Genomic DNA, 56314 nt, shown 5'->3' with positions numbered 1-56314 from the left:
ACGCCCTTGCGCCAGAAGGGTGAAGCGCCGATCTGCTTCAGGAAGAAATTGATCGACACGGGGAAGGTGCCGACGGTCCCCTCGCCGAGCCGGTCGTCGGTGAGATAGCGCAGGCCCTTCTCCCGCCGCGCGCCGACGCCGAGCCCGTCGAGGCTTTCGCCTGCGAGCCGCACCGAGCCGCCGCTGGTCGCCAGCTGTCCGGCCAGCGCCTCGGCAAGCTGCTTCTGGCCGTTGCCGTCGATGCCGGCAATGCCGAGCAATTCACCGGGGCGGATGTCGAACGCTATGGATGCGAGAGCCGGGGCGGTCGCCGTCGCCGGCACGGCCAGGTCGCGCACCTGCAGGAGCGGCGCGGTTCCGGCGGGGAAGGCGTGCACTGTCCGCGCCTGCTCCTCCGGATCGCTCTCCTTCTTGCCGAACATCAGTTCCACGATTTCGGCGATAATCTCGTCCTCGCCCAGGGCGCGAAGGCGCTCAGGCGAAATTTCGCCCACCTTGCGCCCGAGCTTCAGGACCGAGATGCGGTCGCCGAAAGCAGCGGCTTCCTTGAGCTTGTGGGTGATGAAGACGATCGCCAGCCCCTGCTCGACCAGGCGGCGCATCAGCGCGCCAAGGTCGTCGATGCCCTTCGGCGTCAGCATGGAGGTGGATTCGTCGAGGATCAAAAGCCGGCTGTTGCGCAGCAGCGCGCGCAGGATCTCCACCTGCTGCTGCTCGCCAAGCGACAGCTCCGAGACCTTGGCATGGAGATTGACGGCTATGCCGAGCGTGCGGCTGATTTCGGCAACGCGCGCCTCAAGTTCCTCGGCCTTGGGCCGCTGCCACCACGAGCCGCCGAGCAGCAGGTTTTCTGCCACCGTCAGCGTCGGCACCAGCATCATGTGCTGGAACACCGTGCCGATGCCCAAAGCAAGCGCGTGGCGTGGCGAGGTGATGGGGGTCGGCGCGCCGTCCACGAGGATGCGTCCCTCGCTCGGCTGCTGCAGACCCGAAAGCATGCCGATGAGCGTGGATTTGCCGGCGCCGTTTTCGCCCAGCAACACATGCACCTCGCCTGCCCTGATCGACAGGTCGACGCTGTTGTTGGCAACGATACCCGGAAAGCGCTTGGTCACGCGTTCAAGCGTGACGATGTCCGGCTTTCCGTCCGCCGAAGATGAAGAAACACTGGTCATGAACTGCCCGCCGACCGCAATGATTGATCGGAGGGGCGGAGTGTCCGCCCCTCCACGAATCCGACCGTCTATTCGGTCACATTCGTCATCAGCTGGCGTACGGCGGTCGCCTCGAAGATCGGCTCCACCTTGATCTTGCCGGAGATGATGTCTTCGCGGATGGCCTGCACCTCGGACCAGACATTGTCCGGGATCGCCGGGGTCTTCAGCAGCTTGACGGAGTCGTCCTTGACGCCGATGGAGTAGCCCTTGGTGCCGTAGGTGTCGGTCTTCAGGTCATTGATCATAGCGGTGTAGACCGGCGTGATGTCCCAGACCACCGAGGAGAGCAGGAAGCCCTTGTCGATGGGCGACTTGTCGCCGATCACGTCGATGAAATAGACCTTGCCGCCGTCGGCCGCCTTGGTCGTCTCGACCGCCTGCAGCATGCCGAAGCTGGAGCCGTTGCCCTGGCCGAAGATGATGTCGGCGCCCGAGGCGATGACGCTTTCGGTCACGCGCTTGCCGCCGGCCGCATCGCTGTAGGCGGCGGGTCCGATCACGGCATAGGTCACCTTCACATCCGGGTTCTCGGCCTTTACGCCTTGGGCGAACGCGGCAGACTGCGAGTTCCAGGACGGCGGCTCGCCCGAGACTACGATGCCGACGGCCTTGCTGCGGGTCATCTTGGCGGCAAGGCGGCCGGCCAGATAGGCGCCCTCATGGCCGCTCAGCGTGTAGTCGGCAATCAGGCCCTTTTGGAGCGCGTCGGGCGTGTCGACGATCGCGACCGGCACGTTGAGTTCCTTAGCGATTTCAGGCGCCGAGGTGTTGTAGCCGCTGGCGTGGGCGATGAGTAGGCTTGCGCCCTCCTCCGCCAGTTCGCGCAGGGTCGGGCGGACGTCGCCATAGCCGAGACCCTGCGCCAAAATCACTTCCACGCCGGTCGCCTCGGCCGCGGCCTTGGCCGCTTCCACGCCCTGCTGGTTCCAGCCATAGTCTGTGCCTTCTTCCGGCGTGAGGATGGCGATGGACTTGACATCGGCAGCATGGGCGCCGCTGAGCATGAACCCGCTCAGCAGTAACGCGCTCACGCTGTATTTCAGTTTATTCAACATGTTACCCTCCGTTTCTAACGTTAACTTCTAAGTTATTATTGTTCTTAATTGAAAGTCTTGATAATATATCTCTAGACTTTCAACTAGGGATTACTCGCTTGTTCACACGAGTTGTTTTCGCCGCCCTCCTGGGCTTCACGGCAAGCGCGGAAGCGGTCGAGCTGCACCACATCACCGTTCGAAAAGGCACCGACGGCCTTTCACCGTTGACCCTGACTGTGACCAACGCCGGCGCCAACGCCATCGCCTGCCATGCCGACATCGCCCACTGGTATTCGCTGGAACTGGCCAAGGCCGCCCCTGGCGCTGCGCTCGACATCGAACTCTGGTTCGATCCGAAGACCGGCACATATGCTGCCCTCAACGACAAGCGCGAGAACCTGCCCGTCGAGCGCCTGTGGTGCGGTGTCGACGGGCGCGCATATGAGACACGTGCGCTGGTTTCGCTCGACCGGCATGCCGAAGCGCAGCCCGCCGCCAAGCGCATGCTAAGCTGCGCGGAGAGCGGGAAACGCCTGGCCTGCCGGTGAGCGACGGCGGCGCTCATCACGGCGCCGCCTTTGATGCCACGAGCGCCTTCAGCCTTTCGTACTCGGCTTTCACCGCCGGGTCAGAGGCGACAAGCGTGTCGGCGAGCTGGTGGAACTCATCCTCCATCTCCGCCTGCTCCTGCGGCGACAGCTTGTTGACCACGCCGCCATTGTCGGCCCAGACCTGATAGGTCTTCTGGACGTTGTCGACACCCCACTGGAACACCGAGGTCTCGGCCGCGCGGCCCGCCTCGATGATCGCCTTGCGCACATCCTCGCTCTGCGACTGGAACCAGTCCTCGTTGACCACGGTCACTGAAACGATCTCGGCAAAGCGCAGGTCGGTGATGTTCTTGCCGATATCGAAATATTTGAACGCGGTCAGGATCGGCATGCCGACCAGCATGCCATCCAGGCCGCCGGATTCGAGCTGCGGGATCACTTCGGTCAGCGCCAGCGGCAGCGGCGTGGCCCCTACCAGCTCCATCGGCTTGATCTGCATCGGCGAGGCGAAGGTGCGGATCTTCAGGCCCTTGAGCCCGTCGAGGGTCGTCACCGGCTTCATCGTAAACACGACAGTCGGGCTGTTGTAGATCGCGCCGATCACGCGCAGGCCCTTGTCGAGGAACATTTCTTCCAGATGCGCGCGGTATTCCGGATCATGAATGGCGTTCTCGACGTCCTGCGGCGTCTTGAACAGGCCGGGCGCATCGAACGCCTGGAAGCGCGGATCGACATTGGTCATGAAGGAGGTCGGCGTTGTGAACGCCTCGATGGTGCCAAGCAGCACGCCCTCGGCCATGCGCGGGATCGCGCCGAGCTGGCTTGCCGGATAGATCTCGGTCTTGACCGCATCGCCTACCCGCTTGTTGAGCTCTTCGGCAAACACCTTCTGCCATTCGTGCTGGACGTCGTTGATGGTCGCGGACGCAAGTTTCATGGTCGTTTGCGCCGCTGCCGGCCTGGCCGCCATGGCCAGCGGCAGCAGGGCAAGTGCGGTGCCGAAAGCGGCGGCTTTGAAGATTGAAGACAGCATCACGTTCCCCCGTTTTTTCTCTAAAGCGATTGACCGAGCGCCAGGGACAGCGCCGGCACATAGGTGATGATGAGAAGTGCGGTGACCTGCACACCCACGTAAGGCAGCACGCCACGATAGAGCGAATGCGCCGGCAGCCCCGTGACGGACTGGGCAACGAAGATGTTCAGGCCGAAGGGCGGCGTGAACATGCCGATCGCCAGATTGACCGTCATTACGATGCCGAAATGGACCGGATCGATGCCGAGCGAAATCGCGATCGGCACGAGCAGCGGCGCAAACACCAGGATCGCCGAGGTGGGATCGAGGAAGCAGCCGATGACCAGCAGCACGACGTTGACCGCGAGCAGGAACGTAACCGCATTCATGTTCAGCGACTGGATCCAGGCGACGATCGCCTGCGGCACGCCCTGCGTGGTCAGCACCCAGGTGACAACGCCGGCGGTGGCCACGATAACGAGTATCTGCGCCGACAGCATCGCCGAACTGCCGGCCGCCCGCACGATGTCGCGCCAGCTCATGGTGCGGTAGACGAAGCGGGCGACGACGATCGCATAGAGACAGGCAAAGCCTCCAGCCTCGGTCGGCGAGAACAGACCATTGTAGATGCCGCCCAGCACGAACACCGGCATCAGCAGCGCGGCGATGGCGTTCTTGGTGGCGGCCCAGGCGAGCGCCGGATCGAAGCGGCCGACAACCGGTATCTTCAGTACCATGGCCATGACGATCACGAAGGCGCACATCATCAGCGCCATCAGCAGGCCCGGCAGGATGCCTGCCATGAACAGCCGCGGGATGGATTGCTCCGCCGCCAATCCGTAAAGGATCATGGCAATGCTGGGCGGGATGACGATGTCGATCGCGCCGCTGGAAGCCAGCAGGCCGGCCGAGCGCTCCTTGCCGTAGCCCGCGCTCTCGAGCTTCGGATAAAGCGTCTTGCCGAGCGCGGCGACCGCCGCCACGCTGGAGCCGGAAATGGCGCCGAGCACGGTGGAGGCGCCGACCGTCGAAACGGCCAGGCTGCCGGGCAGCCTGCCCACCAGCGCCAGAACCCATGCGATCAACCGCGAGGCGATGCCGCTGGTGCCCATCAGCTCGCCGGCAAAGACGAAGAACGGGATCGCCAGCAGCGCATAATTGTCCATGCCGCCAAACAGCACCTGATGCAGCGCAACCGGGGGCGTGGGCAGGACGAAGAAGAAAGTGACTGCAACAGCCGCCAGGAAGACGAGAAAGACCGGCGTGCCGAGTGCCAGGAGCACGATGGGAAGGACAGCGAGCGAAGCGGTCATGCGGACGGCTCCTCATGTGGGTCATTGCGCAACAGCGCACCGAAGTCGCGAACGAGCATGATCAGGCCAACCAGCGTCAGGCCGGCAAAGCCGGCGAGAAGCGCCGCATGCGGCAGCGACATGGGAACGCCAAGGCCCATGCTTTTGGTGGCTAACCGGCTGATCTTGCCGACGAAGAGGTGTGAGGCATAGGTGGCATAGCCGCAGGCAAGCACCGCCGCTGCGTCATGCACGACATGCAGCAAATGCTTGAAACGCCCCTTCGCATAGGAAGGCACCAGGTTGACGCCGATATGGTCTCGCTCGGCGAGCGACAGGATCGCCCCGGCCATTACCACCCAGATCAGGGTGTAGACCATCAGCTCGTCCGTGCCTGTCATCGAGAAGCCGAACAGGTAACGGCCCGACGCATTGACGACGTTGACGCCCACCACGAACAGCAGCGCGATCCCTAGCACGGTGTGCAGCAGCTTGCCGCTCGAGCGCGCCAACTGCAAAACCTCCCATCTGTTTGTCATACGGCCCTGTTTCTCCCCCACAGCCGACTGCATCGCCTACTCCCGGTTTTCCAGGATCCGGCGAATGGCCACCAGTTTCCTGGCCCTTTCGCCTTGCAATGCCGCTATTTGTTCAGGCGTGTAGGCGAACATGCCCTCGCCGGATTTCATGCCGAGTTTGCCTTCCTGCGCCTTGCTCAGCACGATCTGAGCGATGTCCTTGCGGTCGGCCAGGTCGGCATTCAGGAAGGAGGAAACGGACTTGTAAATGTCCAGGCCCGCCATATCGAGCAGCGCCATCGGGCCGACCACGGCGATCTTGTAGCCGATGCCCCACGAGACGCAGGTGTCGAGATCCTCGGGCTCGATCACGCCGCGTTCGACCAGATCGATCGCCTCGCGTAGCAGCGCATAGAGGACGCGGTTTTCGACGAAACCGGGGACGTCCTTCTTTACGACCACCGGCAGCAAACCGAGCGAGCGGATGAACTCGCGGATCGTAGCCACGGTTTCCGGCGCGGTGTTTTCGCCGCCGATCACCTCGATCATCGGAATGATGTGCGGCGGGTTCGACCAGTGCATGCCGACGAAGCGTTCGGGATGCGAGATATGCGCCTGCAGCTTGGTAATCGGTATGCCCGACGTGTCGGACGCCACGATCACCGACGGCCCGATCAGCGAATCTATGGCGCGATAGGTTTCGGCCTTGACGTCGATGTTTTCAGGCACGTTCTCGATCACCAGGTCGGCGCCCTCGACGGCCTCGGCGATGGTGTCGACGAAGCGGACCGTGCCGGCACCGGTGACCGGCGCGTCGATGCCCAACCGGTCGAGAGCGCCGTCAGCCGTCTCGAGCATGCCGCGCGCACGCTCGATGGCCGCCTGCGATACGTCATAGGCGGCGACATCCAGCCCGCCACGCGACAACCGCGCGGCGATGCCGGGTCCCATCGTACCGAGACCGATCAGGGCGACTCGCCGGATCATCAGGCTGCCCTGGTCGACTGTGCCACGCCTGTGGCCACCTTGAAGGCCGGCCGCTCGGCCATTGCCGCCACCCAGCGCTCCAGGTTCGGCAGTGCGGGGCGCTCGATCTTGAAGTCGATGCAGCGCTTGAGGATCGGCGCGCAGGCGATGTCGGCGATCGTCAGCTTGCCAAGCGCCAGGAAGTCCCTGCCCTCGAGATGGCTGTCGATGATCTTGAGCTGGGCGACCAGATCGCGGACCTGATCCTTGTATTCGGCCGTCTGCTCCTCCGGAGACAGCTTCGCGCCCTTGAAGGCGGCGAGATAGCCGGGGTTGACCGCGGCCAGCAGGAAATCCATCCAGCGTTCGACTTCGGTCTTCTCGGCCGGCGTCGCACCGGTCAGGTGTTCGCCGCCGAAGGCCGCGAGATAGCGCAGGATCGTGTTGGATTCCCACACCACCGTCTCCCCGTCGACCAGGGTCGGCACCTTGGAGGTTGGGTTCAGCGACTTGTATTCGGCAGTCTGGGTGTTCTCGAACTGGCGGCCGTAGTCCTCGCGCTTGTAGCGCGCGCCGAGCTCTTCAAGCATGAAGAGCACTTTCTGGACGTTGCCGGAAGTCTGGCGGCCTAGCAGCTGGTACATGTATGGGTCTCCTCGATATTTCTTCCGCTCAGGCCTTGGAGGCGAGCGGCTTGTAGATGATGGCGTCCATCTCGATCTTGGTGTTGATGACGGCGCGCGCCTCGACCGTGGTGCGCGCAAGCACGGCATCGCCAATGCCTTCCAGGAACGCCTTGTTGTAGCGGCCGAAGTCGCGCACATCCTCGAGATAGGTGGTGATGCGCACCACGTCGGACAGCGTGGCGCCTTCATGGGCGATTACGCGCTCGATGGTCTTCAGCGTCGCCAGCGTCTCTTCCTCGATGGTGCCGCTGATCATGTTGTTGTTCTCGTCCTTCGGCACCTGGCCGGAGACGAAGATGTAGTCGCCGGCACGAACCGCCGGGTGGAACGGCAGGTTCGGGTTCTTCTTGCCGATCGCGTAGTGAGTGTCGGATTTCCTCGTGCTGTCGTTCACGCTCGAACTCCTAGAAGACGCTGGTTTCGATGATGTCGACGCCACGAATGCGGTCGATCAGATAGAGGATGCCGCGATCGTCGATGGTGACATCGTTGGACGAAGCGCGGTCGGCGCCGGCAGGCGCATCTGGCATGAAATGCCCGACTTCCTTCGGTGCAAACGGGTCGGCGAAATCGACCAAGCGCAGGCCCTGCGCGAACCAGGCGAACGGGACGATGCTGCCCTTGAAGCGCTCGGACGGCTGGTGGCAGCCCGTCATCGGCGGCTGCGGTGCCCCGTCGAGATCGATGCCTGGAACCTGGAAGGTCGAGATCGGCAGCGGGTTGGTCTCGTCGGTGATGTCATAGACCCAGGCAAAGGCCGGCGCGTGCGGCCGCAGCTTGGCCACGTCCTCGTCCGCCACGATCATGACGTTGCGGCCCTTCAGCGGCTGCGGGATCGGCAGGCAGGTATGCGTCGGATGCGGAAACGCCGGGCTGGAGTTCATGTGGCTGATCAGCTTCGGCTTGCTCATGTCCGAAATGTCCAGAATGAACAGGCCATGGTGCCAGTAGCTCACATAGAGCCGGTCGCCCATGCGCAACGGATGGTGGCAGCGCGGCGTGACATAGTCGTGCCACGGATATTCCTCGCCGCCGGCGGTCCACTGCCCCGGAATCCACCAGCGCCCGACCTCTACCGGGTTCACCGGATCGATCAGGTCGAGGATCATGACAATGTTGCCGACATAGCCATCGGCGGTCGGCGAGATATAGGCGTAGCGACCATCATAGTCGTAGCGATGCACGCCTTTGCCGCCGGTGAGCCATTTGGAGATGAGCTTGGGCTGTTCCGGCTTGCTGGTGTCGTAGATCGCCAGGCCACCGCCGAAATCCGCCGGGCCCTCGTTGCCGAAGCGCTCGTGGTTGATGATCATCAACCCGTCCTTCGCGCGCACCTTGTGCGAATGCCAGCCCACCGGCACGTCGATCGTGGTGATCTTTCTCGGGTTCCGCGGGTCGGAGATATCGACAAGCGTAGTGCCGCTCGGCGGGCGCATGTGGCCGATGTAAAGAATGTTGCCGTCGACCCAGACCTGGCCGCCGCCCGGGCAGTCGATATGGCCGATATGCTTGGTATTGAACGCGGAAGCCAAATGCGTACGCCTTCTTCTGGTGCAATGCTTGGATGCCGACGCGCCGCGGGCGCGGCGCGTCACGATGACAGTGTGAATTAGGCGAAGCGCAGCAGATCGCCTGCCTGGTTCCGGCCCCAGCGCTTGTAAAGAAGCAGCGCCTTCTGCGTGGGCGCGTCGGTGGCGCCAAAGAAGATGACCGGCTCGGTCGACGAGCCGTTCACATGCTCGACCCAGCAGCCGCCTGGCACGGCCAACGTGTCGAACTGGTTCCAGTCGTAACGCTTGCCGTCGATGATCGAGTAGCCGGAGCCGCGGAAAGGTGCCAGCAGCAGGCTGGCCGTCTCGCGCTGCGGCAGCGTCTTTTCGCCCGGGCGCAGCATCTGGACATAGAAATTGATGGTCTTGAACACCGGGCCGCCCGTGGTCGGATCGACATAGTCGACCACGATGCCCTCATGCGGGTCGCCGTCCCAATCCTTGTGGCGCTCGAGCACCTCTTCCATCTTCTCCCAGCGATAGACATACATGGGCGAGGAGAGACCGCCGCCGCGCTTGTGGTCGACGAAACGCGGCATCAACCCGCCCTCGCCGTAGATGCGCTGCGAGTAATCGCTCGGGAAGCGTGCCGTCTGCACCTTCTTCTCGACTTCCTTGCCGTTCTCCATCTCGGTGTATTTGTGGTCGAAATGAACGGCGTGGAGCGTCTCGACGAGCGGCAGGTCGAGCACCGAGAGGTTGACCGCCTGCTCGCCGCCAACGGTGCCGTGGTTGTGCCAGGCGTCGTTCGGCGTCAGCACCATATCGCCGGGGCCGAACACCACGTCCTCCCCCTCGACGCCGGTAAAATTGCCCTTCCCGGTCAGCCCGAAGCGGATGGCACTCGGCGAGTGCTTGTGCGGCGGCATGATTTCGTCGGGATCGTTGAGCCGATAGGCCGTGTACATCGTGCTGACCGAAGCGCGCTTGGGCGCAAGACCCGGATTGACCAGGATCAGCGAGCGACGCTCACTGTCGTCCATCGTGACCAGTTCGGCGGCGCGCTGCAGCAGCGGTTCGATATCCTTGTAGGACCAGACGAACGGAATGGCCTTCGACGTGGCCATCAGCTGCTTGATTTCGTCGTGCTCGACGCCCTCGCTTGTCGCCCAGAACGGAAACATGTTCTTGGCGTAGAGTTCGTCATAGAGACCCTTTAGGGCCTCCTGCTTGTTGGTTCCTATGCCGCTGTTGGCAGAACTGGTCATGTCGGGCATCCTCCTTCGGTAGTCGCTGCGCCTAACCATTCCAACCACAACGGAAATGGTTTAGCACATTGACTCTTATTATCTAAACCTGACAGTTTTTGGTTGACGCTGTCAAGCCCCTCTTTGAAGCAAGGGGCGAAGGAAACAATCAATCTGTAAATCTGGCGTAAAGATCTGATTACATTGTATTTTTTTAGACATAAGCGTTCCGCTTACGGCAGAACACTCCACCAAATTCTTTTCAACCACGCAAGCTTCATAGCTCAACCAACACGGGACTTGGTTGAGCTGACACTGCTCTAAGCCGCCAATTCCCCAACCGAACGCTGCCGGATCAGGTCCGATGCCTTCTCGGCGATCATGATCACCGCAGCATTGATGTTGCCGCACACGAGATCCGGCATCACGGAGGCGTCGACCACGCGCAGTCCCTGCACCCCCCGCACCTTCAGCTCCTGATCCACGACCGAATCACTGTCGGCCCCCATGCGGCATGTTCCGGCTGGGTGGTGAACAGTGATCGAGGTGTTGCGGATATGCTGGTCGATCTCGTCGTCGCTCTGGCACGACGGACCCGGGAAGAATTCGGCTGCGATGAAGGGCTGCATCGACGGCTGGGCGGCAAGCTCGCGCGCCACGCGGAAGCCCGCGCGCAGCGATTCCCAGTCCCGCGGCGAGGACAGGAAGTTCTGATGAATCAGCGGCGCGGCCGCAGGGTCGGTTGAAGCAAGCTTCACGCTGCCCCGGCTTTCGGGCTGCACGGCCACGATGCGCGTGGCAAAGCCATCCGGGAAAGGCGCCTTGAATGGCGGCATATATGGCCAGGCGGCCAGGGGCGCGGCCGTGAACAGCAGTTGCACGTCGGGCAGCGGGCGCGAATCGTCGCTCTTCAGGAAAGCGACGACGCCGCCCGGCACATCGGCGGAGAAGCCGCTGCCGGTCAGATAGGTCTTGAGGAAATCGAGACCGATCCTGTCCGCACGCATCATGCGGTGGAACGGCCCGGGCTGCCGCCGCCGGTACATCACTATGACCGAGACGTGGTCCTGCAGGTTCTTGCCGACCTGTGGCCTGTCGACCTTCGCCTCGAGACCGAAGCCAGCGAGCTCGTCACGTCCTCCGATGCCCGAAAGCATCAGCAATTGCGGGCTGTTGATGACCCCGCCCGCCAACAGCACCTCGCGCTTCGCCAGTGCTGTTCGCGCCTGTCCGTCGCGCGCATAGTGGATGCCGGTCGCGCGGCCGTTATCGAGCAGAACCTTGGTAGCCAGGGCCCGCGTCAGCACGGTGAGGTTGCGCCGGCCCATGGCCGGACGCAGATAGGCCGATGCCGTGGAGCAGCGGCGGCCGTTGCGAATCGTCATCTGCAGCCGGCTGAAACCTTCCTGCTCGGCGCCATTGTAATCGTCGGTCTGCGGATACCCCGCGGTCTGGCTGGCCTCGGCGAAGGCCTCGATCAGGTCATCCTTGTAGCGGCAGCGCTGCGTGTTGACGGGACCTCCTGCGCCGCGATGCGTGCTTGCGCCGCCCTCCCAGTTTTCCTGCCTCCGGAAATAGGGCAGCACCTTTTCATAGGACCAGTCGGTCAGCCCGTTTGCGGCCCAGCGGTCATAATCGCCCCTGTTTCCGCGCACATAGGCCATGGCGTTGGTGGAAGACGACCCGCCGATAACCTTGCCGCGCGCGCATTCGACCTTGCGGCCGCCTACATTTTCCTCCGGCTCACAGAAATACATCCAGTCGTGCCGCCGCTCGGTCAGGATCTTGCCCCAGCCGAGGGGGACATGGATCATGGGATCGCGATCCCAGTCGCCGGCCTCCAGCAGCAGAACGGAAACCGAGGGATCCTCCGTCAGCCGGTTGGCAAGCACGCAGCCAGCCGATCCCGCGCCCACAACGACATAGTCATAGGTTTCCCCCACTTGCATTCTCAATTCCCCGGATAGAACTTCTCTCGCCGCACTTTGCGGCGCACTTCTCTCAACCGACACTCAACCATTGTCGAGTTGTTGTTGTCAACCAATGTCGAAATGGTTAGATTGGTCGACGCTCGACCATGGGGTAGCGCACTGAGCGCGTTGACCATGAGCTGAGACCATCGCCGGCTCCCGGCGCGCAGTAGTTTGAGGAGACTGGATAGTGACGGAATTTGAGCCTGAGGTCGCACCGTCCGAGTTGGACGAGATTGTCGCGGCAGTTCGTCGGATACAGCACGAAGAAGGCAAGCTCCCCTCGGAGCGGGACCTCGCCGACCAGTTGAACGTAAAGCGTCACCAACTGCGCAAGGCGCTCGAAATGCTGCGACGCACCGGCGATCTGGAACCGGCACGCCCGAAGCGCGCTTCTGCCGCGCTGCCGCGCTACGGCGAGGAACTGATCCGGCTGACCAATCCCCTGGAAGTGATCGAGCTGCGCCTGATCCTGGAGCCGAGCCTGGCGCGGCTGGCCTCGCTGCGTGCCTCGCCCTTCGAGATCGCACGCATCGCCGATGCTGCAAGCACGCAGGACCACACCCGCTCGGGTGAAGTGGATCTTGCCTTTCACATGGCGATCGCCAGCGCCGCTCGAAACCACCTGGCCGGCGAATTCTACAAGATGCTGCGCCAGGTCGGCGTCGACGCCCGCGTACAGGTCGCGCATACCGAGCCGGCCACCTGCCCCAAGCGCATCGGCCAGCGCGACAGCGAGCACCGGCAAATCGCAGACGCCATTTCCAGGCGTGATCCCGACGCGGCCGAGGCGGCCATGCGCAGCCACCTGCTGGCCGTGCAGAAGCGTATCATGGAGCGCGCCAACATGGGCATTGCTGCCGCCTGAAGCTGGCCTCATCAAACATCGCTCATCGTTCTACTGGGAGGGGAACATGACCCAGCACTTCGACGTGCTGGTCGTCGGCGCCGGTTCGGCCGGCTCGGTGATCGCAAGCAGACTGAGCGAGGACGCGACCTGTCGGGTCGGCTTGATCGAGGCGGGGCATATGCCCGCCGACCCCGACATTGCCGATCCGCTGAAGTGGACGCAAATCCAGGGACGCGCCTACGACTGGGCTTACAAGACGATCCCGCAGCCCTTCACCGCTAACCGTGTCCACGAATGGCCGCGCGGGAAAGTGGTGGGCGGTTCCAGCTGCCTGCACGCCATGGCCTATTTGCGCGGCCATCCGGACGATTTTGTCCCTTGGGAAAAAGCAGGCGGCGCGCGCTGGTCCTATGAAGGGCTCCTCCCGCATTTCAAGCGCAGCGAGGCTTTTTCTGCCTTCGCCGCACCCTCACGCGGTGATGCCGGCCCGCTTGATGTCATGCTACCTGGCGATGCGGTCAGCCCGATTGCGCGCGCTTACATGGCCGCCGGCAACGCGCTTGGCGCGCCAAAAATCAGCGACCATAATACCGGTCTGCTTGCTGGCACCACGCCCAATTCGCTCAACATCCGCAACGGCCGCCGCCTGAGCGTCGCCGACGCCTATCTCACTCCGGAGGTGCTGGCGCGCCCCAACCTGACCCTGCTCACAGGCTACGAGATCGAGCACATCACGCTCGACGGCAGCCGGGCCACCTCTGTTATCGCGGTGCACGATGGCGTCGCGCACAGCATCTCGGCCGACCGCGTGGTTCTCTGCGCCGGTGCCGTCTCCTCGCCGCTCATTCTGATGCGCTCAGGGATAGGCGATCCGCAAACGCTGCGCGCGGCAGGTATCCGCCCCAGGATCGAGCGTCACGAAATCGGGGCCAACCTTCAGGATCATCTCCTCGCGCTCGGCAATGTCTATCGTTCCAGGAAGCCGGTGCCGCCTTCCCGGCTACAGCATTCGGAATCGCTGATGTACCTGCATAGTGGGGACATAAGCCGTACCGTTGGCAGCCCGGATATCGTGCTGGGTTGCGTCATCGCCCCTTCCGTCGCCGAGGGGCTCGAAGCCCCTGCCTATGGCGCGGCCTACACCATACTCTGCGGCGTCACGCACCCGACCAGCCGCGGGCGCATCCTGCCCGGCGGGCCCGGTCGTAACGACACGCCGATCATCGATCCCCGTTATCTCGAGACCGAACATGACCGGATTACCTTCCGCAGGGCGCTGAAGATCGCGCGCGAAGTCGGCCATCATCCCGCACTGGTGGAGTGGCGCGATGTGGAAATCCAGCCGGGACCGGCCGCGCGCACCGACGCGGAGCTGGACGATTTTATTGCTCGCGCTGCCTCCACGCACCACCATCCTTGCGGCACTTGCCGGATGGGAATCGACGACGACGCTGTCGTCAATGCGGAGCTGGCCGTGAATGGGCTGGACAACGTGTTCGTGGTCGATGCCTCCATCATTCCGGAAATTCCGAGCGGCCCGATCAATGCCGCCGTTGTCGCTATCGCGGAAAGTTGGGCAGCCAGAGCTTCATCCTGATTGAATAGATGATGCTGCGAGTGCCCTTTGGGCGACCTCGTTGGCATTTCTGCATGCAACGCGGTGAGTGGGACTGACGAGGATGCTAGGCGGCTCCCCGTTTCCGCACTCTTCTGTCGCCAGCGGGCAGCGGGTCCTGAAGAAGCATCCCGACGGCGGGTTCGTTGGGCTCGGTATCTCGCCCTTGATGAGAGGCACCTTGCGCTGGCGCTCGACGAAGGGGTCCGCTTCCGGCACCGAGGCAAGGAGCAGTCGCGTGTAGGGATGGCTCGGCTGGCTGTAGACCTCTTCGGACCCGCCGCCTTCGACGATCTTGCCGAGATACATCACATACACGCGCGTCGCCGCCTGCCGAACCAGAGCTAGGTCGTGCGCGATGAACAAGCATGCGACACCGAGTTGCTCCCGCAGTTCCAGGAACAGGTTCATCACCTGGGCACGGATCGAGAGATCCAGCGCGCTGACCGGTTCGTCGCAGATCAGCACGCGCGGCTCGACGGCCAGCGATCGAGCGATGGCGATGCGCTGGCGCTGTCCGCCTGATAGCTCACGCGTGAAGCGGTCGCGAACGGCCGAGGCAAGACCGACTTGATCGAGAAGCTGCCCGATCCTCGCAGTTCGGTCCGCCTTCGACGCAACACCGGCAATGATGAGAGCCTCATCGATCGCTTCGCCGACGGTCTGTCGATCGTTGAGCGATGCGTAAGGGTCCTGGAACACATATTGGATCGCCCGCCGTGCAGTGCGCAGACGATTTCCGCCCAATGTACCGAGATCGGCGCCGTCGAAGATCACCCGCCCGGACACCGGCTTTTCCAGACCGACGATCGATCGGCCAAGCGTCGATTTTCCACAACCGGATTCGCCCACGAGGCCGACGATCTCGCCGGCATGAAGAACGATGGAGACATCGTTGACGGCCCTGACCGTCTTGCCGCGTGAAACGCCGGGGAAGCTGGTCACCAGATGCTCGACTTCGAGAACTGCTTTCATTTCGCTCTCCTTCGATTCAGGCGTTCAACACAGGGCAGGCGGCCAGAACGGCCGGGTCTGCGGTTGCCCTCAGCGGAGGGCGATGGATGCCGCAGGTTTCGACGGAATGCCCGCAGCGCGGGGTGAAAGCGCATCCCTTGATCGGAGCGCCGAGGATCGGCGGCAGGCCGGGCAGGCCGCGGAAGCGCGAACCGATGGCGTCGTCGCGCCGTGGAATGGCGTCGATGAGGCCCATCGTATAGGGATGCCGTGGCGCGACGAGCACCTTTTCCGTCGGCCCCACCTCGGCCTGCCGCCCTGCATACATGACCAGCACGCGGTCCGCGGCTCCGGCGACGACGCCCATGTCGTGCGTGATCAGCACCATGGCCATGTCCATCCGGGCCTGGATTTCCTTGAGCAGCCGCAGGATCTGCGCCTGCACCGTCACGTCGAGGGCGGTGGTCGGCTCATCCGCCACCAGGAGCTTCGGCTCGGCGGCGATCGAGATCGCGATCATCACGCGCTGCCGCAGGCCGCCCGAGAGCTCGTGCGGATATTGCTTCAGCCGCGAGTCCGGGTCGGACATGCCGACCATCTTGATCAGGTCGAGTGCGCGCGCCTCCGCTGCGCGGGCTGTGATGCCGAGATGGAGCTCCGCCACCTCCGCGATCTGGTGCCCGATCCGGCGGGCGGGGTTGAGCGCGCTCATCGGGTCCTGGAAGATGAAGCCGATGGACTTTCCACGCAGGCCGCGCAAGGTCTCCTCGCTTGCGCCCACCAGTTCGGTGCCTTCGAACAGCACCGAGCCGGAGACGTCCGCCTTGACGCCGACCGGCATGAGGCCGAGCGGCGCGAAACAGGTAACGGTCTTGCCGCTGCCGCTTTCCCCGACGATCGCCAGCGTCTCGCCGCGCCGCAGCTGATAGCTGATGCCATCGACGGGCCTGACAGCCGTGTGGGCGGTCAATAGATTGATCGTCAGATCCTTGACGGTCAGGATCGGTTCGGCAGTCATGAGCGCGTCTCCGTTGCCCAGCTTGCGGTGATCCGGCGCCGCGCGGCGAGAATGCGCGCGCCCAGAGGTTTCGGTACACGGTTCAGGGCGACAGCCTCGCCGAGGATGTTGAAGCCGATGACGGCGAGCGTGAGCGTCAGTCCCGGGAGGATCACCTGCCGGGGATCGGCTTCGAGGTAGGGAAGAGCATCGACGAGCATTTGACCCCACTCCGGCGTCGGCGGCTGGATGCCCAGCCCGAGAAAGCTCAGCGTCGCGATGGCCAGCGCCACAGCCCCGGCATCCGCCGTCGCATAGACCAGCACGGCACCCAGCGTGGCTGGGAACAGATGCACGAAGTAGATGCGCAGAGGGCTGGCGCCGAGCACCCTGAGGGCTTCCATGTGCGGCTTGTTCATGACGTTGACCGCAACCGCGCGGCTGATTCTGGCGCTGCTGGGCCACCATGCGAGCGCCAGCGCGAGAATCATGTTCCAATAGCTGACGCCGAAGATGCCGATGACGGCGAGCGAGACGATGAGGCTGGGGATCGCCTGGCCGACGTCCACGACGCGCATCAGCACCTCGTCTGTCCAGCCGCGCCGGTAGCCGGCTATCGTTCCGATCACGATGCCGATGGAATGCGCGCACAGAAGGACCAGACAGACGCCGACCAGCGAAGTGCGTGCGGCGGCTACCAGTCGGCTGAACGTGTCGCGTCCCAGATGGTCCACGCCCAGCCAGTGGGCCAGACTCGGCCCTTCTCCGGCAATCAAGAGGTTTTGGGCATTGGGATCGTAGGGCGTGATGTAGGGTGCGAAGAGCCCCAGGAGGACGAATGCACCGATCGTGAACACCGCGGCTCTGGGCAATGCTGCGACGGCTTTCGCAAATGCCTTGATGGACTGCATGTTCAGCTCCTTTGGCGCCGCAGGCGCGGATCGGTCAGCGTGATGCCGATATCGACGACGACATTCAGGATGATGAAGAACGTGATGAAGACCAGCAGGCATGCCTGCACGACCATGAAATCGCGGAACCGGACCCCGGCGAGAAACAGGTCGCCCAGGCCCTGCCAGGCAAAGAGCGGCTCCACGACCACGGCGCCCACGACCATCGTGCCGATCTGCGTTCCGAGCGCGTTGAGATAGGTCGGCGAGATGTTCGGCAATGCATCGCGAAACAGAATGCGCGTCGGCGAGAAGCCCTTGCTGCGGGCGGTCAGCACATAGGGCTTGGCCATCGCGTCCTCGAAGCCGACCCTGACGACGCGACTGAGCACGGCCGCCGGCAGGAAGCCGAGCGTCAGCCAGGGCAGTACCCAGCTCACCGGCCCCGTAAAGCCGAAGGTGGGGAAGAGGTGCCAGCTCACCGAAAAGGCATAGACCAGCAGGGCGCCGACGAAAAAGGATGGCGTCGAGGCACCGAGAAGTGCAATACCGCGCGTGATGAAGTCCGGGATCCGATGGGCCCAAAGCGCGCCGATGAAACCGACCAGCAGGCTCAGCACGAAGGCGACCACCGCACCGCCCGCCACCAGCGTGGCGGTAACCGAAAGCCTGCTCCGAAGGGCGGTGCCGACGTCTTCCCCCGTCTTGTAGGAGATGCCCAGATTGCCGTTCAGGGCCCCCTGCAGCCAGAAGCCATAGCGTTCGAGCAGGGGCTTGTTCAGCCCCAGCTCTTCTTCCACCTTGGCGATGTCTTCCTTGGTGGCGGTCGGCGTTCGAAGTTCGGCGATCAGGATTGCCACATTGCCCGGGGCGGAAACCACAAGCGTGAAGCAGAGGACGGACGCCAGGAACAAGAGCAGCACTGCATTGCGCGCCCTTTTTGCAATGAAGACGAGCACGCTGCTATCCTATTCCGACAGGGTGATGTTCTCGTAGGGCATGTCGTATTCCGTCGCCGGGCCGTGGAAGCCCTTCACGCGGCTCGAATGCGCCCAGATGCCCGGAACATACAACAGAGGCGCGATCGCGTCGTTGTCGTGCAGCCAGTCATAGACCTTCTGGAGAGCAGCCTCCATCTCGCTCTCGGGTGCCGACATGGCCGCCGTGACGAGCGGATCGAGATTTTCCGGATCGATGAACAGCTTGCCGTCCACGCCATTGTCGTAGGTGGACAGGAACAGGCCGACCACCGTGCCGAAGGGCTCGTAGGGTGCGCCGAAGGTCTGGAAGAATGCCAAGTCGAACTTGCGCTCCGGGATGTCGCTGTGGCGCGAGGCATGGTCGACGGAGCGGATGGTGAGGGCGATGCCGAGTTCCTGCAACTCCGATTGCACCACTTCGGCAACCGACCGTGAGCCGGGAATCTGCTCCTCGCTGACCACGATTTCGATCGCAAGTTCCTTGCCGTCCTTCTGGCGGATAGGGCTTCCCACCCAGCCCGCCTTCTCCAGCAGCGACTTTGCTGCCTCGACGTCATGCATGGGAACGTCGAAGCGCTTGCCCGAGAGCGGTACGGCTTCGGAGAACAGATTGCCGGTCGACTGTGCCAGTCCGCGATAAAGCACCTTCGAGATGGCATCCCGGTCGATGCCGAGATTGATTGCCTTGCGGACGAGCGGGTCCTTGAGGGCGGCCACTCGGTCTGGATTGAAGGCCATCACCATGGTCGTGGTGCCGGGCTCGACCACCACATCCACGCCCGCAGCCATCAGGCTCTGGGCTTCAGTCGCCGTAAGCGGCGACACGAATGCACCGCCGATCAGATCGACGTCGCCAGCACGCAGCGCCGCCATTCTGCCGCGGGAGTCCGGGAGGACTTTTACTTCGAGATTCTTGTAGGCAGGCTTGTCGCCCCAGTAGCCGTCATAGCGTTCGAAGGCGCTGCCCTCGTTGCCAGCGCTCAACTGCCGCCACGGACCGGTGCCGATCGGCTCCTTGTAGGTGCCATCGGCCCCCACCGACTTGGGGCTCAGGAAGCGAACGGGCCGCACGTATGCAAGCTCCTGCAGCAGGCCGAGAACAGGTTCCTTGAAACGGATATTGATGTGATGGTCGTCGGCGATTTCCGTGCCGTCGAACAGCCGGGACGAATTCATCCAGTTGTTCGCATCGAGACCGATCCAGCGCTTGAGATTCCAGTCGGCGGCCTCGGCATCGAAGGGCGCGCCATCGTGGAACGTGACACCCGCGCGCAAGGTAAGTTTGAGAAGCTTTCCACCGTCTTCGACGGCCCACTCGGTGGCAAGGCCCGGTTCGATCTGGCCGTCATGCCCGTATTTGACCAGTGGTTCGAACAGCAGGTCCTGAACGCCCCACAGGCCGGTGTACTTGTGCGGGTTCAGGTCGCCCGCCGGCTTGGCGACGGCGATCCTCAATGTGTCCCTCAGTTCCGACGCCGAGACGATCGACGGGATGATCGACGATGCCGCCGAAACGGCCAGCAGCCTTGACGCGCCCGAAAGAAACGAGCGCCGGTTGATGGGCATGAAATCCCTGATGTTGGTCATTCTCTCTCCCCCAGTTACTTGTGGTTTGAATTGTCGATCACGCCTCGGCGCCCAGCCGTTCCGGATCGATCCGCGCCTCGATTGCAGCCATCATGCGCCGAAGGTCGGCCATGAGCTCTTCCTCCGCCTCCAGCCCTATGCTCAGGCGCAGGATCAGGTCATCGCCCTCCCAGGTGGTCGCGGAACGGTTCGCCTTCACCGGCATCGGGGCCACCAGGCTTCGCGTCCCTCCCCAGGATGCTCCGATGGCAAAGGTCTTCAGCGCGTCGAGGGCTGCCGGAACGTGCTCGACAGCCTCAGGCACGAGGACGACACTGAAGACGCCGCTTGCCCCCGCGAAGTCGCGCTTCCAGATGTCGTGGCCGACCGAGGTCGGAAGAGCCGGATAGAGCACGCGCTGGACGAGCGGATGCTGCTCAAGCCAGGCGATCGCGATCATAGCACCTTGATGCGCATGCTTCATCCTCACACCCAGCGTCTCCATGCCGCGCAAGACCAGCGACGCGTCGTCGGGCGAGACGCCGATGCCCAGGCGCCCCATCGTGGAGCGGATGGCCTGGAAATGTGTCTCGGCGGCAACCGTGATGGACCCCATGAGGACATCCGAATGGCCGGAAATGTACTTCGTCAGCGCCTCGGTGACGATATCGGCACCGTGAAGCAGAGGCTTGAAGTTCAGCGGCGTCGCCCAGGTGTTGTCACATCCGACAAGCGCGCCGTGCCGGTGCGCGATCTCGGCGATCCGGGGCAGGTCCTGCACCTCCATGGTCGTAGAGCCCGGCGATTCGCACCAGACGATCTTTGTTCTCTCGTCGATTAGGCGTTCGACCTCCTCGGGCGAGGTCGGGTCGTAGTAGGCCGCGGTGATGCCGAACCTCGCAAGATCGTTGCTGGCAAAGTCGCGCACTGGCGGATAGGCCGTGTCGGCGATCAGGATACTGTCGCCCTCCTTCATGCGGGACAGCATCGCGATGGCATTCGCCGCCTGTCCCGACGAAACCAGAAGCGTGCGATAGCCCTGCTCGAGTTCGGTGATCTTGCGCTCCAGCGTCCGCGTCGTCGGCGTGCCGTAGAGGCCATAGGAATATCCGTCGGGGCCCCGCTGGCCCCTGTTCGCATAGGCCGCGGCATCCGGGAACACGATCGTCGAGCCGCGGTAGACGGCAGTACCCAGGGCATCGAAACCGTCTATCTTCAGCTTAGGCGTGATCACGCACCGGGTCTGGTCATCCATCGTTCAAAAAATCCCCTCGACTGCGAAGCGAAGAGACCACGTTGAAAGCTATTCTGTCCAATATTAAGATCGAGCCCCGTTATTCCCTGAGGTTATAATATGTCGATGAACCTGCGGCAGATCGAGGTGTTTCACGCCGTCATGAAGACGGGCACGGCGTCGCGCGCGGCCGAGATACTGCGGATATCGCAGCCCGCCGTTAGCAAGGCGATTCAGGAGTTGGAGCGGGTCATCGGCTTCCCGCTTTTTCATCGAATCAAGGGCCGGATGTCGCCTACTGCGGAAGGCAATCTCTTCTTCCGCGAGGTAGAGGCATCGTTTTCGGGCCTGGTGCACCTCAGAGGCACGGCCGCGCGGATCAGGGATTTCGGCTCCGGGGAAATCCGGGTCGCCAGCCTGTCGGCGCTCAGCACGAATGTCATGCCCAAGGCGCTGAAGAGCTTTCAAACGCGGCATCCCAACGTGGCCATCACTTTCCAGGCGCGCCTTTCATCGGAGGTGAAGGAACTTGTCGCCTCAGGCCAGTTCGATGTCGGGCTCGCGGCCGACGAGATCGACCTTGCCGGCGTGGAAGCCCGCACCTTCCAGAACTACAGGGTCGAAATCGCGATGCCCAAAGGGCACGCGCTGGCCGCCAAGGGAGTTATCCGGCCGGAAGACCTTGACGGCCAGCCGTTCATCGCACTGGCGCCGGAAGACACGACCCGACGCCAGGCCGAAGCGATCTTCTCCGACCGTGGCGTCCAGCCCAAAATCGTGCTGGAGACGCCCTATTCCACCACGATCTGTGCCATGGTGGATGCCGGATTGGGGTGCGGAATGGTCAACCCGCTGACCGCGTCGCCCTATCTGAACGGGAACGTGGTGCTTCGGCCGTTCGAACCGGAAATCTATTTCCGGACCCTGCTACTGTTGCCGCCGAACCGGCATCCGCCAAAAATCGTCAACGAGTTCGTTGAGCAACTTTTGATGGCTCGTTAGCCCAGCGACCCAACTCCTGGCCATTCTGTGCTCGAGGCTCTCATCCGACACTCCCAGGGTCAGCGTTTCGCCGCCTCAAAACCCAAGTGTGCTCACGTGGACCCCGTTCGGAACGGTTTCCTGACCGATTTGAGCCCGATGTTCGAGGCGCGCCGGCGCTAAACCGCCGCTGCCGCCCGCTCGAGCTTGTCCAGAACGAGGTCGAGCTCGGCATCGGTGATCGTCAGCGGTAGCGAAAGGCCGATGCTTACGGGCCCTTTGGAGGTGGTGGATAGGCCCTCGGCCATGCAGGCGCTGACGAGGCGAGAGGTGAACTCCGGCCCGGCAACCATACCACACGCGGCCGGATCGAACTCGACCGCAAGCAGCAGGCCACGCCCCCGCACGCCGATTATCGACGGCCTTCGCCGGGAGATCTCGGCAATGCGCTCAATGATCCGCGCCTCGAGTTCGGCGGCGCGCTCCACAAGCCCGTCGCGCTCGATGATTTCGATGGTGGTCAGGGCCGCCAGCGTGGTGAGCGGGTTCTTCTCGTGGGTGTAGTGGCCGAGATCGAGTTCCGGCGCCACATTGAGGCGCGCGTCCGCGACCACGGCCGCAATCGGCAAGATGCCGCCTCCCAGGCCCTTGCCCATGACCACGGCGTCGGGCACCGCGCCGACATGCTCGAAGGCGAAGAAGCGGCCGGTCTTGCCGAGGCCGGACGGAATCTCGTCGAAGATCAGCAGCGCGCCGTGCTGGTCGCACAGGCGGCGCACTTCCTGCCATAGCCCCGGCGGCGGCACATGGCAGTTCGAGCGGATCGGCTCGGCGATGACCGCGGCGATGCCTCCATCCGACTGCGCGAATGCACGGCACATGTCCTCAAGCATGCGCTCGGGCCCGTTGTCCGGCGCCCAGTATGGCGTCGCGTGCCAGCGCCCAGGCAGGAGCGGCCCGAGGCGGGCGTCGGGCCGGGCCTGCGTAAGGCCGAACGCGCCGAAGCCGTGGCCGTGATAGCAGCCTTCAAGCGAGATCGTTTCATGGCGGCCGGTGGCCACGCGCGCGAGCTTCAGCGCAATCTCGATCGCGTCGGATCCGCCGGTCGCGAAGAGCACCCTGGCCGGCGCCCCGGGCCAGCGCGCGAGCAGCTTTTCGGCAAGCGCGACGGCGGGCTCGTTGGTGAAGCGGCGGGGCGAGAAGGGCAGCGTCTCCAACTGCCGCTTCAGGGCCGCCACCACCTCGGGATGCCGGTGGCCTATGTGGTGGACGGTGTTGCCGTGCAGGTCGATGAAGCGCCGCCCATCAACATCCTCGAGCCAGATGCCTTCCGCCGCACGCAGCGCGGAGATGCATGGGCTCGACCCTTCCTGGTGGAAGAAGGCCGCGGCGTCGCGATCGACGAGGTTGTTTGGCATTGTCTTGCTCAGCGATTGTTCGTGGAGAAGCGAAGAAGCGGCGACCAGCGCCGCAGGGAGAGGCGACGGCTGACGAGGCTCTTGCGCTTCTCGATCAGCCAGGCGAGGCCCATGGCCGCGACCGCGAAAACCAGCAGCACCAGGCTCTTGGCGGCGGCGTAGCCATATTCGCCCGAATTGGCATGGTTGAAGATCGCGACCGATGCCAGCTTGTGATTGCCCGAGACCAGGAAGATCACCGAGGACAAGGTGGTCAGCGAGTCGATGAAGACATAGAGCATGCCGAGCAGGAGAGCCGGAAGCAGCATCGGCAGCGTTACGCGCACGAAGCGCGACACCAGGCCGGCGCCCAGGCTTTCCGCCGCTTCGTCGACGGACCGGTCCATGCGCTGCAGAGCCGCCCGTGCCGCGAGCACGCCGACGAACACATTCGCGAACAGGATGTTGAGCACGAGAATGGCCGACGTGCCGGTGAGCGACAGGCTATCGATGCCGAATGGAAGATTGAAGGCGACGATGTAGCCGATGCCGAAGATGATGCCGGGCAGGATCGCGGGCACCAGCGCCAGAAAGACGATGAGATTGGCGCCGGGCGGCCGCAGGCGCTCCACGACATAGGCGATCACGATGGCGAACAGCCCGCCGAGCGGCCCGGCGATTGCTGCGAGGCGAAGGCTGTCCCAGACATTGTCCAGCCCACGATCCGAACTTCCATAGCCGGTGCCGGCAAGCCCGACATCCACGCCGCTTTCGGAGAAGTAGCCGAGCGTCAGGCTCCAGTCGACGCCCCACACGCGGGTTACCGCGCCGAGCGCCATGGTGCCGTAGATCGCGAATATCAGGGCAACCACCGTACCGGCGATCGACGTCAGCGCGATGCGCCAGGACCGCGGCATGGACAGTTCCGAGCGACTGCTGGCGCTGGTGCTGGAATAGCCCTTGCGGCGGCCAAACATCTCGAGCCCGAGATAGAGCAGCAGGGAGGGAATGATGAGCCAGACGCACAGGGCGGCCGCGAGCGGCGTGTTCCGGTACGCGGTAATCTCGTCATAGACGACGCCGGCAAGCACCGGCGTGTCGCGGCCGAGGATCATCGGGTTGCCGAAATCCGTCAGGCTCATGATGAAGACGAGCACGACGGCGCGCTTGAAAGCCGGAAGGGCCATCGGCAGCGTGACGTGGCGAAAGGTGGTGAAATGGTTGGCGCCGAGGCCGGCGGCGGCTTCGTCGATACGGCCGTCCTGCCTGCGCATGACGTTGTCGAAAATGATCAGCGTGGCGGGAACGAAGGACAGCACCTGCGCCAGAACGACGCCGAAGAAGCCGTAGAGATTGGTCTCGTCGGCGTTGATGAGCCCGAGGCCCTGGTCGAGAAAGGTGTGCGTCACCAGCCCGCGGCGGCCAAACAGCATGACGGTGGCCGTGGCAATCAGCACCGGCGGTGCGACCAGCGGCATCAGGAAGGCCACGCGCATTGCGGATGGCCACGGCACGCCGCCGCAATTGATGCCGTAGGCGAGCGCGAAGGCCAGCGACACCGTGAAAACGACTGAAAAGCCGGCCAGCGTAAGGCTGTTGATGGCTGCGTTCCACAGATACGAATCCTGGAACGGCTTGAGGTAGTGGTCGAGGCCCCAACGGTCGTCAGTTCCGTTGCGCAATGTGTCGAATGCCTGCTGGCCAAGCTGATCCTTGACCTTGAACGCCAGCGCGGTGCGCTTGTGAAGCATCACATGGGCGATCGCGTAGTTGTCCTCGATGGTTGCCCGCAGGTCGGCCGGAAGGGCGGCCATGGCAGCCTCCATCGCCTTGGCCTGCTCTGAATAGGCGGCGCTGCGGTCCCATTCGATCGGGACCTCAGCGAGATTGAATGCAGCCGCCGTCGCCTCGACGCGCTCGGCCTCGGTCGCAGAATCGACCCATCGCTGAACCGTGCTGTCCCTCTCGGCCGGCGGCAACTCGGCGATTGCCTCCATCGTCACCGCCTTCAGGCGAGCCGGCGGCATCGTCCCGGAGATGACGAAGCTTTCCACGAGGACCATGCCGATCGGAACGGCGATGAAGACCGCCAGGAGAAACGCCACGACGCCGGTAACGACCGCGCGCGGCAACTGGCGCATGAAGCGCATCATGACCGGTTCTCGCCAGGGATGATCATCGCGCGCTGCGCGTCGGGCTTGAGCGAAACCATCATGCCGCGTGACCAGAGATGGGCGGCCTCATGCGAGGGCCGGTCCACGATAACGATGCGCCCGGACGCAAGCCTCACGCTGAGGCGAACGACAGGACCGAGGAAGGTGGTTGTCTCGATTTGGCCGGCAACGCCGCCGCCACCCTGCACGACCCCAATGTGCTCGGGCCGGTAGAGCACGGTGATGGTTTCACCGGGCGCCAGGTGAGGTCCCAGGACCAGCGGCCAGAAATCGCCCGACGAATCCAGCCCGCCTGCAACCACGCGCCCTTCGACGAGATTGGAGCTCCCGATGAACTGGGCCACGAACCGGGACTGCGGGCAGTGGTAGATCTCCGCCGGGGTTCCGATCTGTTCGATGCGCCCATTGCGCATCACGGCCACACGGTCCGACATCGCCAGGGCTTCTTCCTGGTCGTGCGTCACGTAGAGCGTGGTGATGCCGAGCCTGTCGACGATCGCGCGCAGCTCGTTGCGAAGCTTTACGCGGATGCGCGCATCCAGTGCCGACATCGGCTCGTCGAGCAGGAGCACTTCCGGGTCGCAAGCCAATGCGCGCGCCAGCGCCACGCGCTGTTGCTGGCCGCCCGACAGTTCATGCGGATATCGGTCGAGCAACCCGTCGATTTCGGCGAGTTGCGCGAGCTCGGCCACGCGCCGCTCGCGTTCCTTCCGGTCCCGAGAGCCTATCGTGAGCGCGAAGCCAATGTTGTCGGCGACCGTCTTCGTCGGGAACAATGCATAGGACTGGAAAACGAAGCCCATGCGGCGGCGAGCAGGCGGCATGTCGGTGACATCCTGCTCCGCCCTCGTTACGCGCCCGCCGTCCGGCTGGGCGAAGCCGGCGATGATCCTGAGCAGCGTAGTCTTGCCGCAACCGGAATCGCCGAGCAGGGTCACGAACTCGCCCTTGGCGAGTTCAAGTGTCACGTCGTCAACCGCACGGCCCTTGCCATAGGCCTTGACGACGTTGCGAACCGCCAGATGCGGCCGGCCCTCTGTGAGGGCCGGCTGCGACGGTGCAAAGCGAAGGGCCGCGTCCGCCATTACTGCTTCAGGATGCGGGTGGCGAAATCGCGCTTGAAGGCCGACATGTCGACCGGGCGGCGCATTTCCCACAGGGTGATGTCCTTGAGGTCGACGAGGCCGTAGCCGGGGGCGGCGGTAGCGCCAACGACCTTGCCCAGGACCTCGGCCGCGTCATTGCTGGCCATGAAGTCGAGGAAAATCTTGGCCTCGGTCGGGTTGGGGCCGCCCGCAACCAGGCCGCCCCCTTCCGTCACGTTGGGCGTGATGCGGCCGTAGACGATTTCCACGGGCTTGCCGGAGGACTTGGTCTGGAAGCAGGTGGTGTCGAATGTCAACCCGATCGAGACTTCGCCAGCGCCCGCCATGGCCGCACCGCCCGAGCCGCCATCCGAATACTGATAGACGTTCTCGTTGAGGTTCTCGACGAACGGCCAGCCGAACGCGTCGACGAAGGTCGACAGGATTGCGCCACCGGTTCCCGACTTGAGCGGCGACGGCAGGGCAATTTCCTTGCTGTACACCGGCTTGATCAGGTCTTCCCACGTCGTGGGCATGGGCAGGCCCTTCTGCTCCAGCCGCTCCTTGTTGACGACCATGCACATCGTGGTGGCGAAATACTTGTTGTAGAAGCCATCGGGATCGCGGAACTCGGGAGCGATCTTGGAGTCCTTCGGCTCATAGGGCTCGAACACACCGGCCTGCTTGAGCTGTTCGAGCGCGAAGTTGTTGACGAGATAGATCACGTCCGCCTGCGGCTTGGCCTTCTCGGCAATGGCGCGCTCGGCGATCGGGCCGGTGGAACCCGACACGAATTTCACTTCGATGTCCGGGTGCTTCTCGTTGAAAGCGCTGACCAGCGCGCTGTTGACGCTGTCGGAGGCGTTGTAGATGACGACCTCCGCGGCAAGGGACGTGCCGCTTGCCAATGTGACTGCGGTGGCAGCCAGAACGGCAATCCGCGCGATGTTGGAAATTGAACGGGTAGACATGAAAAACTCCGAGGCTGCGAGAACTTCTATGCTATAAGTTTCGCTAAATCGTGTGACACCCGTATGAACGTGAACTTATGCAGCCGCAGAAAATCGTCATGAACCTCGCCCAGCTCCGCGCCTTCCATGCCGTCGCCAGTCATCGCACCTTTTCTGCCGCCGCCCAGGCGTTGGGAGTGAGCCAGCCGGCCATCACCCAGCATGTGAAATCGCTGGAGGACGCGGTCGGAACCAGGCTCTTCATTCGCATGGCCGGAGGGGTGGAACTGACACCCGATGCCCTGGACCTGCTGCCAAGGGTCAGGCAGGTGATTCTCATGCTCGACGACATCGGGGCACGGGTGGATGGCGGGCGCAGCCTGGCCGTCGGGCACCTGGCAATCGGCCTGTGCGCGCCGTATGTGGCGATGCCCATCCTGGAGCGGTTTACCGCCGCACATCCGGGCGTGCGGCTCGACGTGCGGCTGGAAAACTCCAGCAGCCTGCTGGACCTGGTCGCGCAGAATCGAGTCGACGTCGCCATCGTGACGATGCCGACGCCGCACCCGGATTTCGCCTGCGACCTACTGGTCTGCCAGCAGGTGCAAATCCTTGTGCACGAGGGGCACCCCTGGTGGGACCGCAGTCACATCAACGCTCACGAGCTTCTCCGCCAGCGCCTTGTGACACGCGAGGCCGGCTCGATGACGCGTCAACTGTTCGAGGCGGCCCTGGCGAGCCAATCCATCGACATCCCACCGCATCTGGTTCTCGGCAGCCGGGAAGCCGTGAAGGAGGCCGTCGCAGCAGGAATCGGCATCGGTATCGTGCTCGATCAGGAACTGGGACGCGATCCGCGGCTGCGTGCCATTCCCATTTCCGATGTACGGATCACAGCAGGGGAATATCTGGTCGCACGGCAGGAAACCCGCTGCCTGGGTGCCGTTGCAGCCTTTGCCGCGGTTGCGCACGAGGTGTTCAAGGGGACAGACCCAGTGCTGGACTGACGTGCAGGGGACAGCCGCGTCCTCAAGCACTAAATGCCCGGGGGGTTACCCGCGGGGCCGGAAGGACCCGCGAATACCAAATGAGCTGGCGCGCCAAAGGAGCGCCAGCTCTTGCTCATCGCCGGATATCACCAAAATCGGGAGATACTCTCGATTGTTGGGCCGATACCAGGAGGGCTTCCTACCGCGGCTTGCGCAGCATCAGTCCTTGCAGTTCTGGTCGGCCTGAGCGGCTGCTGTCTTGCCGTGTTTCTGTTGCGACTCGACATCCTGCTGGGACGTGGCGAGGTCCTTGTTGCCTCCGCCCTGTTTGGAAGCCAGTGGCATCGTGTCGCCGGTCTTCTGCGCAGGTTTGCCCGCATCGCGCTGCGGGGTTTCTAGCGGAGCATGCGTACCGTCCTTGGAAATGCCGGCCTGGCGATCGGGGCAAGCTGCAAATGTCGGTCCGCTGGTAAGCGCCATGAGGCAGCATGCCGCTACAGTTGCAATCAGCGCTTTCATGTCATGATCCCTTTGCTGGTTGGGACAGGAGCAGCACAACCGATGGCGACGGCCGTTGTTCCAAATTAATTTGCCAGGCCAACGGAGCGGTCGCAGAGCAAACCGCACGTCCTGAAAGCCAGCTGCCCCGCTGCTTTGCACCTGAATATAGCCGCAGATTCGCGCCGGCCGGGTTCCATGATAGTCCTTCCCGCCAAGGCTGGTTCCTCTGTTGGGGTAAGCTGCGCTGCGTCAGGCTCATCTTTCGCTTGTCAGCATTTTTCCCGACTTGCTCAGTCCGTCGCCGGTCTGAGACGCTCATGGCGCCGCGGGATCAACCGCGGCTCTGGAGGGTAATCACGATGGCTGGGAAGCTGGACGTGGTAGAGGAGCTGCTTGTGCTGGCAAGAGACCCGGAACCGTTCACCCGGGACGATCTGGCGGAGATTGCCCTGGTCGCCGCAACCGAGATCATAAAGCTCCGGCGCTACGACGCCTGGCTTGAACGACCCCAAAGCAAGCGCCCTCGCCAGCGCAGGCAGGTGTCGCCGCAACCGTCCTCCTGAGCCTCGAAGTTCCGGCCCTGGCGCGACGAACGGGAGGAAGAAATGAAGGCGTCGTCGACAAGCTTTCGCACAGCGGTGCTGCTGGCTCTGGTCGGCATGGTGTGGGGTATCGTCATGGCGATCTCGCAGGATCACTCCACCATGCCGGCGCATGCTCACCTGAACCTGCTTGGCTGGGTATCGCTTTTCCTTTTCGGAATATTCTATCGGCTCAACCCGGGCATCGACCGAAGCCGCAGCGCGCGGATCCAAGTGGGTGTCTGGATAGTGGCCACGGTGGTACTCACGACAGGCGTGGCGCTCGAACATTCAGGAAATCCCGCTGGCGACCCCATCGCGGCCATCGGCTCCCTTGCCGTGCTCGCCGACATGGTGCTCTTCGGCTGGCTTGTGCTGCGGCATGAGCGAAATGCCGATGTGGTCGGTTCCAAACCGATGCCGGCGGAATAGCCAACGCAAGAGAACTCATTGCGGCCGCTGTGTCCGCGTGCGGTAAAAGCAAAGAGCCTGCCGAGTGGAACTCAGACAGGCTCTTTATGTATAGCCACCTACCCCTAGTTGGCTCTGCCTTAATAACGGCATTCTCACAAAATGGTTCCGGCCAAGGTGAAAAAATGCGGCAGGCCAGAGGCGCCCTTTCGAAGATTGTTACCGCTGACCTCCTCAGGCGCTTTTGGGTCTCTTCTGAGAGCGGGCGGCACGCGCTGCAGCCTTGGCTGATGTGTTCAGCGACACGGCGGCGCGAATGAGCGCCTTCAGCGCCTCCTCATCGAGGCTGTCGGCCTCGTGGAAATCGATGGCTCGCCGGGTGTTGCCCTCCAGGCTGGAGTTGAAGAGGCCTGAGGGGTCCTCCAGCGAAGCACCCTTGGCGAAAGTCATCTTCACGACCTTCTTGTAGGTCTCGCCGGTGCAGATGATGCCATCGTGCGACCACACCGGAACCCCTCGCCACTTCCACTCCTCGACCGCTTCGGGGTCGGCCTGCCTGATGAGATTTCGGATGCGGGCAAGCATTTCGCCGCGCCAATCACCGAGCTCCTTGATTCTCGCATCGATCAGCTGCGAGGGAGACGCTCCCCCTTCAATCGAACCGCTCGCCATCATGCTTGCTTCGCCTTCTCCATCGTGGTTGTCACTCTAGCCTCCGCGCATGGGTCGCTCACATCCGTTCGCCAGGCAGTTGGCTGGCCTGCTTGACCCAGGCGGCGAGTTGAGCTTCGTCGACCCGGTCGTCCTCATGGATATGGAGGTAGCGCGTCTCCTTGCTCCTGGATTCGCCGGGAGGAACAGGATGCAGCGACGTGCCGCGGAAGAAGGCCACTTTCACATATCTGGTGAAGCAGTGAATGCCGAGGAACCAGCCCTGGCCTTCCACTCCATACAAGGGCGAGTTCCATTTGACGGCCTTGCGCACCCCCGGAACGGTACGCACGATCAGCTCGTCGAGGCGGCGTCCCACTTCGCTCTTCCAGCCGGGCATGGCGGCGATATAGGCCTGGACGGGAGCGTCGCCCTCGCCTTTCGCGATTTGAGGGTTGCCGCCCGAGAGCAGGGCCGGCTTTGCAGCGGCCTGGCCGGCGGCCTTGGGCGAGTCGGCGGGCGTCTTTCTAGCCATTGCGTGCTTCCCCAGAGAGACGCAGAGGATACTTCGATTCTTGGCGATGTCGACCCGGCCGCCGAGCGGGATCGCTACTCGGTCGGTGTCAGGGATTCCAGAAACGCGATCAGGTTGGCCTGCTCCTCGGCCGTCAGGTCGAGCTGGCGCAACTCGCTGTGCCCGGCCGGAGCGGCCGGCGCGGCATTGTAGTGCGCTACCGCCTCGGCCAGGCTGGCGATCTGGCCTGCATGCATGTACGGCGCCCGCCCGGCGACATCGCGCAGCGACGGCGTCTTGAACGCGCGCACAAGCTCCTCTCCTTCCGTTTTCATGAACGCGAGCTCCGGGCACTCGGCAGGTGCCGCATCGCTGAACTCACCGAGACAGTTGAAGGGGTTCTGGCGGACCTTGGAAGCACCGTCCATTCGGCCGACATCCTCCGGCAGCCCCGGTACGGAAGCCACGCCCGTGTTGTGGAAGTCGTTGTCGGTAAACAGCGGACCGTTGTGGCAATTGATGCAGCTGGCCTTGCCGATGAACAGCCGCAAGCCTTCGATTTGCGCGGGCGACAGTGCCTTGGAGGGCTTGCCCGCCGCCAGGGCATCGGCATACCGGTCGAATCTGGACGCGGCAGGCATGATGGTGCGCTCGAACGCGGCGATCGCCTTGCCCACATTGCTGAAGGCGCGGTCGACCGAGGTGTCGCCGGGGGCCACGCCGAATACGTCGGCATAGGCTTCGGCATAGTGCTTGGCCACGGTCGCCACGATGTCGGCGCGATTGCTTCCATGTTCGACAGGGCTCTCCAGCGGCCCCAGCGCCTGGGCCCACTGGCTGTCGGTGCGCCCGTCCCAGAACAGCCAGGGGCTGTAGGCCGTGCCGGCGATGGGCATGGCGCGGCGCGTGGTCGTGCCAATGCCCTGAGCGAGCGGCTTGCTGTCCTGAAACTGCTTGTCCGGAAGGTGGCAGGTCGCGCACGCGACCTGGCCATTGGCGCTGAGGCGGGTGTCGAAGAACAGCGCTTTTCCCAAGGCCGCGGCAGCGGGCATGTCCGCAACGGCGTTGGACGGGTCGGGCGGCAGCGGCGGCAGGGCGCCGAGCGAGAGCGACGCTATGCGCTGGCGCTCTTCCGCCGACCACGGGCTGCCTTGGCCAAGATAAAAAAAGGCCGTGGCAGCCAGCGCGACCAGGGCAATCAGAGCCACGGCCCGGATGGGAAATAAGGTGCCGCGCATGGTCAGAGCGCCAGGTTGAAGACGGCGGTGTCAGCGCCCGCCGCGCCATTGATCTTCACTTCGATGCGCCACCAGCCCGGCATGTTGAATCTGACGCCGCTGACGACCTTGCGCCCGGAAGTATCCTGGCCAGTCACGCGAGGCACGGAAGGCAGCCCGTGTCCGTGCTGTGGCATGCCGCCGTCAAACTCGATCTCGGCCTTTGCCGGGCGGCCGTTGGGACCTGTGACGGCGACGGTCCATTCATGCATTTTGCCTACCGGGATCGGGTCGATGCCGGGGGCTACGGTGACGAGGTAATGACCGGCATTCGAGGCGTGCGAACGGCTGTAATCCAGTCCTGCCGGCGGCTTGCCGGCCATGGCCAGTGAGATGCCGCCTGCAACCAGAACCGCGGCGGCAGGGATGAACCAGAACGTCTTGCGAAACATGTGCCTTGTCCTTTCGAGCATTGGGTGGCGCTCGAATAGAGAAGACAGCGGGGAAACACTTGAACGAAGGGGCTGGATCTACGCGATTTGTTGCTGCAGCTGCGCGGTCGTGTCGATCCGAATGGATGTAGGGGTCAGGCCGTACATCCGCCGGCAGGTGCGCGTCAGGTGTGCGGAATCCGCGAAATTTGCCGCATGGGCCGCTTCCGTCCACGAGTAGCCGCCGAACCCCATTTCGAGCGCGCGGTTCAGGCGCGCCCACAGCACAAATGGGCGGAAACCAATGCCGGTCTGTTCGACGAAGAGATGGCGCAGTCGCCCCTCGCTCAAATTCGCAACCGCGGCGACGTCGGCAAGGGACATAGGCTGGTCGAGGTGGCGTCCGATCCAGTCCATGGCCTGGAGGATGCGCGGATCGGCGGGGTGGCGAGGCGGCGCCGACCCCGCAAGGCCGGAGATGAATGCCAGCGCCTTCTGCGCCAACACCTCGTCGTCGACGCCCTGGTCATAGGCGCCGGCCAAATCGTCGACGTTCGCGTCGAGGGCCATGATCGGCCCGCCGTCGAAGCGTTCCAAAAGCGCTCGACCCAGCTGGCTTTCCGGTTCCAGCAGGATGTTGGCGATACGCCGGCCGGGTGCGCGGAACTCATGCGGTGCCCCCGGGCGCACGAGCGCTCCGTGCTCGTATTTGGACCAAGGCACACCGGCATCGAGCCGGAATTCCACCGGGCCGTCAAACCCCACCGCAAGCTGAATGGCGTGATGCGCATGCAGATCGACCGGAGCCACGGCGATCCCGATCCACAGGTTGCCGCCTCCCCAAAAGATGACACGCCCGATCCCGCTGACTTTCATGAGCGGACTGTAACCTTGGCGCGGCTCAAGTACAGCCCCGATGCAGGATTATCTGCGCTGATGTGCGCTGTGGGTTGCGAGATGACTGCGGAGCTAGAAGTTGGTTCGAGCGCGAAGCCAGCGTAGCCGCATCAGCCGGCAAAAATCGCCCACGGATCGCCGCACCTTCGACCACAATTCCGGCAGAGGCATCCCGACCGCTCCCCTGCGGTTCTTCAAGGGGCGGGCAATCGGCTTTTCGATCATCTCGTAGGCGGCCACGCCCACTCCGACGCCGGCGGCAACCGCAAGCGGCAGGGCCACGAGAACCGGAAGCGACAGCATCGCGGCAAGCTTGGCCACGACCGAAATCGCAAGACTGTGCCAGAGATAGATCGAGTACGAGGCATCGCCCAGATAGGCTGCAGGCCGAAATCCCTCGATGAGACCGCCGCGCTCGAGCGCCAGCGTGCCGATCACCAATGCCGCAGCCGCCGGGCCGAAAACCCAGGGCGTGAAGCCGGCGCCTGTCGCGCCGACGAAGGCAAAGCAAAGGAACGCCACCAGAACCAGCCCTAGCCCGGTGGTCGGCGCGGCGATCTTTTCATCAGTCCATGCCTTGCCGATCAATGCCCCGAGCAGGAATTCGAGAATGATCGGATCGGTGTAGGTGGCAAGCAGCGGGTTGCCGCTCTCGAGCAGCAAGCCAAGGGCCACGAGCCCGACCAGAACCGACGCCAGCGCGGCGAGCCGATGCCGTGAAGGCAGAAGCAGCGTTGCGGCAAACACGGCGTAGAAGAACATTTCGTAGTTCAGCGTCCAGCCCTGGACCAGCACCGGCCAGATCTCGCCGGTGCTGGGCGAGCGGTGCGGGATGAAGAACAGCGAGCCAAGGACATGGCCGAGCGTGAGCTTCAGATTGGGAAACAGGCCAAACAGCGCTCCGCCGACCATAACGACGGTGGCGATCCAGTAGACCGGCGCGATCCGCTCCAGGCGCTCGCGCAGGAAGCGTGTCGGCGCCACCGGCCGTGCCTGCGCGATCGTCCACATGATGAAGCCGCTGACCACGAAGAAGACGTCGACGCCCGCCGCGCCGATGGCGAAATGCGCGCCGCTGCGCTCGGCCGCGTGGAAGATCACCACCGCAAGCGCCGCCAGCGCGCGCAGGTATTGAATGCCGTAGAGCCTGTTCATCGGGCGTGCCGCAGACCGAGCGGTGCAGGGGTCGGCGAGGTCGCAACGAGGCGCCGCGTCGCCCGGGAGGTCGCAAGCAGGCCGGCGGTATAATAGAGCATGAAGGAGCCCACGGCGTAGGGATGGATGATGTCGACCTCGAAAAAGGAACGCACGAGGAGCATGGCGACCAGCCCGAAGGCGACATGGGAAGCAGCGTTGTCGCGGTCGTCCAGCAGCCGCAGCAGGTGCCCCGCCGGCACGCACAACACGATCACCGCCAGCAGCAGCAGGCCGACCGCGCCGAGTTCGACCAGTACCTCGATATAGGTGTTGTGGAAATGGAAGCCGCTGCGCGAACCGATGTAGAACTCCTGCCACAGCCGCTCGGCCTCGGAAAAACCCTGCACCCAATAGGCCTGGTAGCCTACGCCGAAGACGGGAGACTCGGCCCAGGCGGCGAGCCCCTCGCCCCAGAGATAGGTGCGGCCGGTGAGCGTCGAATCCTTGCCAAAGGCACCCAGCAGCAGGTCGATGCCGCCGACATTCAGGCCGACGAAGACGACGCACAGCGCAGCAACAAGGCCGGCCAGGAAGAACATTTTCCGCGTGCGCGGGGCAAACAGAAGCAGCGGGCGCAATGCAACCAGCATTCCGAGCGTGGCAGCCGTGGCGATGATGGAGGTGGCCGACTGCGAGGCCAGCAGCGCATAGCCGGCAAGCGCAAAGGTCGCGAGCGCCAGCAGGCCCCACACGCCACGCTCGCGCAGGATGAAAAGCGCGGCGAAGGCGAAATAGACGCCGAGCGAAGAAAAGAAGCCGAGCAGGTTCTTGGAGGAGAATGCGCCGACGAAGCTGTAGTCGCCGTCGAGCGGATCATAATGATAGCCACCGAAGGCCAGGGAATAGAGCACCACGAGGCACACGCCGGCGAGCGCGCCAAGCGTAAGCGTACGCACGCTGACGGTGCGCGCGGCAATCAGGGCGCAGACTATGTGCGACAGATATTGCACCCCTGCCCGCGCTGCCACGTTTGGCGCGGCCGACCAGAACAGCGACAGGCTGGCAAGCAGGCCGAAGGCGACGATCCAGTGGAACCTGGCGTAGTTGCCCAGCGAATGGCGATAGTCCACCGCGACCAGCGGCAGCCACAGCGCATAATAGAGCAGGATCGAAGCCTGCCCGAAACGCGTAGAATAGGCGAAGACGAAGATAGACAGCGCGATCGCGACGAAGCCGTACGCGAAATTGTGGTCCGGGCTGACGAAGCGAGCCTTGGCGATCTTCATGCGGCTGCGCTCAGCGCTCGGCCGGCATGGCGACGCCGACCTTGATGACATCGCCGGGCAGAACGGGCGTGTTCTCGTCTGCCGGGACCTCGCTTGCCTTGCCGTCCCTTTCGCGCACGATGACATAGGCGATAGTCGGCGCGTGCTGGCCCTTGGCACCCGCGGCTGCCTGCGGACCATGCGACAAGGCCTCGCCCATAAGATCCTTGTACATGGCTATCTTCAGGTTCAGCGCCTCGATGTCTGCCTCCGCCTGCTGGCGCGCCTGGGCGATCTCGGCGTCGCGATCGCTTTGCAAGTTTGAGGCATCCTGGGTGGCCTTGCTGATGTCCTGCCTGGCGCGCAGGATCGAGGTTTCCATGTCGAGCACCTTGCTCTCCAGGTCGGCAACCGAGCGCTCCAGCGACAGCACTCGGGAGTTCACCACCAGCCCGCGCTCGGCAAGATTGCCGATGCCGTCGAGTTCCTTGCGCGACAATTCCATCTGCCGGCTCTGGCTGGCGATCTTCTTCTCCAGCGAGGCCACCTCGTTCTGCAGCAGCGTCTTGAGATCGTTCAGCGCCGCCAGTTGCACCTGCAGCCGCTTTTCGCGCGCAGCTCTGAAGGCGGTCTCGTCGGCGATCAGCTTCTTGCCCGCCTCGGTCTGCTTCAGTTCCTCGGGGAAGTCGATTTCGGCCTGACCGGCCGCCTCGGCGATCAACCTTGCTCGGCGCGCCAGAAGCCCATCGCGCTGCGAGACAAAGACATCGTAGTTGCCGCGCGCGCTGATGAAATCTCTCTCGACGCGAATGCCGGCTTCGGCGCCACGCCGCAGCCCGCCGGCAAGGCTCACCGCCTTCAGAACGGTCAGGTCGGGCACATAGGCGTAGCGCCCCGGCGACTGCACATCGCCCGAGAGGAAGACGGGACGGTATTCGGCTATTTCGACCGAGGCTTCGGGCCTGTCGACGAGGCCCAGTCTCTGCTGGAGTTCCGCCCCCACGGCCGCGGCAATCTCTGCCGTGGTCTTGCCGGTGGTGGGCATTTCGCCGATGAAGGGCAGTGAGATAGAGCCCGATTGACCGATCGTGTATTCTCCGCTCAGCGACGACCAATCGCGCACGGCGCCTTCGGCGGTGCGCCATTCGACGACGCGGATGCGCAGCCTGTCCATCGCGCCGAGCCTGTAGTCCTCGGCCTGCGCGAGCGTCGGCGCCAGCCACGCGAGGAGCGAAATTGCGAGAATTGCGCGGGCGGAGCGGACGGCCGCGTGCCTTTCGAGACGTGTCTTTCTGATCTGTCCGGTCAAAACGTGCCTTTCCTGACGATTTTCCTTTGGGTCGCAGCGGGTCAGTAGCTGCCGCGCGACGACAGCACCGCGGGCACCGTCCTTGCGATGATCTTGAGGTCGAAGGTGAAGGACCAGTTCTCGACATAGTGCCGGTCGAAGGCGACGCGGGCATTGTAGGAGACGTCATTGCGGCCGCTGACCTGCCACAGCCCGGTAAGTCCCGGGCGCGTCGACAGATAGATGTCGGCCGCCGCACCGTAGAGTTTCAGCTCTTCCTCCACCACGGGCCGCGGCCCGACGATGCTCATTTCCCCGCGCAGGATATTGATGAGTTGCGGCAGTTCATCGAGGCTGAGCTTGCGCAGCACGGAGCCGACACGGGTGACGCGCGGATCGTCCTGCAGCTTGCGGGTGGCGTCCCACTCCGCGCGCAGATGCGGGTTTCGGGCGAGGTGCCCGGCCAGCACCTCATCGCCGTTTTCGACCATGGTGCGGAATTTCAGGCAGCGAAAGCATTCCCCCCCGCGCCCGATTCGGCGGTGGCCATAGACGATGCCGCCGCCATCGGACATTTTCACCAGCGCCGCCAGCATGAGCAGCAGCGGACTGAGCAACAGGAGCGCGGCGGCTGCGCCCAACACATCGAAACCGCGTTTGACAGCGCCGCCGATCGGGGGCTGCGCCTTGCATTTTGGGCTGATCCCGGGGGTCAAATTGGCCAGCTTGGCAGCATATTTCATATGGCAGCTCCGCAATAAAAATGGCTGTGACAATAAAAAATGCCGCACTGCAGCACGACGTCGGCGGTGCCCGGATAGGCCAAGTGTGTGATCGAAATCAGACGACCGGGAAATATCCGATCATATTTTGTAACAGTGGCTTACAATGCGCCCGTCTCACGACAGCAATTGTCGGCAAACACATGGCGAGGCATGCGCCGAAATCTAAGTAAAATATGATATTAAACTGTGAAATCCTCACAAAAAGCGGATTCATGCTAACAATTCGACGAATTTACACTAATATATATTGGCATTCGCGCCGATAAGTCCTGCAACCTCGAAAGAAAGCCGGACACCTTAACGATCGGTCCGAGTCATCCCGCCACCAGATTATCCGCGAAGATTCAGCCGCCAGCTGCGCTTTTGAAGCGGGAAAGGAAGTCCGCCGCCATGTTGCCGCGCGATTTGCCGTCCAATATAAATGGAACGCACGCCTCTTTGCGATAACGGCCGGTTTTCGAAGACTTCGAAGATAAATTCAGGCGCGCCGGCCTCGAAGAAGCGGTGCCTACTTGGGCGAAGGGCGACCGGGCATGATTTCCAGCGCATATGAGCGCGCAGACGGCACAAGGGCGTAGGCATGTCCTTCGTGCTGTTTTTCCGTGGCCTCGTCGGTGTGCTGATAGCGTTCGCGATCACCACCTACATCGTCACCCACTCGGTGTGGACCACTTTTATCCAGACCGTGATCTGCGCCGTTCTTCTGCAAGCCGGCTACTTTGCGGCTGTCCTGTTCATGATCTGGCGCGCGGGCCCCAAGCCCGCCCAAAGCGAGTCGAATGCCAAGGTTGATCAGCAAGCCTCAGCCGACGGCGACGTTCACGGCAAGGACGGCCACCTGCCCGGCGTACCGCCTTCGCCGCACCACTAGCGCCTTCCCCCACAACCCGGGTCACACAATCGCCTTTCGCAAATGCGAACGGTCCATCTTGCGATTCGAGCCCTGGCGGGCGGCAGTGCGAGATGGAGAGGCACGTGACATCAGGCCAGGCGCAAGTGTGCGTCATTATTGCAGCCATGAACGCCAGCGGCACGATTGCCCGCGCCATTGGCTCGGCGCTTCGCGAGCCCGAGGTCTGCGAGGTGCTGGTGGTCGACGACGGGTCGAGCGACGACACGGCGGAGGTTTCGATTGGCGCGGACGACGGCACGGGACGACTGCGGATCTTGCGGCTGGAAACCAACCGGGGGCCGGCCTTTGCCCGAAACCATGCCATTGCGCGCTCCACCGCGCCGCTGATTGCCATTCTCGATGCCGACGATTTCTTTCTTCCCGGCCGCTTCAAGACCTTGTTGGCGCAAGACGACTGGGACTTCGCCGCCGACAACATAGCTTTCATCGACGCGCGCATTGCGCATGTCGAGCCGCAGGTTGGCGCCTTCGCGCCTGAGCCACGCACCCTTGATCTGGCAGCCTTCATCGAAGGCAACATCTCGCGGCGCGGTGCCTCGCGCGGAGAGATCGGATTTCTGAAGCCGGTGATACGCCGCGGCTTCCTCGAAGCGCATGGGCTGCAGTACCGCGAGGAACTGCGGCTGGGCGAAGACTACGATCTTTATGCCCGCGCCCTGCTGCGGGGCGCGCGCTACAAGGTAGTTCATGCCTGCGGCTATGGCGCGGTGGTGCGCCACAATTCGCTAAGCGGGCAACACCGAACGCTCGACCTTAAACGGCTTTATGAAGCGGATCGCGCCATGCTCGCATCCGGCGAAGTGCCGGTTCATGCCCGGCGCTTGCTGGAGAAACACGAGCGCCACATCCGTGCCCGCTTTGAGCTGCGGCGATTTCTCGATGAAAAGAAGGAACGCGGGCTGATGCGGGCAGGCCTCCGCGCCCTGACGCGGCCGACCGCCCTGCCCGCCATTGTCGGCGGCGTCGCAGCCGACAAGCTCGAGGCGTTCAACACGAAGCGCGAGCCTGTGGAGGACGACGGACCTGCGCCGCTGCGCTACCTGCTCCCCGCCCGGCCCGCCGCTCAGAAATAGTCGCGACGAATTTCTTCCAGCACATGGCGCAGACGCTGCTTGCGCTCGGCAAGTGCTGCATCTGCGCTGAGCTGCGGGGTGGCGCGCCGCGCCTGCCACAAGGCGAGCGTGGAAGGCGCCGCCAGCACCTGCTTGGCCAGGCCGCGCAGGCCCGCCGAGCGCGGCGTCTCGGCGCGCGTCATCACCGGGCTTTCGTCGAACTCGCGGCTGTTCGGATTCTCGTTTTCCGAAACTTTGCTCTCGAACTCGATGCCCCAGAAGCGCGCGCCCTTGGTGATCGCCTCGGCGCGTGAGGAAATCGGCACGTGGCGCGGCCGATAGTCGACGCCAAGGCTCGCCGCCCAATCCTGCCACTTGAAGTTGTTGATGGAGCGGGACGTGCTGACCGCAACCCACGGCACGCGAAAGGCATCGGCAAGGATGGCCGCGTGCATGGATTCGGCCACCACCAGTTCGGCCTGTGCGATGGCGCGAATGACCGCCTTGGCCTCGCCGCACGGGTCGACATAGCCCAGCCCCGCGACCTGGCACACGACCGGCCAGATGCCGCCGACAGTGGATTCCCAATGCGGCACGAAGATCGCGCCGCCCGTCTTCGGCAGGTTCTGGAACTCCGGCATGTCCGCCACCATCACGGCGGGGTCGACGATGCCGAGGCCGTCGTCGATGCCGAGCTTGCCCGCCGTCAGCGGCCCGCGCACGCAGCGAATGTCCCATTCAAATGGATCGGAGAAATCGGGCAGGGAGCCATAGCCAAAGCCGCTGCCGATCACGAGCTTCCTCACGCCATGCGGCAGCAGCGCACGGTTGAGCACCGTGCCGACGCCGACGAGAAGCACGTCGGGATGAACCTCGCGAAAGCCCGGGAGCAGGAAGTCCCAGAGCCAGAGGTTGAGGTCGTCGCCGAAATTGCCGTGAGCGGATTCCCAGTAAAACGGATGCATGAGGCCTCGGCTATTTTGAGATCTTGGCTACGGCGAGTTCGACGGCGTTGCGCAGGATGCGCGGGTCGCGCCAGGCCCATTGCGCAAGCAGGCGCAGTTGCGGCGCCTTGCGCCGCTTGAGGAGCCGCGCCTGCCCCCACAGCGCCTGGTTGCGCGCGGTCTGCTTGTAGGCGTGGATCGACGCCTGGTCCTCCGGCCCATGCGGAAAACGCTGTTCGAGATGGTCGAGCGCAACCCAGGTGTTGAACTGCTGCTTCAGGAACAGCGGCGAATCCGCGTCCATGCCGTGGAAGATGTTGATGCCCTCGCCGCGCACTGCGCCAATGCTCTCGCACAGCACCGTGCGGCGCGCGGCGCGCGCGCAGTCGTAGAAGAACAACACGTCTTCAGCCGCAAGTCGCAGCGCCGCCTCGAAACGCACGTTCCGGAACAGGTTCTTGCCGATGACCATGCAGGAGAGATGCATGAAGCTCCAGTTCTTCAGCATCACGCCGGCAAGGTCGGGCACCTCGACAAACGGCGGATCGTCGGAGAGCCGGTCGACCTCGGCAATGCCGGCCAGGTCGGCCACGCCGAAGTGGTAGTAGAAGGCTTCGCTGCCCGCAATCGAGGCCCAGTAACAATCGGCATCAAAAAGTGACAGGCCACCCACAGCATTCTTCAGATGGTCGGGGGTCCACTCATCGTCGGAATCAAGGAAGGCGGCATATGAGCTGTCCGCCGGCACATGGTCGAGCCCGGTGTTGCGAGCGCCGCCGGGACCGGCATTCTCCTGTTTTATAACGGCTATTCGCGCTCTCTCTTCCAATGAAAGCCCATGGAGCTCGGGCTCTACGGGCAGCGGAGAGGCATCGTCGACGACGATCACGTCATAATCGGAATGGCTCTGTGCAAACACGGAATCAAGCGCGCGACGCAGAATACCGGGCTGTCGCTGGTAGTATGGAATGATGGCAGTGCACTTCGTCATTCTTTCGCGCCTTAAAAAATCCAGGGAGGCTCGCAGGCTATCGACTGTTCAATGGCTCGCGATTCGATGGCCCGAAAAACCTGGGCTCGTTGACGATGCAGCCCTTACGCAATGACAAACGGGGCTCGTTCATGGCGCCAGCAATCAACCTGAAGACTGTGACAAACAATGTCGGCTGGAGCGTCCTTTCGAAGACCAGCACATTCGGGCTGAAATTTGTCACCGTCCCGATCCTGGCGCGCATCCTCAGCCCGCAGGACTTCGGCGTGGTGGCTGTGGCGCAGACCGTGGTGATGTTCCTGACCATGATCGGAAGCGCCGGGCTCGCCACCTCGCTGGTGCTGCAGAAGCAAGAAGACATGGAAACCGTGCATACGGTTTTCTGGGCCAATCTGCTGATGGCGACCGTGATGGGGGCGGCGCTTTACATTTGGGCCGACCTGTTTGCCGCCCTGCTCGGCGCGGCCGACGCGGCCTATCTGCTCCGCATCATGGCGCTGCTCATCCCCATCCAGCTTTGCGGCGACGTCGCCTATTCGCTGCTTGCCCGACGCATGGCCTTCGACAAGGACGCGGCCTGGAGCGTTCTTTCCGAATCCGTCGGCGCGCTGGTGGCGGTGGGGCTGGCACTGCTTGGCTGGGGTGTGTGGGCACTGGTGGCGCAGCTGTTTTCCTCGGCGCTGGTGCGGCTTGCGGGCCTGTTCTACGCCACCGGCTATCGGCCGCGGGCGTCTGTTTCGCTGCCCAAGCTGGCGGGGCTGACGAAGTTCAGTCTCGGCATCACCGGGTCGGAAATCTTCAACTTCATCACCTTCCAATCGCCCCTGGTGGTGGTGTCGCGTCACTTGGGCCTCACGGATGCCGGCGCCTATTCGGCCGCCAACCGCTTTTCCAGCATTCCCAACCAGGTGGTGATTTCGGCGCTGATGGGCGTGCTGTTTCCAGTCTTCAGCCACATGCATGGCGAGCAGGAGCGCCGCACCAACGCACTGATGCTGAGCACGCAGGTGTGCACGCTGTTTCTGGCGCCTATGATGTTCGGCATGTGGGCCGTCGCCGAGCCGGCCATGCTGGTGATCTTCGGCCAGCAATGGGCCCATGCATGGCCGGTGCTCGGACTGCTTGCCCTTTCAAAGGGCATCATGTCGCCCTGCAGCACATTCATCCCCTATCTGAAGGGCGTGGGCCGCAGCAATGTGCTCTGGTGGGTTTCGGTGGTGCGCGCCGCCCTGGTTTACGGCGCCGTGAGCTATGGCGCGATGAACGGCGGGCTTGTAGCGGCGATGGTGTGGCTGTGCGTGGCCAACGCGGCAACGCTGGTGTTCTATTCCTGGGCGGTGTTCCGCACCGACGGCAGCGCCTTCCTGTCCGGCTTCTATGTCACCAGCCGGCCGATGATCACCTCAGTCGTCATGGCAGTGGCGGTGCGTCTTCTGCTCGACCAGATCAGGGATGCGGTGCCGAGCGCGGTCTGGCAGCTCGTCATCGGCAGCATTGTCGGCGCGCTCATCTACGGGCTGCTGGTGCTGCTGATCGAGCGCGCCCTTTTGCGCAAGCTGCTGGAGCTGGTCAAACAGCGCCGCGCTTCGCAAACCGCCACCGAGGCGAGCATCTGATCCCGGCCTCGGCCGCAATTTCATCATGGGCGGCCGCGTGGTAGTTTCGTTTCGTATTCCGCGATCAATCTGGAGAGGCCGGCATGGCATTGTTCCGCTTTCGAACCAGAAGCCCCGGCCGCGACAGCGCGACCGATGAAAGCCGGCGGCAACGCCTGCAGCAGCTTCTGGACACGCTGAACGCGGAGATCGAAGCCGAGCGCAGCGGCCTGCGCAATCGCTACGACAAGATCGTGGCCGACGCCGCATTCTCGCAGCAGGCCTTGGAGCAGAAAAGCGCCGGCGGCGAAATCTCCTCGCGCATCGACGAGTTGACCGGCGCCATGATGCGCTACACCGAGCGGCTCTCCACACTGGACCGGCAATGCGCTTTTGTTACCGAGATGCATAGCCGGCTCGATGCGTTTTTCCGGGAGAATACAAGGTTCGCGGACTCCGGGAAGGCCGCTGGCCCGAAACCGGAATAACGTGCGCTTACAAAAAGTTATCCGCTCCGGCCGGCTATTGTCAGCTGCGGTCACAATCTCATCTCCCCCCTGCCCTATGCATCCAGCCATTCTTGCTGTGATTTTTGATGGACGCGGTTTCTCCGGAGGCCGCAGAGCATAAAGGGGAGAGGCCACGTGACGCCAATCGCGACCAGAACCACCCGAATCAATTTCAATCTCGCTCTTATGGGGGCGGCTGCACTTCTTGCCTCGACGGGCGCCGCCACATTGCCAAGCCTCGCGCAGGACCCCATCGGCGCGTCCTTCGTCGAGAACTTCGACAAGCTCGACAAGAGCCGCTGGTACATCTCCGACGGCTGGTCGAATGGCGATCACCAGAACTGCATCTGGTCGAAGAACCAGGTCTCGGTTGCCAATGGCGTGCTCAAGCTGGGTTTCGCAAAACAGACGCTGAAGGACCGCAATCATGTCTGCGGCGAGATCCAGACCAACGCGCGTTTCGGCTACGGCACCTTCGAGGTGCGCATGAAGGCCGTGGCCGGTTCGGGCCTCAACACCGGATTCTTCACCTATATCGGCCCCACGCACGGGCAGCCGCATGACGAGATCGACTTCGAGATCCTCGGCAAGGACCCCTCGAAGGTTCAGCTCAACCAGTATGTAAACGGCAAGAGCGTGGGCAGCGCGGCGCTGGTGGACGTGCCGGGCGGCGCCGCCAAAGGTTTCCACGACTATGCCTTCGTCTGGGAGAAGGAGCGCATCCGCTGGTATGTCGACGGCAAGCTGGTCGGCGAGGCCACCGACCCGGCAAGGATCCCGAGCCATCCGTCAAAGATCTATATGAGCCTCTGGGGCTCCGATATCCTGAAGTCCTGGATGGGTGCCTTCGTCGAGCCCGCGGGACCGGTCGCCGCGGAGATCGAGCGCGTCGCCTACACGGCGCCGGGCGATGCCTGCCAGTTTCCTGAATCGGTTGCCTGCAAGCTGAAATAGCCGCGGAGCAACCCGATGCTGCACGTACTCTATCTCGTGCATGACCTGTCCGACCCGGCAGTTGGCCGACGGGTGGCCATGCTGCAGGCCGGCGGCGCCGAGGTGTCGCTGGCCGGCTTCCGGCGTGCCGAAAAACCGGCGCCCGGCTTGGAAGCTTTGGCGCCGATCGATCTCGGCCCGACGCGGGACGGAAAATTCGCACAGCGCCTTGCAGCCGTGGGCAAGGCGGCGCTGGTGCTTGGCGCACGCCTGCGCAAGGTGCGCAGGCCCGATGTCATCATCGGCCGCAATCTCGAAATGCTGGCGCTGGCACGGCGGGCGAGATCGCTGTTTTCGGCCGAGGTGCCGATCGTTTATGAATGCCTCGACATTCACCGGCTGTTGCTCGGCAGCGGCGGCATCTCGCACGCCATGCGGGCGGCGGAAAGGCGCCTCGGCGACGACGTCTCGCTGCTGATGACAAGCTCGCCCGCCTTTGTGCGCAATTATTTCCAGCGGTTCGACCAGACCGAGGCGCCGGTGCTGCTGCTGCACAACAAGGTGCTGGAACTGGACCGCCAGCCGGCGGCCGGGAACGGCGCCCCCCCGCCCGCGCCTGGCGACCCCTGGGTGATTGGCTGGTTCGGTGCGTTGCGCTGCCGCAAATCGCTGGAACTGCTGGCGGCCTTCACGAGGCAGGCGCAAGGCCGCTTCGAAGTCGTGCTGCGTGGTCGCCCCGCATATTCCGAATTCGCGGATTTCGATGGCTTTGTCGCGGCCGAGCCGCACATGCGCTTCGAGGGTGCCTACCGCAATCCCCAGGACCTCGCTGCAATCTATGGCGAAGTGCATTTCGCCTGGGCGGTCGACTTCTTCGAAGAAGGGCTGAATTCCAGCTGGCTGCTGCCCAACCGGCTCTATGAAGGCTGCCTGCACGGCGCGATCCCGATTGCCATGGCCGATACCGAAACCGGCCGCTTCCTGGCCGAGCGGCAGATCGGCCTTCGGCTAGAAAAAGCTTCCCCGGATGCATTGGCGACGCTTCTGAGCAACATCGATGCCGACGGTTTTGCGGCCCTGCGCGGTGGGGTCACCGCCCAGGACCGCGGCACATGGGTCTGCGACAGGCAGGACTGCCTGGCGCTGGTGGAACGGCTGAGAGGGCTTTCGACACGAAGAGAGCCGGCCGCCCTGCTTGAGGCGGCCTGACAACAGCCAACAAATGAGCGTGACGATGACCGAAGCGAAGCTGCCGGCCCGGCCGTGCATGATTGTGATTCCCTGCCTCAACGAGGCCCAGAACATGGAGGCGCTGGTGATGCGGCTGGAACCCTCCGCAGAGCGCCTCGACATGGCGATCGTGGTGGTGGATGGCGGCAGCACAGACGGCACGCTGCAGATCGTCGAGACCCTTGCGGCCTCGAACCCCCGCGTGCAGCTTCTTCACAATCCGCAGAGGCTCCAGAGCGCTGCGGTCAATCTCGCCGTCGAACAGTTCGGCGACGTTTTCCGCAGCTTCATCCGCATCGATGCGCATGGCGACTACCCTGTCGACTACTGCGAGCGGCTGATCGAGGAGGCCGAGGCAACGCACGCGGATTCGGTCGTGGTCGCCATGGCCACGCGCGGCTTCAGCGCCTTTCAGAAGGCGACGGCGATGGCGCAGAACTCGAGGCTCGGCAATGGCGGCTCGCCGCACCGCCGGGGCGCCAGGGGCCATTGGACCGACCACGGCCACCACGCCTTGATGCGCGTGAGCGCCTTCCGCGCCGTCGGCGGCTATGACGAGGGCTTCAGCCACAACGAGGATGCAGAACTGGATTATCGGCTGCGGGCCGCCGGCTACCGCCTGTGGATGACCGACAAGACATTCATGGTCTACTATCCGAGAGCCACGGTGCGGGGGCTGTTCAGGCAGTATCTTGGCTACGGCAGGGGCCGGGCAAAGAACATCCTCAAGCATCGCGCCGTTCCGAAAATCCGGCAGATGATCCCGCTGATGGTTGTTCCGGTCGTCGCAGGCGCGTCGCTTGCGGTGCTGAACTGGGCGGCGGTGCTGCCGGCCGCGCTCTGGGCGTCTGTCTGCCTGGGCTACGGCGTGTGGATGGCTTTGGGCCAGCGCAACCCCTATGGGCCGCTGGCGGCCTTCTCGGCAATGGTCATGCACCTCGCCTGGTCGGCGGGCTTCTGGTTGCAGCTTCTGGATTTCCGCAAGCGCGAGGAAACGGCATGAGCACGCGTGGCACCAGCGCACCAAAACCCCGGCGCATCGACATCGGCGTTTGCACCTTTCGGCGGCAGGAACTCGAGGACACGCTGCGCTCGCTGGGCGCGCTCACAATTCCGCCTGACACGATGCTGCGCGCAATCGTGGCCGACAATGACGCGGTGCCGAGCGCACGCGGCCTCGTCTATGCATTGGCGAGCCAGGTGCCATTCGACCTCGTCTATGTGCACTGCCCCGCCGCCAACATCTCGCTTGCCCGCAATGCATGCCTCGAGAGCAGCAACGGTGACTTCCTTGCATTTATCGACGACGATTCGACGGCCTCCCCGGAGTGGCTGGCCGAGTTGCTGAAGGTCGCCGACGCCACCGGCGCGGATGCTGTGCTGGGGCCGGTTCAGGCGGTTTATGGCCCCGGCGCGCCCGGCTGGATGAGCCAAGGCGATTTCCACTCCACCACGCCAGTCTTCGTGAAAGGCCAGATCCGCACCGGCTACAGCGGCAATGTGCTGCTGCGTTGCGCTTCGCCATACGTCGCTGGGCGCCGCTTCAACCTGGCGCGGGGCCGCAGCGGCGGCGAAGACACGGAATATTTCGCCCGCCTGCACCGAGCCGGCGGCACCATTGCCTATGCACCGGGCGCGGTGGTGGTCGAGCCGGTTGCCAGCGAGCGCGCACGGCTTTCGTGGCTGCTCAAGCGGCGCTTCCGCGTCGGACAGACCCATGGCCGGCTGCTTGGCGAACTGCAGCAAACCCGGCGGCCGCTGCCCCAGGCCGGGCTGGCCTTCGCCAAGGCCGCCTACTGCTTCGCGGCGGCCGCTGCGAGCGCAATCTCCGCGGAACGGCGCAACCGCTTCGGCCTGCGCGGCGTCATGCATGTCGGCGCCGTGAGCGGAATTCTGGGCGCGCAAGAGATCGAGCAATATGGCGAGCGGCAACCGGCAGGAGAACGCGGCAATGCGGCCTGACGTGACTTTCATCATGGCGGCCTACAACGCCGAGGCGACGATTGCCCACGCCCTGCGCAGCGCGCTTGACCAGAAAGGCGTGAGCGTTGAAGTGGTGGTGGTCGACGATTGTTCGCGCGACAGCACGGTCGACGTTGCCCGGGCCTTTCCCGAGGACACGGTCCATGTCGTCGCGCTTGGCCAAAATCGCGGTCCGGGCGGGGCTCGCAACGCCGGCCTCTCCGTGGCGCGCGGCCGCTGGATCGCAGTGCTCGATTGCGACGACACCGTCTCGCCGCAGCGCCTCGCCCGCATGATCGGCCGAGCGGAAGCGACGGGCGCGCAAATTGCCGTCGACAATCTCGATGTCGTCCGCGACGCCGGCGCCCGCAAAACCATGTTCCAGGCTGAGCTGCTGGAAAGCATAGGCGAACTGACGCTTCCCGCCTTCATCGCAGCCAACATCATGTTCGAGGAGACGTTCTCGTTCGGCTACATGAAGCCGGTGTTCGAACGGGCTTTCATCGAGCGGCACGGGCTGCGCTATGACGAACGACTGCGCATCGGCGAGGACTATATCTTTCTCGCCTCCGCCCTGGCCACGGGCGGCCGATGCGTGGTCGAACCGGAGGCAGGCTATGCCTACCACATCCGCGAAGGTTCCATTTCGCGCGTGCTGGAACTGGGCCATGTGGAGGCGATGCTCGCCGCCGACGCCGAGTTTGTGCGCGGCCATCAGTTGGATGCGGCTGCCGACGCCGCGCAGGCCCGACGCACCCGCAGCCTCCGGGAGGCCGCCGCCTTCCTGTCGCTGGTGCAGCACCTGAAGGACGGGGCGCCTTTGAAGGCGGCCGGCGCGGCACTGCGCGATCCGGCGGCGCTGAGGCACCTCCGGATGCCCATTGCCGCCCGCTTGCGGCGGCTCGCAACCACATTCCAGTCTCGCCAGACGCCCGGTCGGGCCGGCTGAGACGACGAACCACCGGTATTGGGCGGGGATGGCTCGATATCCGACCAACAGGAAGAGGGAAAGCATATGATGAAGAAGGTGAAAAAGGCGGTGATTCCGGTCGCGGGGCTCGGGACCCGGTTCCTGCCGGCCACCAAGGCGATGCCGAAGGAAATGCTGACCGTGGTCGATCGGCCGGTGGTGCAGTATGCAGTCGACGAGGCGCTGGAAGCCGGCATCGAGCACATCGTTTTCGTCACCGGCCGCAACAAGCATGTGATCGAGGACTATTTCGACATCCAGCCCGAACTCGTGGACACGCTGGCCCGCTCCGGCAAGAAGGAACAGCTTGCGTCGCTGGAGCGGATGCAGCTGCCGGCCGGCGCCATCAGCTTCACCCGCCAGCAGGCCCCGCACGGGCTTGGACACGCGGTCTGGTGCGCGCGCGACATCGTCGGCGACGAGCCTTTCGCGCTGCTTCTGCCGGACATGGTGTCGTTCGGTGAAAAGGGTTGCCTGGCCGGCATCATGGATCTCTACGAGCACACCGGCGGCAATGTCATCGCCGTGGAACAGTGCGATCCGACGGAAACCAACAAATATGGCATCGTCGGCAAAGGCCGCGTGGTGCAGGGCGGCGGCTTCGAGGTGACGGCGATGGTTGAGAAGCCGGCCCCGGCGGCCGCACCGTCCAACTATTACATCAACGGCCGCTACATCCTACAGCCGGAGGTGTTCGACATCCTGGCCACCCAGGAGCGCGGCGCCGGCAATGAAATCCAGCTGACCGACGCCATGAAGCGGCTGTCCGCGAGCCAGGCCTTCCACGCCCACCACTTCAAGGGCCGCATGTTCGACTGCGGCTCTAAGGAGGGCTTCATCCAGGCCAACGTCGCCTTCGCCCTGGAGCGCAGCGACATCCGCGGCCTGGTGTTCGAACCGATCGCGCAGATGATCGCCTCGCAGACGCGCCGCAACGAGGCCGCCTGAGCAGGATGATTTCGCGGCCGGCGGCATCCGTCGCCGGTCGCAATCGGCGCGCGACAGTCCAGAGGATCAACCCGCGGGAGTGGCGGCCAGGCCCATGCACCAGAAAAATATTCCATTGAACAGCAGAATGCCCCGGGAAGCCGAGGACGCCGACCGCTTCATCGATCTGGAGCGTCTTGCCGCAATCGCGCTCAGGCAGGCGCGGGTGGTGGCTGTTGGCGCTGGCATCGGCCTGACGCTCGGCGTAGCCTATCTCGTCTTCACCCCTTCCGAATACACCGCCGCCACGCGCATCCTGCTGGACAACAGCCTGACCAGGTTCGCCGAGGAGAAGAACCCCGCGCCGGCGGCCATGCAGGCCGACTCGATGATTTCCAGTGAGGTCGAGATCCTGAAATCGGCACGGCTTGCCCGTGCAGTCGCCGTCGCCCAGAACCTGCAGGCGAACGAAGCCTTCCTGAACCCGCCACGCTCGCCCATCGGCTGGTTGAAAGGCCAAGTGAAAGCGATGACCGGGCTGTTCTCTTCCGCCCCCGAACCGTCGCCTGCTTCGGTCGAGAACGCGAGGATCGGCAAAGCTACGGCATTGCTGCAGGCGGGCCTCAATGCCGAGCGCGTCGGCCGCAGCTATGTCATCGAGGTTTCGTTCCGTGCCAACGACCGCAAGCTCGCCGGTGCGATCGCGCGCGCCTATGCCGATGCCTATCTCTCCGACCAGCTCGACGCCAATTTCGACGCGACGCAGCGGGCGACGGTGTGGTTGCAGGGAAGGCTGGCCGAATTGCGCGAAAGCTCGCAGGCGGCCGCACTGGAAGTCGAGAAGTTCCGCGCCGAACATGGGCTGACCTCAGCCCGTGGCGAACTGATTTCGGAACAGCAGCTTTCCGACCTCAACAGCCAGCTCATCCTCGCTCAGGCCGACACGGCGAATGCGCTGGCGCGCTACGAGCAGTTCAAGGCGATTATCGACAGCGGCCCTGACAACGCCGTGAAAAACGCGACCATTCCGGCTGATAAGGGCGGCAACAACGGCGTCATCAGTGACCTGAAAGCACGCTATCTCGGCGTCACCAAGCGCGAGCAGGAGATCTCGACCCGCTTCGGCAAGGACCATGCCCAGGCAGTGGCTCTGCGGCGGGAGCAGGCCGACCTGACCGGCCAGATCTTCCAGGAATTGCAGCAGCTGACCGAAAGCTATCGCAACGAATACGAGGTCGCCAAATCGCGCGAGACGTCGCTTCGCAACAATGTCGGGCAGATGGCAGGGCAGAGTTCCGAAGCCGGGCAGTCGCTGGTGCGGCTGCGCGAACTGGAACAGAAGTCGGCTGCGCTCGCTACACTCTATCAAACGTTCCTCGCCCGCCACGAGGAAGCGTCGCAGCAGCGATCCTTCCCAATCGCCAAGGCGCGGGTGATCTCCGAGGCCGGCGATCCTGTGTCAGCATCCAGCCCGCGCAAGGCAATGGCGCTTGGCCTGTCGCTGGTTCTCGGCCTGTTCGGCGGCGCGGCGGCAGGCGCCTTCCGGGAATTTCGCGAGCGCTTTTTTCGCACCGGCGAAGACGTTCGCACTGCCCTCGGTTTTGATTTCCTGGGCTATCTGCCGGTTGTCGGCGCAAGGCTCTCCAACAGCAATGCCGGGTCGCTGGCCGAGGCGGCGCCGCCTGTCACCCCGCGCATTCTGCGCGTGGCGATCAATGCGCCCTCTTCCTCCTTCGCCGAAACGCTGCGCAACACCAAGCTCGCCTGCGACGTGGTCTTGCAGGGCAGGCCCAGCAAGGTGATCGGCTTCGTCTCGGTCCTACCGCACGAGGGCAAGACGACGGTGGCCGCGAATTTCGCCGGGCTGCTCGCCGCAAACGGCGCCCGCACCCTGCTGATCGACGGCGACTTGCGCAATCCAGGTCTCAGCCGCGGACTTTCGCTGGCGCCGGACAAAGGGCTGGTCGAGGCCATAGTGGGCGAACAGCCGTGGCAGAACACGGTGATGGTGGACCGGACGACGCGGCTCGCCATCATCCCCGCGGTGGTGCGCCGGCGGCAGTCGCATACCAGCGAGCTTCTGTCCGGTCCCGGCATGCGGGCATTGATCGAGGAGGCGCGCACCGCCTACGACTACATCGTGGTCGACCTGCCGCCGCTCGGCCCGGTGGTGGATGCAAAAGCCTTTGCACCCATGGCCGACGGTTTCGTGATTGTGACCGAATGGGGCAGCACGCCCCGCGCGCTGGTGCGGGCGGCGATGCAGGCCGAACCGCAAGTCGCCGACAAGGTGCTGGGCATGGTGCTTAACAAGACAGACACGGGCCAGCTAGCGCGCTATAGCACGTTCGGCGGCGCCGAGCGATACCTTGAGCACTATGCGTCCTATTATGTCGAACCCACAGCCGCAAAGGGCTAGGCGATCTGATTTAGACCACGCGGTTGCTGAGATAGCGGCCCTTGTTGCGGAAGATCCGCAGGGCCGTCAGCCGGCCACTGTAGTAGCAACCGGTATCTATGTTGATGCGGCCGCGTTCGAGCTTCGCCTCGGCGACCGGTGTGTGGCCATGCACCACGTATTTCCTCAGCGGATGCGGGCTCTCATAGAAAGCCGAGCGGATGTAGATCAGGTCGTCGTCCGATTGCTGATCGAGAGCCGCTTCCGGTCGGATGCCGGCGTGGACGAAGACGTAGCGATCAGCTTCCACCATTATGGGCAGCGACCGTAAAAACGCGACATGGGCGGCGGGTATGGCGCGGCGGATCACTTCGTTCACCTGCCGCGACGATCGGTAGACATGGCCCAGCCGGTCTGGGTCGACGCCGTAGGAAAACAGCGTCGCCGCAGCCCCCATCGGCATCCATTGCGACAGCGACAGGTGTCCGTCCAGATAGTCGAGCAGTGCCACTTCGTGATTGCCGGTCAGGCAAATGCGGTCGAAGCCGGGTGGAGGCGGCGCCATCAGGTGATCAACGACCCGGCTGGAGTCCGGGCCCCGGTCGATATAGTCGCCCAGCATCACGATGATCTTCCGGCCGGGCAACGATCGGGCGTCGTCGACTATCACCCCCTCCAGCGTCAGCAGCTCATCGAGGCAGCCATGTATGTCGCCGATAGCGTAGACGGCAGCCTCGGCCAAGTCGAGCCGCAGCCGGTCACGTTGGGCTCGCCCCGCGCCCCTGTCCAGACCGAATAAGCCGGCAAACGTCTTCATCCAGCGCCCTTCGTTCCGTTTCGACACCTGCCGGCCCAGGGCCTGTGGAAGGGCCGGCCTGGCTCTCTGTTATTCGGCGTCGCACTTTGTGAACCCCGATCCACCGGGAATCTGCCCAGATTCACATTTGGACCACCCGCGCCGTTCAAAATGACGGGGGATTCGTCGCCACCCGTGCCACCCGGCCATGGGAGCAGATTGAGGCGACAGGATGAAGGCCTCGTTTTGAGGCCGTTGCCACCTGTGCGGAGCATCCGTGCCCGCAAGCGCCTGTTTGAGGCGCCGCACGTATTTTTTAGGAGGAAAGATTTTTGACGCCATCCCACGCTTCGCTCGCCCACGTCCGCCCTTCGCCAATCGAAAGGACAATGTCGGACCGGATCAGGATCGCGCGGGCGCTGTGTATTTTTTTCATGACTTTCGTTCATGTGCAGCCCGGCATCGCCGAAAACGTCTATGATCGCGACGCCGGCTTTTTCGACATCGTCTATTTCATCCTCACCCGGTTGGTCGGGCTCAGCTCGGTTTCGCTGCTCAGCATCGTCTCGGGTTTCTTCATCGTCTCCAGCCTGCACAAGTCGGGCTCGCTTGCGCTCTACCGCTCCAAGGTGAAGACACTGGTGGTGCCGCTGGTTGCCTGGAACCTGCTGATGCTCGGCCTGCTCGGCCTCTACGGCCTGCTTTCCGGCAAGTGGCAGGACTGGCCGGAATTCACCCCGCTCGGCCTCGGCAATGCCATTTTCGCGCTGACCGGATGGCCGCTCGTGGTGCCGCTCTGGTTCCTGCGCGATCTCTTCGTGTGCTGCCTTCTGTCGCCGGTGCTCCATGTGGCGCTGACACGCGCACCCATCGCGACGATCCTGGCACTCGTTGCCCTCACCCTGTTCGGCGAAGATTTCTACCTGATGCAGCGGCCGCAGCTTCTGCTCTTCTTCGGCCTCGGCATGTGGCTGCGCCTTGCCGCTGCCGACGAAGCCAAGATCGACAGGATAGCGAGGCCGCTGGCCTTCGGTCTGATCGCAATGGCCGCCATCTTCCTCACGATCCGCATCGAGCGGGTCCTGCTTGCGGAGATGGACGAAACTCTGCGGCTGACACTCGACACGCTGCTGCGCGTCACCATGGCGGCAGGCTTCTGGTGGGCAACGGAGGCGATCAGGCGCTCCCCGCTCGCCGAACCGCTGATGCGCTTCGAACCCTACGCCTTCTTCCTGTTCTGCAGCCACGCCATCCTGTTCAACTTCGGCGGCATCATCTTCCGCCGGTGTTTCGGCAATTACGGCTCCGACCTGTTCCCGATCACCTTTTTCGCCTTGCCTTTCCTGGCAGTGATAGCTTCCATCGTCGGCCTGCAAATCATCAACAGGTCGAATTTGCTTCTCTTCCTGTTCAATGCGGGGCACCGGGTGTCCACACTGAACCGCGGCGCCCGGGAGCAGACCGCTTGAGAAACATTAGACAAGCAATATGCGCTGCTCGTATCTTGCTGATGTATTTTCAGGCTCAATTCAAACCGAAGCCGTTTCGGACATAAGACTATTGCGGGTTGTTCCTACCGGGGGAAGAAACATGACCATCAGGCTGGGCCTTGTCGGCCTCGGCAAGATAGCGCGGGATCAGCACCTTCCTGCCATTGCGGCAACGAAGGAAATCGAGCTCGCCGCGATTGCCAGCCGAAGCGCAGGCCTGCCGGACCTGCCCTGTTTCCACGACATCGATGCGCTTCTCGCAAGCGACACGCAGGTCGACGCCATTTCGCTGTGCACACCGCCGCAGGGGCGCTTCGAACAGGCGCTGGCGGCGCTCGATGCCGGCAAGCACCTGATGCTGGAAAAACCGCCCGGCATGTCGATCGCGGAAGTGGAAGCACTCGGCCGAATGGCGCGCGACAAGGGGGTGACGATCTTCGCCACATGGCATTCGCGCGAGGCGGCGGGCGTCGAACCCGCCTGCGCCTTCCTGGCCGACAAGTCCGTCCGTTCCGTCCGCATCGACTGGAAGGAAGACGTTCGCCACTGGCACCCCGGCCAGCAATGGATCTGGGAACCGGGCGGCCTCGGCGTCTTCGACCCGGGCATCAACGCGCTTTCGATCGTCACCCGCATCCTGCCGGAGCCGATGCGCCTCGTCTCCTCCACGCTGGATTTCCCGGAAAACCGCGACGCGCCGATTGCCGCCTCGCTGGGCTTCCGCACGGCTTCGGGTGCACCGGTGGAGGCGGAATTCGACTGGCGCCAGACAGGCCCGCAGAGCTGGGACATTCGCGTCGAGACCGACGGCGGCGAGTTGCACCTTTCGCAGGGCGGCAGCCGGCTTGCCATCGACGGCGTTCAGCGCATGGCCGAGCCCGATACGGAGTACCGCAACCTCTATCGGCGCTTCGTCGAACTCGTAGGCTCCGGCCGGTCCGATTTCGACCTGTCACCGCTGATCCATGTGGCCGATGCCTTCCTGCTCGGGCGCAGGCGGGTTACGGCCGCATTTTACGACTGACCGAAACGGCGCCACACGGCGGCCATCATCGAATGGCCGCGTCGTAGGCGGCGACGATTTTCCGTGCCGCGGATGCGGTGTCCTCGGGGCTCTGGCCGGGCCGGTAGAGCGCCGTGCCGATGCCGAAGCCGCTGGCGCCAGCCCTTATCCAGGCGTCGAAATTGTCCGCCCCGGCACCGCCAACCGCATAGAGAGGGGTATCCTTCGGCAGCACGGCCTTCATTGCCGCAAGCCCCGCCGGGCCGATCAGCGAG

Annotated in this window: 55 protein-coding genes (2 of these 55 running past the window's edge); 20 read left to right on the top strand and 35 right to left on the bottom strand. The window is 63.8% G+C overall.

Translation table 11 applies throughout. The features are described 5' to 3' along the window. Both AC3A4H_RS16715 and AC3A4H_RS16710 read right to left on the bottom strand, forming a co-directional pair. Positions 1-1175, bottom strand: partial view of a putative B6 ABC transporter ATP-binding protein gene (locus AC3A4H_RS16715; protein ID WP_487767707.1) — the 5' portion only. It extends 397 nt beyond the left edge of the window; only the first 1175 of its 1572 coding nucleotides appear in the window; it begins with the start codon at positions 1173-1175; the stop codon falls past the left edge of the window. Positions 1176-1243: 68 nt separating this feature from the next. Then, a complete protein-coding gene (locus AC3A4H_RS16710) occupies positions 1244-2272 on the bottom strand; it encodes a putative B6 ABC transporter substrate-binding protein (RefSeq protein WP_487767706.1) in 1029 nt (342 codons plus the stop codon). Between the two features lie 98 nt (positions 2273-2370). On the opposite strand from AC3A4H_RS16710, the gene AC3A4H_RS16705 reads away from it, so the two are divergent. Continuing rightward, positions 2371-2802, top strand: a complete 432-nt coding sequence (locus AC3A4H_RS16705) for a hypothetical protein (RefSeq protein WP_487767705.1) — start codon at positions 2371-2373, stop codon at positions 2800-2802. Positions 2803-2818: 16 nt separating this feature from the next. Here AC3A4H_RS16705 and AC3A4H_RS16700 read toward each other — a convergent pair whose 3' ends face one another. The 9 genes from AC3A4H_RS16700 to AC3A4H_RS16660 all read right to left on the bottom strand — a co-directional run bounded on the left by AC3A4H_RS16700 (position 2819) and on the right by AC3A4H_RS16660 (position 11965). Next, a complete protein-coding gene (locus tag AC3A4H_RS16700; protein ID WP_487767704.1) occupies positions 2819-3838 on the bottom strand; it encodes a TRAP transporter substrate-binding protein in 1020 nt (339 codons plus the stop codon). Positions 3839-3858: 20 nt separating this feature from the next. Beyond that, entirely contained in the window at positions 3859-5130 is a 1272-nt protein-coding gene (locus tag AC3A4H_RS16695; protein WP_487767703.1) for a TRAP transporter large permease, read from the bottom strand. After that, the gene (locus AC3A4H_RS16690) at positions 5127-5648 is read right to left on the bottom strand and encodes a TRAP transporter small permease (protein WP_487767702.1); all 522 of its coding nucleotides are present in this window, start codon (positions 5646-5648) and stop codon (positions 5127-5129) included. The genes AC3A4H_RS16695 and AC3A4H_RS16690 overlap by 4 nt, the downstream gene beginning before the upstream one ends. A gap of 36 nt (positions 5649-5684) precedes the next feature. Next, positions 5685-6614 (bottom strand): 5-formyl-3-hydroxy-2-methylpyridine 4-carboxylate 5-dehydrogenase, encoded by a 930-nt coding sequence (fhmpcd1, locus tag AC3A4H_RS16685; RefSeq protein ID WP_487767701.1) that lies wholly within the window; start codon positions 6612-6614, stop codon positions 5685-5687. Continuing rightward, positions 6614-7237 (bottom strand): glutathione S-transferase family protein, encoded by a 624-nt coding sequence (locus AC3A4H_RS16680; RefSeq protein ID WP_487767700.1) that lies wholly within the window; start codon positions 7235-7237, stop codon positions 6614-6616. The genes fhmpcd1 and AC3A4H_RS16680 overlap by 1 nt, the downstream gene beginning before the upstream one ends. Before the next feature lie 28 nt (positions 7238-7265). Next, complete coding sequence (locus AC3A4H_RS16675; RefSeq protein ID WP_487767699.1) at positions 7266-7673, bottom strand: RidA family protein; 408 nt, start codon at positions 7671-7673, stop codon at positions 7266-7268. Between the two features lie 10 nt (positions 7674-7683). Then, on the bottom strand, positions 7684-8811 hold the full coding sequence (locus tag AC3A4H_RS16670) for an LVIVD repeat-containing protein (protein ID WP_487767698.1): 1128 nt from the start codon (positions 8809-8811) through the stop codon (positions 7684-7686). A 77-nt stretch (positions 8812-8888) separates the two neighbouring features. Further along, complete coding sequence (locus AC3A4H_RS16665) at positions 8889-10037, bottom strand: cupin domain-containing protein (protein WP_487767697.1); 1149 nt, start codon at positions 10035-10037, stop codon at positions 8889-8891. A 299-nt stretch (positions 10038-10336) separates the two neighbouring features. After that, positions 10337-11965: a GMC family oxidoreductase gene (locus AC3A4H_RS16660; RefSeq protein ID WP_487767696.1), complete on the bottom strand. Its 1629-nt coding sequence runs from the start codon at positions 11963-11965 to the stop codon at positions 10337-10339. 211 nt (positions 11966-12176) lie between these two features. Between AC3A4H_RS16660 and AC3A4H_RS16655 the strand changes: the two genes are divergently transcribed. Together AC3A4H_RS16655 and AC3A4H_RS16650 are read left to right on the top strand one after the other, a co-directional pair. Further along, entirely contained in the window at positions 12177-12854 is a 678-nt protein-coding gene (locus AC3A4H_RS16655; RefSeq protein ID WP_487767695.1) for a FadR/GntR family transcriptional regulator, read from the top strand. 46 nt (positions 12855-12900) lie between these two features. Then, positions 12901-14433, top strand: a complete 1533-nt coding sequence (locus AC3A4H_RS16650; RefSeq protein ID WP_487767863.1) for a GMC family oxidoreductase — start codon at positions 12901-12903, stop codon at positions 14431-14433. Here AC3A4H_RS16650 and AC3A4H_RS16645 read toward each other — a convergent pair. Genes AC3A4H_RS16645 through AC3A4H_RS16620 form a run of 6 tightly spaced genes read right to left on the bottom strand, consistent with a single transcriptional unit; the run spans position 14425 to position 21093 of the window. After that, the gene (locus AC3A4H_RS16645) at positions 14425-15426 is read right to left on the bottom strand and encodes an ABC transporter ATP-binding protein (protein ID WP_487767694.1); all 1002 of its coding nucleotides are present in this window, start codon (positions 15424-15426) and stop codon (positions 14425-14427) included. The genes AC3A4H_RS16650 and AC3A4H_RS16645 overlap by 9 nt on opposite strands. 16 nt (positions 15427-15442) lie before the next feature. Further along, a complete protein-coding gene (locus AC3A4H_RS16640; protein WP_487767693.1) occupies positions 15443-16423 on the bottom strand; it encodes an ABC transporter ATP-binding protein in 981 nt (326 codons plus the stop codon). After that, positions 16420-17313, bottom strand: coding sequence for an ABC transporter permease (locus AC3A4H_RS16635; RefSeq protein ID WP_487767692.1), 894 nt, complete (start codon positions 17311-17313; stop codon positions 16420-16422). Before AC3A4H_RS16635 ends, AC3A4H_RS16640 begins: the two co-directional genes overlap by 4 nt. A 2-nt stretch (positions 17314-17315) precedes the next feature. Continuing rightward, positions 17316-18251 carry an ABC transporter permease gene (locus AC3A4H_RS16630; protein WP_487767691.1) on the bottom strand — a complete coding sequence of 312 codons (936 nt, stop codon included), beginning with the start codon at positions 18249-18251 and terminating at the stop codon, positions 17316-17318. Positions 18252-18260: 9 nt separating this feature from the next. Beyond that, the gene (locus tag AC3A4H_RS16625; protein WP_487767690.1) at positions 18261-19859 is read right to left on the bottom strand and encodes an ABC transporter substrate-binding protein; all 1599 of its coding nucleotides are present in this window, start codon (positions 19857-19859) and stop codon (positions 18261-18263) included. A 37-nt stretch (positions 19860-19896) separates the two neighbouring features. Further along, positions 19897-21093 (bottom strand): trans-sulfuration enzyme family protein, encoded by a 1197-nt coding sequence (locus AC3A4H_RS16620; RefSeq protein WP_487767689.1) that lies wholly within the window; start codon positions 21091-21093, stop codon positions 19897-19899. Positions 21094-21192: 99 nt separating this feature from the next. Here AC3A4H_RS16620 and AC3A4H_RS16615 point away from each other — a divergent pair, with 99 nt between their 5' ends. Continuing rightward, positions 21193-22074, top strand: coding sequence for a LysR substrate-binding domain-containing protein (locus AC3A4H_RS16615; RefSeq protein ID WP_487767688.1), 882 nt, complete (start codon positions 21193-21195; stop codon positions 22072-22074). Between the two features lie 158 nt (positions 22075-22232). Here the strand turns inward: AC3A4H_RS16615 and AC3A4H_RS16610 are convergent, their stop codons facing one another. From AC3A4H_RS16610 to AC3A4H_RS16595, 4 genes are read right to left on the bottom strand one after another with little or no spacing between them, the layout of a single operon-like run. Next, entirely contained in the window at positions 22233-23471 is a 1239-nt protein-coding gene (locus AC3A4H_RS16610; RefSeq protein WP_487767687.1) for an aminotransferase class III-fold pyridoxal phosphate-dependent enzyme, read from the bottom strand. 8 nt (positions 23472-23479) lie between these two features. Further along, positions 23480-25603, bottom strand: a complete 2124-nt coding sequence (locus AC3A4H_RS16605) for an ABC transporter permease (RefSeq protein ID WP_487767686.1) — start codon at positions 25601-25603, stop codon at positions 23480-23482. After that, positions 25600-26709, bottom strand: coding sequence for an ABC transporter ATP-binding protein (locus tag AC3A4H_RS16600; protein WP_487767685.1), 1110 nt, complete (start codon positions 26707-26709; stop codon positions 25600-25602). Before AC3A4H_RS16600 ends, AC3A4H_RS16605 begins: the two co-directional genes overlap by 4 nt. Further along, the gene (locus tag AC3A4H_RS16595) at positions 26709-27680 is read right to left on the bottom strand and encodes an extracellular solute-binding protein (RefSeq protein WP_487767684.1); all 972 of its coding nucleotides are present in this window, start codon (positions 27678-27680) and stop codon (positions 26709-26711) included. The genes AC3A4H_RS16600 and AC3A4H_RS16595 overlap by 1 nt, the downstream gene beginning before the upstream one ends. A gap of 98 nt (positions 27681-27778) precedes the next feature. Between AC3A4H_RS16595 and AC3A4H_RS16590 the strand changes: the two genes are divergently transcribed. Beyond that, a complete protein-coding gene (locus AC3A4H_RS16590; protein ID WP_487767683.1) occupies positions 27779-28666 on the top strand; it encodes a LysR substrate-binding domain-containing protein in 888 nt (295 codons plus the stop codon). Positions 28667-28867: 201 nt separating this feature from the next. On the opposite strand, the gene AC3A4H_RS16585 is transcribed toward AC3A4H_RS16590, so the two are convergent. After that, positions 28868-29167, bottom strand: a complete 300-nt coding sequence (locus AC3A4H_RS16585) for a hypothetical protein (protein WP_487767682.1) — start codon at positions 29165-29167, stop codon at positions 28868-28870. Between the two features lie 341 nt (positions 29168-29508). Between AC3A4H_RS16585 and AC3A4H_RS16580 the strand changes: the two genes are divergently transcribed. Together AC3A4H_RS16580 and AC3A4H_RS16575 are read left to right on the top strand one after the other, a co-directional pair. Beyond that, positions 29509-29712, top strand: coding sequence for a hypothetical protein (locus AC3A4H_RS16580; RefSeq protein ID WP_487767681.1), 204 nt, complete (start codon positions 29509-29511; stop codon positions 29710-29712). Positions 29713-29754: 42 nt separating this feature from the next. Continuing rightward, positions 29755-30162, top strand: a complete 408-nt coding sequence (locus AC3A4H_RS16575) for a hypothetical protein (RefSeq protein ID WP_487767680.1) — start codon at positions 29755-29757, stop codon at positions 30160-30162. A gap of 213 nt (positions 30163-30375) precedes the next feature. Here the strand turns inward: AC3A4H_RS16575 and AC3A4H_RS16570 are convergent, their stop codons facing one another. The 9 genes from AC3A4H_RS16570 to AC3A4H_RS16530 form a co-directional block, all read right to left on the bottom strand. After that, positions 30376-30816, bottom strand: coding sequence for a DUF1801 domain-containing protein (locus AC3A4H_RS16570; protein ID WP_487767679.1), 441 nt, complete (start codon positions 30814-30816; stop codon positions 30376-30378). Positions 30817-30871: 55 nt separating this feature from the next. Continuing rightward, positions 30872-31327 (bottom strand): DUF1801 domain-containing protein, encoded by a 456-nt coding sequence (locus tag AC3A4H_RS16565; RefSeq protein ID WP_487767678.1) that lies wholly within the window; start codon positions 31325-31327, stop codon positions 30872-30874. Positions 31328-31401: 74 nt separating this feature from the next. After that, positions 31402-32544, bottom strand: a complete 1143-nt coding sequence (locus AC3A4H_RS16560) for a cytochrome-c peroxidase (protein WP_487767677.1) — start codon at positions 32542-32544, stop codon at positions 31402-31404. Between the two features lie 2 nt (positions 32545-32546). Further along, on the bottom strand, positions 32547-32975 hold the full coding sequence (locus tag AC3A4H_RS16555; RefSeq protein ID WP_487767676.1) for a FixH family protein: 429 nt from the start codon (positions 32973-32975) through the stop codon (positions 32547-32549). Between the two features lie 78 nt (positions 32976-33053). Then, complete coding sequence (locus AC3A4H_RS16550; protein ID WP_487767675.1) at positions 33054-33830, bottom strand: helix-turn-helix domain-containing protein; 777 nt, start codon at positions 33828-33830, stop codon at positions 33054-33056. Between the two features lie 93 nt (positions 33831-33923). Next, positions 33924-35006, bottom strand: coding sequence for an acyltransferase family protein (locus tag AC3A4H_RS16545; RefSeq protein ID WP_487767674.1), 1083 nt, complete (start codon positions 35004-35006; stop codon positions 33924-33926). Then, the gene (locus AC3A4H_RS16540; RefSeq protein ID WP_487767673.1) at positions 35003-36274 is read right to left on the bottom strand and encodes an O-antigen ligase family protein; all 1272 of its coding nucleotides are present in this window, start codon (positions 36272-36274) and stop codon (positions 35003-35005) included. The genes AC3A4H_RS16545 and AC3A4H_RS16540 overlap by 4 nt, the downstream gene beginning before the upstream one ends. 10 nt (positions 36275-36284) lie before the next feature. Then, the gene (locus tag AC3A4H_RS16535; protein WP_487767862.1) at positions 36285-37550 is read right to left on the bottom strand and encodes a polysaccharide biosynthesis/export family protein; all 1266 of its coding nucleotides are present in this window, start codon (positions 37548-37550) and stop codon (positions 36285-36287) included. 53 nt (positions 37551-37603) lie between these two features. Continuing rightward, positions 37604-38284, bottom strand: coding sequence for a sugar transferase (locus AC3A4H_RS16530; RefSeq protein WP_487767672.1), 681 nt, complete (start codon positions 38282-38284; stop codon positions 37604-37606). 622 nt (positions 38285-38906) lie between these two features. Here AC3A4H_RS16530 and AC3A4H_RS16525 point away from each other — a divergent pair. Together AC3A4H_RS16525 and AC3A4H_RS16520 are read left to right on the top strand one after the other, a co-directional pair. Continuing rightward, positions 38907-39197: an exopolysaccharide production repressor protein gene (locus AC3A4H_RS16525; protein WP_487767671.1), complete on the top strand. Its 291-nt coding sequence runs from the start codon at positions 38907-38909 to the stop codon at positions 39195-39197. A gap of 104 nt (positions 39198-39301) precedes the next feature. After that, positions 39302-40312 carry a glycosyltransferase family 2 protein gene (locus AC3A4H_RS16520; protein ID WP_487767670.1) on the top strand — a complete coding sequence of 337 codons (1011 nt, stop codon included), beginning with the start codon at positions 39302-39304 and terminating at the stop codon, positions 40310-40312. Here the strand turns inward: AC3A4H_RS16520 and AC3A4H_RS16515 are convergent. Further along, a complete protein-coding gene (locus tag AC3A4H_RS16515) occupies positions 40303-41256 on the bottom strand; it encodes a polysaccharide pyruvyl transferase family protein (protein ID WP_487767669.1) in 954 nt (317 codons plus the stop codon). The genes AC3A4H_RS16520 and AC3A4H_RS16515 overlap by 10 nt on opposite strands. 10 nt (positions 41257-41266) lie before the next feature. Further along, entirely contained in the window at positions 41267-42226 is a 960-nt protein-coding gene (locus tag AC3A4H_RS16510) for a glycosyltransferase family 2 protein (protein ID WP_487767668.1), read from the bottom strand. Positions 42227-42357: 131 nt separating this feature from the next. Between AC3A4H_RS16510 and AC3A4H_RS16505 the strand changes: the two genes are divergently transcribed. The 9 genes from AC3A4H_RS16505 to AC3A4H_RS16465 all read left to right on the top strand — a co-directional run bounded on the left by AC3A4H_RS16505 (position 42358) and on the right by AC3A4H_RS16465 (position 52771). Beyond that, the gene (locus AC3A4H_RS16505) at positions 42358-43842 is read left to right on the top strand and encodes a lipopolysaccharide biosynthesis protein (protein ID WP_487767667.1); all 1485 of its coding nucleotides are present in this window, start codon (positions 42358-42360) and stop codon (positions 43840-43842) included. 83 nt (positions 43843-43925) lie between these two features. Further along, the gene (locus tag AC3A4H_RS16500) at positions 43926-44309 is read left to right on the top strand and encodes a hypothetical protein (protein WP_487767666.1); all 384 of its coding nucleotides are present in this window, start codon (positions 43926-43928) and stop codon (positions 44307-44309) included. 156 nt (positions 44310-44465) lie between these two features. Then, positions 44466-45284, top strand: coding sequence for an endo-1,3-1,4-beta-glycanase ExoK (exoK, locus tag AC3A4H_RS16495; RefSeq protein ID WP_487767665.1), 819 nt, complete (start codon positions 44466-44468; stop codon positions 45282-45284). A 15-nt stretch (positions 45285-45299) separates the two neighbouring features. Continuing rightward, positions 45300-46472 carry a glycosyltransferase gene (locus AC3A4H_RS16490; protein WP_487767664.1) on the top strand — a complete coding sequence of 391 codons (1173 nt, stop codon included), beginning with the start codon at positions 45300-45302 and terminating at the stop codon, positions 46470-46472. Between the two features lie 25 nt (positions 46473-46497). Then, on the top strand, positions 46498-47496 hold the full coding sequence (locus AC3A4H_RS16485; RefSeq protein WP_487767663.1) for a glycosyltransferase family 2 protein: 999 nt from the start codon (positions 46498-46500) through the stop codon (positions 47494-47496). After that, on the top strand, positions 47493-48455 hold the full coding sequence (locus AC3A4H_RS16480) for a glycosyltransferase family 2 protein (protein WP_487767662.1): 963 nt from the start codon (positions 47493-47495) through the stop codon (positions 48453-48455). The genes AC3A4H_RS16485 and AC3A4H_RS16480 overlap by 4 nt, the downstream gene beginning before the upstream one ends. Further along, on the top strand, positions 48445-49404 hold the full coding sequence (locus tag AC3A4H_RS16475) for a glycosyltransferase family 2 protein (RefSeq protein WP_487767661.1): 960 nt from the start codon (positions 48445-48447) through the stop codon (positions 49402-49404). The genes AC3A4H_RS16480 and AC3A4H_RS16475 overlap by 11 nt, the downstream gene beginning before the upstream one ends. Before the next feature lie 69 nt (positions 49405-49473). Beyond that, the gene (galU, locus tag AC3A4H_RS16470; RefSeq protein WP_487767660.1) at positions 49474-50373 is read left to right on the top strand and encodes a UTP--glucose-1-phosphate uridylyltransferase GalU; all 900 of its coding nucleotides are present in this window, start codon (positions 49474-49476) and stop codon (positions 50371-50373) included. Positions 50374-50467: 94 nt separating this feature from the next. After that, positions 50468-52771 carry a polysaccharide biosynthesis tyrosine autokinase gene (locus tag AC3A4H_RS16465; protein ID WP_487767659.1) on the top strand — a complete coding sequence of 768 codons (2304 nt, stop codon included), beginning with the start codon at positions 50468-50470 and terminating at the stop codon, positions 52769-52771. Positions 52772-52781: 10 nt separating this feature from the next. On the opposite strand, the gene AC3A4H_RS16460 is transcribed toward AC3A4H_RS16465, so the two are convergent. After that, positions 52782-53567, bottom strand: coding sequence for a metallophosphoesterase family protein (locus AC3A4H_RS16460; RefSeq protein WP_487767658.1), 786 nt, complete (start codon positions 53565-53567; stop codon positions 52782-52784). 368 nt (positions 53568-53935) lie between these two features. On the opposite strand from AC3A4H_RS16460, the gene AC3A4H_RS16455 reads away from it, so the two are divergent. After that, positions 53936-55015: an acyltransferase family protein gene (locus tag AC3A4H_RS16455; RefSeq protein WP_487767657.1), complete on the top strand. Its 1080-nt coding sequence runs from the start codon at positions 53936-53938 to the stop codon at positions 55013-55015. A gap of 121 nt (positions 55016-55136) precedes the next feature. Further along, positions 55137-56060 (top strand): Gfo/Idh/MocA family protein, encoded by a 924-nt coding sequence (locus AC3A4H_RS16450; protein ID WP_487767656.1) that lies wholly within the window; start codon positions 55137-55139, stop codon positions 56058-56060. 25 nt (positions 56061-56085) lie between these two features. Here the strand turns inward: AC3A4H_RS16450 and AC3A4H_RS16445 are convergent, their stop codons facing one another. Then, positions 56086-56314, bottom strand: the final stretch of a protein-coding gene (locus AC3A4H_RS16445) for a 2-dehydro-3-deoxy-6-phosphogalactonate aldolase (protein ID WP_487767655.1). It continues 377 nt past the right edge of the window; the window shows 229 of its 606 coding nt (coding positions 378-606); the start codon falls outside the window, past its right edge — the gene reads right to left on this strand; the stop codon is at positions 56086-56088.

The sequence above is a fragment of the Pseudaminobacter sp. Soil_N_29 genome, from assembly GCF_057656055.1.
Note: the sequence above shows the minus strand (reverse complement) of the source record. Positions and strands in the feature narration are given on the sequence as shown.

Coding starts and splice junctions, on each gene's coding strand:
- AC3A4H_RS16475 (WP_487767661.1), top strand. CDS start 48,445: ATGCGGCCTGACGTGACTTTCATCATGGCGGCCTACAACGCCGAGGCG.
- AC3A4H_RS16610 (WP_487767687.1), bottom strand. CDS start 23,471: ATGCCAAACAACCTCGTCGATCGCGACGCCGCGGCCTTCTTCCACCAG.
- AC3A4H_RS16590 (WP_487767683.1), top strand. CDS start 27,779: ATGAACCTCGCCCAGCTCCGCGCCTTCCATGCCGTCGCCAGTCATCGC.
- AC3A4H_RS16525 (WP_487767671.1), top strand. CDS start 38,907: ATGTCCTTCGTGCTGTTTTTCCGTGGCCTCGTCGGTGTGCTGATAGCG.
- AC3A4H_RS16595 (WP_487767684.1), bottom strand. CDS start 27,680: ATGTCTACCCGTTCAATTTCCAACATCGCGCGGATTGCCGTTCTGGCT.
- AC3A4H_RS16545 (WP_487767674.1), bottom strand. CDS start 35,006: ATGAACAGGCTCTACGGCATTCAATACCTGCGCGCGCTGGCGGCGCTT.
- AC3A4H_RS16505 (WP_487767667.1), top strand. CDS start 42,358: ATGGCGCCAGCAATCAACCTGAAGACTGTGACAAACAATGTCGGCTGG.
- AC3A4H_RS16710 (WP_487767706.1), bottom strand. CDS start 2,272: ATGTTGAATAAACTGAAATACAGCGTGAGCGCGTTACTGCTGAGCGGG.
- AC3A4H_RS16660 (WP_487767696.1), bottom strand. CDS start 11,965: ATGCAAGTGGGGGAAACCTATGACTATGTCGTTGTGGGCGCGGGATCG.
- AC3A4H_RS16700 (WP_487767704.1), bottom strand. CDS start 3,838: ATGCTGTCTTCAATCTTCAAAGCCGCCGCTTTCGGCACCGCACTTGCC.
- AC3A4H_RS16485 (WP_487767663.1), top strand. CDS start 46,498: ATGACCGAAGCGAAGCTGCCGGCCCGGCCGTGCATGATTGTGATTCCC.
- AC3A4H_RS16695 (WP_487767703.1), bottom strand. CDS start 5,130: ATGACCGCTTCGCTCGCTGTCCTTCCCATCGTGCTCCTGGCACTCGGC.
- AC3A4H_RS16460 (WP_487767658.1), bottom strand. CDS start 53,567: ATGAAGACGTTTGCCGGCTTATTCGGTCTGGACAGGGGCGCGGGGCGA.
- AC3A4H_RS16665 (WP_487767697.1), bottom strand. CDS start 10,037: ATGACCAGTTCTGCCAACAGCGGCATAGGAACCAACAAGCAGGAGGCC.
- AC3A4H_RS16515 (WP_487767669.1), bottom strand. CDS start 41,256: ATGCATCCGTTTTACTGGGAATCCGCTCACGGCAATTTCGGCGACGAC.
- AC3A4H_RS16565 (WP_487767678.1), bottom strand. CDS start 31,327: ATGGCTAGAAAGACGCCCGCCGACTCGCCCAAGGCCGCCGGCCAGGCC.
- AC3A4H_RS16450 (WP_487767656.1), top strand. CDS start 55,137: ATGACCATCAGGCTGGGCCTTGTCGGCCTCGGCAAGATAGCGCGGGAT.
- AC3A4H_RS16650 (WP_487767863.1), top strand. CDS start 12,901: ATGACCCAGCACTTCGACGTGCTGGTCGTCGGCGCCGGTTCGGCCGGC.
- AC3A4H_RS16640 (WP_487767693.1), bottom strand. CDS start 16,423: ATGACTGCCGAACCGATCCTGACCGTCAAGGATCTGACGATCAATCTA.
- AC3A4H_RS16600 (WP_487767685.1), bottom strand. CDS start 26,709: ATGGCGGACGCGGCCCTTCGCTTTGCACCGTCGCAGCCGGCCCTCACA.
- AC3A4H_RS16570 (WP_487767679.1), bottom strand. CDS start 30,816: ATGATGGCGAGCGGTTCGATTGAAGGGGGAGCGTCTCCCTCGCAGCTG.
- AC3A4H_RS16455 (WP_487767657.1), top strand. CDS start 53,936: ATGTCGGACCGGATCAGGATCGCGCGGGCGCTGTGTATTTTTTTCATG.
- AC3A4H_RS16575 (WP_487767680.1), top strand. CDS start 29,755: ATGAAGGCGTCGTCGACAAGCTTTCGCACAGCGGTGCTGCTGGCTCTG.
- fhmpcd1 (WP_487767701.1), bottom strand. CDS start 6,614: ATGATCCGGCGAGTCGCCCTGATCGGTCTCGGTACGATGGGACCCGGC.
- galU (WP_487767660.1), top strand. CDS start 49,474: ATGAAGAAGGTGAAAAAGGCGGTGATTCCGGTCGCGGGGCTCGGGACC.
- AC3A4H_RS16680 (WP_487767700.1), bottom strand. CDS start 7,237: ATGTACCAGCTGCTAGGCCGCCAGACTTCCGGCAACGTCCAGAAAGTG.
- AC3A4H_RS16465 (WP_487767659.1), top strand. CDS start 50,468: ATGCACCAGAAAAATATTCCATTGAACAGCAGAATGCCCCGGGAAGCC.
- AC3A4H_RS16560 (WP_487767677.1), bottom strand. CDS start 32,544: ATGCGCGGCACCTTATTTCCCATCCGGGCCGTGGCTCTGATTGCCCTG.
- AC3A4H_RS16635 (WP_487767692.1), bottom strand. CDS start 17,313: ATGCAGTCCATCAAGGCATTTGCGAAAGCCGTCGCAGCATTGCCCAGA.
- AC3A4H_RS16620 (WP_487767689.1), bottom strand. CDS start 21,093: ATGGATGACCAGACCCGGTGCGTGATCACGCCTAAGCTGAAGATAGAC.
- AC3A4H_RS16530 (WP_487767672.1), bottom strand. CDS start 38,284: ATGAAATATGCTGCCAAGCTGGCCAATTTGACCCCCGGGATCAGCCCA.
- AC3A4H_RS16645 (WP_487767694.1), bottom strand. CDS start 15,426: ATGAAAGCAGTTCTCGAAGTCGAGCATCTGGTGACCAGCTTCCCCGGC.
- AC3A4H_RS16555 (WP_487767676.1), bottom strand. CDS start 32,975: ATGTTTCGCAAGACGTTCTGGTTCATCCCTGCCGCCGCGGTTCTGGTT.
- AC3A4H_RS16585 (WP_487767682.1), bottom strand. CDS start 29,167: ATGAAAGCGCTGATTGCAACTGTAGCGGCATGCTGCCTCATGGCGCTT.
- AC3A4H_RS16625 (WP_487767690.1), bottom strand. CDS start 19,859: ATGACCAACATCAGGGATTTCATGCCCATCAACCGGCGCTCGTTTCTT.
- AC3A4H_RS16500 (WP_487767666.1), top strand. CDS start 43,926: ATGGCATTGTTCCGCTTTCGAACCAGAAGCCCCGGCCGCGACAGCGCG.
- AC3A4H_RS16490 (WP_487767664.1), top strand. CDS start 45,300: ATGCTGCACGTACTCTATCTCGTGCATGACCTGTCCGACCCGGCAGTT.
- AC3A4H_RS16615 (WP_487767688.1), top strand. CDS start 21,193: ATGTCGATGAACCTGCGGCAGATCGAGGTGTTTCACGCCGTCATGAAG.
- AC3A4H_RS16480 (WP_487767662.1), top strand. CDS start 47,493: ATGAGCACGCGTGGCACCAGCGCACCAAAACCCCGGCGCATCGACATC.
- AC3A4H_RS16540 (WP_487767673.1), bottom strand. CDS start 36,274: ATGAAGATCGCCAAGGCTCGCTTCGTCAGCCCGGACCACAATTTCGCG.
- AC3A4H_RS16580 (WP_487767681.1), top strand. CDS start 29,509: ATGGCTGGGAAGCTGGACGTGGTAGAGGAGCTGCTTGTGCTGGCAAGA.
- AC3A4H_RS16690 (WP_487767702.1), bottom strand. CDS start 5,648: ATGACAAACAGATGGGAGGTTTTGCAGTTGGCGCGCTCGAGCGGCAAG.
- AC3A4H_RS16605 (WP_487767686.1), bottom strand. CDS start 25,603: ATGATGCGCTTCATGCGCCAGTTGCCGCGCGCGGTCGTTACCGGCGTC.
- AC3A4H_RS16550 (WP_487767675.1), bottom strand. CDS start 33,830: ATGAAAGTCAGCGGGATCGGGCGTGTCATCTTTTGGGGAGGCGGCAAC.
- AC3A4H_RS16510 (WP_487767668.1), bottom strand. CDS start 42,226: ATGACGAAGTGCACTGCCATCATTCCATACTACCAGCGACAGCCCGGT.